This window comes from Streptomyces sp. NPDC002144 (genome assembly GCF_053593695.1).
This window is the reverse complement of sequence record NZ_JBSFDB010000018.1, coordinates 1-55,362: the sequence shown is the minus strand read 5'-3', so window position 1 is coordinate 55,362 and position 55,362 is coordinate 1. Positions and strand designations below refer to the sequence as shown.

Sequence of the window (55,362 nt, the reverse complement as noted above, 5' to 3'; positions counted from 1 at the left end):
GCGCTCCGCCAGCACGGCGAGACGGTCGGCGGTGGCCGTGGCGGGTGAGGCCTCGACGGACAGCGGGATCGCCCGCAGGTCGGCGCCCATGCGCCGCTCGGCGATGTCGCACAGGCGCGCCAGCTCGGCCGCGGTCAGGAAGGTGGGCGTGCCGCCGCCGAAGGCCCCGGTGGCGAAGCGCACCTCGCCCGTGTCGCCGAGTGCCGCGCGCACCGCGTCGGCCTGCCGCTCCAGGGCGTCCAGGTAGGCACCGGTCAACCCGTCGGGCGCGCCGATGCGCGTGAACAGGTTGCAGAAGCCGCAGCGCACCTCGCAGAACGGTATGTGCAGATAGAGGGAGAGAGCGCTCTTGTCCTCGCCCGCCCACAGCGACCGCAGCGCGGGCCGGTCGGGCACGGTGCGGTAGGCGGTCTTGTGCGGATAGGCGTACACGTAGTGCTGGTAGGGACTGGTGAGCTGCGCTGTGGTCATCGGGCGGCCTCGGCGGGGTCGAGGAAGAACTGGGCGTAGGGCACGGTCCACACGGACTCGTGGCCGAGGCGGTGGCCGGTGTAGCCGTCGTCGCCGTAGGCGGTGCCGTGGTCGGAGCAGACGATCGCGAAACAGCGGCGCCGGGAACTCGCGGCGGCGAAGAGCCGGCCGATGTGCCGGTCGACGTACTCCAGCGCGGCGGCGTGCGTGGCGCGGCTGTCCCCGGCCTCGCGGGTCGCGCCGGGCAGATGGAACCAGTTCGGCTGGTGGAGCGCGGAGACGTTCACGAAGAGGAACAGCCGCTGCTCTGGGGGGAGCCGGGAAACGATCCGCTCGGCTCGGGAGATCTGGTTCTCGAAGGACCGGGGCGAGGTGACGCCGAAGCCGGTCTCCCAGTGGGACTCGTCGAAGAGGCCGGGCAGGACCGAGCCGAGCGGGCCCTGCTTGTTGAAGAAGCCGACGCCCCCGATGCACACGGTGTGATAGCCGGCCTTGGCCAGTCCGGACACCAGGTCGGGGGTGTCGTAGACGAAGGTGCCGTCGGCGGTGGTCTCGCTGCCGGCGAAGCTCGCCGCGAACAGCCGCGGATGCGGCCCCGGGGAGGCCGGCGTCGGCAGGAAACCCGCGAAGATCGCCTGATGGGAGGCGTAGGTGAAACTGCCGGGTGCGTGGCGCTTCTCCCAGGCGCCGCCCGGGAGGTGACGGGCCAGGTTGGGGATGCGGCCCTCGGCCGCCTGCTCGACGGCCACGTCGTGGCGGAGTGTGTCGAGGGTGACGAGGAGGAGGTCGTCGCGGCCGACGATCTCGTTCATGTCGGGCTCGGACATGCGCTGTTCCTGTTCTGTACGGGCGGTGCGGGCCGCGGGTGGATGAGCAGGGCGGCCGCCACCTGCGCGGCATAGGTGTCCAGTCCCTCGGCGCCGCTGCCGGGCAGACCGGTCAGCCGGGGCAGCAGATCGCCGAAGGCGTTGACCTCGCCGACGAAAGCTCTGCGCCACCCGACGGCCGGCAGCAGATCGACGCCGACGCACAGCGTGCGCGGAAAACAGGCCGCCGCCCGCTCGCACACCTCCAGCACGGCCGCCCAACGGCCCCCCGACACCTCCACGGCCTCGCGGGCGGCCTCCAGGTCGCCCCGGCTGCCGCCGAGATGGAGGTTGGTCAGCGGTGTGCGACTGGTGCGGACCACCGCGTGGGTGGCCTGGCCGGCGACCACGACCACCCGCAGATCCGCCGAGCGTCCCTGCAGGGAGGCCTTGGGCACCCAGCGCTCGAGATGCAGCCCCTCGGGCGCCAGCGCGTCGACGACGACGGCGATGTCCCGCTCGCGCTCGTACCGCCGCACCTTGAGGGAGTTGTACAGACGGCCGTCCGCGGCGAGCTCCACCGAGGTCGTCGCCCGGATCCGCCCACCCCCGCCCGCCTCCACGGCCAGAACCCCGGAAGCGGACGACCCATGAGCGGGCTTGACGAACAGCCGCGGCATACGGTGCTCCCGCATCAGCGTCCGCACATCCTCCCAGCCCCGCACCGCCGAGCCCTCCGGCCCCGACGTCGGCGAGAACGGCACCGGAACCCCCGCCGCATCCAGTACGGCGTGACAACGGCGCTTGTCGAACAGCACCGCGAGCTCGTCGGGATCGTCCAGCCGGACACCACCGCGCAACGACCGCAACGCGGCGACCAACCCCGCGTACCAACGCGCCGACCCCTCCACCCGAGTGGGATCCGGCACTCCCCGCAACAGACGGTCGACCTCGGGATCCTCGCCGGGAGAGTCGACGCGCACGATCTCGTCCGCGTCGAAGTCCGCACCCTCCTCGCGCAGGACGTCCGCCCACGGCACCAGACGCGGCCCTGGCAGACCGGCCGCACGCACCGCGTCGGCGAAGAGGGAAACCCGCCGGTTGCCCGGGTTCCCGACCACGGCGAAACGCGGAGGAGTCGCTGCTCGGCTCACCAAGCGGACACTCACTCGCCCACGGCGACGTAGCGCCAGACCGTGCCGCCGTCCTCGGTGACCTCGTCCGCGTCACCGCGGTCGAGATCGACCTCCACGCCCGCCGACTCCAGCGTGCGGCGGATCCGCTCCACGAAGGGCTCGCTCAGGTAGTGATGGTGGAGGTCGAGCTTCTTGAGGTGGGTGAGCGGCTGTCCGCCGAGCAGCGCGCCGGCGCCCTCGTCGGTCAGCACGCCCATGGACAGGTCCAGCACCTCCAGGCGGGCGACGACGGGAGCGGCGGCGACGGCCGCGGCCACCGCGTCCTGCATCTCGCTGTTGCGCAGGGCCAGATGACGCAGACGCGGCAACCGTGCGCCGGACAGGATGCCCTCCAGGTCGCCGACCTCGCTGTCACCGCCGTAGTCGGGAGTGCCCAGCCACAGGTCCAGGTGCTCCAGCGCGGGCAGATCACTGGCGCCGACACCGCGCACCACCGCGGCGGGCAACCCGCCCGTCTCCACGACGAGCCGGCGCAGCGCAGCGTGGCTCAGGGCGGTGAACCCGAGCCCCGATCCACCCCGCACACCGAACTCCTCCAGCGCCGGAAAACCCGTCAACAGCCCACTGACGTCGGTCTGGTTGATCCAGGAGATCTCGCACTCCTCCATCACCATGTCCCCGAGGAACAGGGCGCGCAGCGCTGGGAAGCGGTCCCGCGCCCCGAGCAGGGCGGCGATCACGGGGGAGGGGTCGGTTTCGTACGCCTCCTCCCAGGCGCCCACGATCAGGGCCCGCACCCGGGTGGTGTCGACGGCGGCGCAGAAACGGGCGAAGGCGTCGGCCCAGTCCTCGTCGGCGTCGTACACGTCCGCCGTGATCCGCCAGGCCACGGAGTCCGCTTCGGGCAGGCCGTCCGTCGGCGCGGCGGGGCCGGGAAAGGTGTGCGCGGGCAGCCGGTACAACGCGTCGAGATGGTCGTGGATGGTCATTCGGCTGCTCCTGAGGAGAAAGAGTGCGCGGGATGTGATGTCGGCAGTTCTACCAACAGCCACTGACAACGCCCCCCGGCGGGGCGGGATTCGGGGCGTTGTCAGTGGCGGCTCCTACGGTCTTGGTCATGAGGCCGGTGCGTGGTGCACCCGGCGGTGAGGGGAGAGCCGTGTTCAGGCAGGGAGACGTGCTGATCGTGCCGGTGATTGAGGAGGCGGTGCCGGCGCATGTGGCCCACGCGCCCAGGGAGCGACGGGACGGGCGGGGCCGCCTCGTGCTGGCGCTGGGCGAGGTCACCGGACACGCCCACGCGGTCGTGGGTCCGGGCGAACTGGTGCGGGAACCGGGGCCGTTCGGCCCGCTGCTGCTGCACCTTCCCCAGGGCGGCCGGGTGGTGCACGAGGAACACGCCGCGATCGCGCTGCCCAAGGGCTGGTACCGGGTGATCAGACAGCGGGAGTACGTGCCCGGGTCCGTCCGCGTCGTCGCCGACTGAACAGCACAGAGGAGCACAGCACATGACCAGCACGGACACCGAAGAGCCCCTGACCCGGGCGAGCACCGCCCAGGACCTGCCGACGTGGCGCGCGTACGCCTGCGCGACCGCTCCCGCCGACCGCGTGACCGCCGAGAACGGCATCCGGCGGGCCTACCGAGAGGCGGGACTGCCCGAACCGGAGCGGGTGGTGTGGGCCGACTCCCCGCGCGCGGCCGTGACGCTGATACGACAGCTCACCGACCGGGGCCCCAGCGTGCGCGAGGCGCTGCGCACCGCTCCCTGGGCGCTGGAGAGACGGCGGCTGCACGCCGAACTCGGCGCCGAGGGCTGGGCCGCGCACTGGGCGGCGACCGGCGCACGCCTGTGGGCCTCCACCCAGCCTCTCGTCGACCGGATCAGTACCGGCGTCCTGGAGGACCTGGTGGGCCGCGACACCGGCAAGGAAGCGGCCGAGGTGCGCCTGCTCCTGCTGGACGTCGTGCTCGGCCAGCACGACGCCCCCTGGCTCGCCGCGTTCCCGACACACGACGGCCCGCTCGGCGCCCTGGCCGAGGTGTGCCGCAGCGCGGGCTGGTGGTGGCCCTTCGCTCGCATCGCCGTGGCGTCGGAACGGCCCGTGGCCCTGCAGCGCGACGAGGCGGGCCGCCTCGACAACGGCGACGGCCCGGCCCTCGCCTACCCCGACGGCTTCGCCCTGCACGCCTGGCGCGGCATGCCCGTACCGCCCACGTTCATAGCCGGACTGCCCACCCTGACACCGGAACGCATCCGCGCCGAGGACAACGCCGAGCTGCGCCGGGTGATGCTGGAGTACTACGGCTACGACCGCTACCTCGCCGATTCCGGGGCCCGCCCGGTGCACCGGGACGAGACCGGAACCCTCTGGCGCATCGAACTGCCCGACGACGAGCCGGTGGTGATGGTCGAGGTGCTCAACTCCACCCCGGAACCCGACGGCACCCGGCGCACCTACTGGCTGCGCGTTCCGCCGTCGACGCGGACGGCCAGGGCGGGCGTCGCCTGGACGTTCGGCCTGGAGGCCGACGTCTACGCACCGGTGCGGGAGACGTGAGGGAGCCGCTCACCGGTCGGCGCTGCGGGTGACGCGAGCGCCGGCCCGGATCGCCTTGGGGATCTCGGCGACGGCGTCCACGTGCTCGATCAGCCGGTCCAGGTCGGCGCGGGACGCGGCCGAGTCGAGCGTGACCGCATAGCTGATCCCCGTGGACTCCCAGCTACCGGTGTCGAAACCGCCGGTCGCGCTGACGCGCACACCGTCCAGACCGATCGCCATGGCCTCGGCCTCGCGGTACAGGTCGTTCAGGACGCACCCGGCGGCCGCCAGATGCAGCAGATGCGCCCCGGTGAAGTCGGCCTCCACGCTGACCCCTTCCGGCGTCCAGCGATGCGGAAAGCGGATCGAGTCCCCGCTCTCGGAACGCAGGGTGCCGGCACCGACCACGACGCCGAATCCGTCAGCCATGGGAGGTCCTTCGGACAGATGGAGGCGGTCAGGGGGCTTTGACCGCGATGTCGTGGAATTCAACCAGAACCCGGGCCGCCTTTGAACTCAGCTGCGGTTGCGGTGCAGTTCGGAGGGGGCGCCCGCGGACTGGGCCCCTTCGTCGCCGAGGGCGATGGTGTCGGCGTCGGTGAGACGGACGACGTAGACATGCCCCTTCTCGCACAGCAGGGTGCCGGCCGACCGGTCGGTGGGGTGGCTGGTGACCGCCTCGAAAGTGGCCGTCGCGCCCTGGATACCGCGCAGTTCGAGCGCTTCGGTGCAGCCGACCTCGCGTCCGGTGCCGGCCTCGGTGACGTTGCTGACCTGTTTGCCGGCGAGGTCTCCACGGGCCGCCGTGTGAAGGGTCAAGGTGACCTTGAACGAGGTGGTACGGGGCTGGAGTTGCCCGTCTGCGTCCGGGGCGCCGGGCCCGGAACCGGTCCACACGCCCGCCCATGTCGCCGGCAGGCGTTCGGAGGCGGTGGAAACGGTGGGCGACACCGACGAGCCACCGTTCCCGCCCGTGCCACCGGACCCGTCGTCGGTATCGCCGAACGCGTTCAGCAGCACGGCGGTCAACGCCGCGGCGGCTGCGACGGCCACGGCACCGATGATCCACGGGCTGCGCCTGCGGGACGTTGTGCCCCGTCCGTCGGGCGCCGGGGTGTACGGAGGGAACCCGACGGGGGCGGGCGGCGGCCCGAAGGCCCCGGGGGTGGTCGGGGCGGGGGCCAAGGACGGCTGCGACGCGGGGAACACGGGGCCTTGACCGCCGGGAACAGAAACGGCCCCATGGGTGGGAGCGGCCGCTGCGGCGGCGATCAGCTCACCGGCCTGGACCGCACGGGCCGCGATGTCCTCGGCGAGCCCGGAGGGCAGACGGGACTGCCACCCGGCGTCCGCCGCCAACCGGGGGAGCAGGGCGGTGAGTTCGGCACCGACGGGCCGTTGGTCCGGATCCTTGGCCAGGCATCGGCGTACGACGGGAAGCAGTTCACCGGGGACCCCGTCGAGGCGAGGCGCCTCATGGACGATCCGGTACATCAGGGATGCGGCAGACATTTCCGCACCCGGCTGCTCGAAGGGCCCATGGCCGGTGGCCGCGAACACGAGCACGGCACCGAGGGAGAAGACGTCCCCGGGCGCGCCGGCGGCTCCGCGCAACGCCTGTTCGGGTGCGAGGTAGCCGGGGGAGCCGATCACCCCGCCGGTGCGGGTGTGCCGGGAGTCGTCGGTGGCGCGGGCGATCCCGAAGTCGATGAGCATCGGCCGCTCAAGGGCGAGCAGCACGTTGGACGGCTTGACGTCCCGATGGGTCAGATCGCAGGCGTGTACGGCGGCCAGGGCCGCGGCCAGTTCCCCGGCGAGCGCCAGCAGGGCGGGGGCGGGAAGCGGGCCGTGTGCGGTGACCCAGTCGGCGAGGGACGGCGCGGCGACGTACTCGGTCGCCAGCCAGGGCGGGCGGTGCCCCGGAGGGCTGAAGTCCACGACGGACACGGTCCATGGCGAGCGGACCCGGTCACTGTTGCGGATCTCGCGGGCGAAGCGCTGCTCGAAGTCCGCCGCGGCGGCGGCCTCCGGGAGGATGGTCTTGACGGCGAGTGGGCGTCCGGCCGGGGTACGGGCCAGATACACCCGCCCCATTCCTCCCGCACCGAGCCGCGCCAGCAACGGAAAACCGCCGACCATGCCCGGATCCGTGGCCTCGAGTGGCTGCACGCCCGTCCTCCCCCCGTCACGCTCCACCCCGCCTGTACACGTCGACGACGATGGTGCCAGGCGGGCCGCGACCGGGCGCAGAGGGGTACTACAGCTTGGTCATCTTCGTGTACGGGCTCAGGATCCGCATTTGTGCCGAGCCGAAGTCCACGAGCGCCGCGATGCCGTCCTCGATGCCGATGACCCGGCCGAGGCCGTACATGTCGTGGGTGACCTGGTCACCGACGGCGAAGTGCTTCGGAGCTGGTACGACCGGGGCCTTGAAGGGGCTGGTGGGCAGATGACGCTTCGGTGACGCGGATTTGGTCATGGTTCAGTATGCGCCACCGCGGATCCTCCTCGCTGTGGCCATCGGCACAACCATGGACGACACGAATGGCGGCAGCCGACTGACCTGGGGTTTCGAGCCCGAGCGCGACGAAACTGGTCCGCGGATCCGGGATTCGGCGACCCGTGCGCTCTCTCCTGGTCACCTCGATCTTGCGCACGGTCCGTGTCCCCGATAGAACCGTCCGGTGACAAGCGAGTCCGCGCCGAAGGCGCGGTGGACCAAGGACAGGGCCGGAGCCACCCTGGCGGCCACGACCGGCTACTTCCTCGCTCTCGGGGGAGTCTGTCCTCTCGACATCCCGGAACCACCACGTCCCATGCCTCGTAACGCAGAACCGCGGCCCCGACACAGCACGTAAGATCCTTCCCGAAGGACGCCGAATCGTCGCCGTCGGGCGGGTGGAGTCGCCGAGCGCGTGGACGGGCCGACAGGACGGGCAGGAAGGCATCGGAAGGGTCGGGCGACCCGGGCCGGAGTTCCTGTACCCAGGGCCGGGGGCGCGTCACAGTGGCTCTCGTCCGCATCGGTGACCAGGGACCTGCGAGGGATACGCGAACCATGCCGACCGAAACGTTTGAGTTCCAGGTTGAGGCCCGTCAGCTGCTGCAGCTGATGATTCACTCGGTCTACTCGAACAAGGACGTCTTCCTGAGGGAGTTGATCTCCAACGCCTCCGACGCGCTGGACAAGCTGCGTCTGGCCGCCTTGCGGGACGACAGCCTCGGGGCGGACACGAGCGACCCGCACATCGAGATCGAGGTCGACCCGGAAGCGCGCACGCTCACCGTCCGGGACAACGGCATCGGAATGTCGTACGACGAGGTCGGCCGGCTCATCGGCACCATCGCCAAATCGGGTACGGCCGCCTTCCTGAAGGAGCTCAAGGAGGCCCAGGACGCGGCGGGCGCCGAGGGGCTCATCGGGCAGTTCGGCGTCGGCTTCTACTCCGGCTTCATGGTGGCCGACGAGATGACCCTGGTGACCCGGCACGCGGGGGAGAGCACCGGTACGCGCTGGTCGTCGCGCGGTGAGGGGACGTACACCCTGGAGACCGTGGAGGACGCGCCGCAGGGGACCACCGTCACCCTCCACCTCAAGCCGGCCGATCCCGAGAACCAGCTGCACGACTACACCTCGGTGTGGAAGATCAAGGAGATCGTCAAGCGGTACTCGGACTTCATCACCTGGCCGATCCGGCTCGTGCCGAAGCAGGCGGAGGACGACGGTGAGGATGGGGCCGAGCCCGAGACGCTGAACTCGATGAAGGCGCTGTGGGCCCGTTCGAAGGACGAGGTCTCCGAGGACGAGTACCACGAGCTGTACAAGCACGTCAGCCATGACTGGCGCGACCCCCTGGAGACGATTCGCCTCCAGGCCGAGGGCACCTTCGAGTACCAGGCCCTGCTGTTCCTGCCGGAGCACGCTCCGCACGACCTGTTCACCCGGGACTTCCGGCGCGGTCTGCAGCTGTACGTCAAGCGAGTGCTGATCATGGACGACTGCGAGGCGCTGCTGCCGCCGTACCTCCGCTTCGTCAAGGGGGTCGTCGACGCGCAGGACCTCTCGCTCAACGTCTCCCGCGAGATCCTCCAGCAGGACCGGCACATCCGGATGATCCAGCGCCGGCTGACGAAGAAGGTGCTGTCCTCGGTCAAGGAGATGAAGGCCAACGCTCCCGAGAAGTACGCCACGTTCTGGCGGGAGTTCGGCGCCGTCCTCAAGGAGGGACTGTTCGGCGATCCCGACAACCGCGACGCCCTGCTCGCCGTCGCCTCGTTCGCCAGCACGCACGCCGAGGAAGGGGCGGCCACGCTCCAGGAGTACGTGGAGCGGATGAAGGACGGCCAGGACGACATCTACTACATGACCGGCGAGTCGCGGCAGAGCCTGGAGAGCTCGCCGCACATGGAGGCGTTTCGCGCCCGCGGTGTCGAGGTGCTGCTGCTGACCGACCCCGTCGACGAGGTGTGGGTCGACGCCGTCGGTGAGTTCGAGGGCAAGCGGCTGCGGTCCGTGGCCAAGGGGGAGATCGACCTCGACGGACAGGGCGAGGAGCAGGCCGAGAAGGAGCGGGAGAAGCAGGCCGAGGAGTACGCCGGGCTGCTGGGCTGGATGAAGGAGCAACTGGCGGACGACGTGAAGGACGTCCGGCTGTCGGCGCGGCTGACGGTGTCCCCGGCCTGTGTCGTCTCCGACGCCCACGATCTGACTCCGGCGCTGGAGGAGATGTACCGGGCGATGGGCCAGGAGGTGCCGCCGACGAAGCGGATCCTCGAACTCAACCCGACTCATCCGCTCGTGCAGGGGATGAACCAGGCGTTCCAGGGAAGCGAGGACCGGAGCGAACTCGCCGAATCCGCCGACCTGTTGCACGGCCTGGCCGTCCTCGCGGAGGGCGGGCGGCCGAAGGAGCCGGCGCGTTTCGTGAAGCTGGTGGCGGAGCGGCTGGAGCGTTCCCTGCGGTGACACGGCTGTGTGCCGGGGGCCCGGGAGGCGTTCCCGGGCCCCCGTTCAGCACGGGCACGACCTGAGTCAAGATCGATCTCCGGCGGCTCGAACGGCGTCGCCACCATGCATGACCGGGTCGACCTCGACCTGTGCAAGCTGGCGCGGGGCGACGAGTGAGACGTCCGTGACCGCTCGTCGGAGGATGGGGGCTCGCCGGCCCGGACCGGCGAGCCCTCTCGACCTCGGTCAGTTGGTGTAGATGGCGGGGGAGCCGCTGACGCTGCTGTCGACCAGGGGGGCGTAGGAGGCCGAGAAGTAGCCGTTGGCGTTGCACAGCCCGGACCCGGAGACCTTGGTGAAGGGCTGGTTGGTGAAGGTCAGGCTGTTGGAGCCGTTGGAGCTCACCGCGGAGAGGCTGGGGGCCTGGTAGACGCAGGTGACGGAGCCCAGCAGGGTGGAGAGGACCACCGTGGTCTGGATGCTGCCGCCCGCGGCTGGGGTCACGGTGACGCTGCCGTCGGAGGCGGCGGAGGTGGTGTAGGGCAGGCCGTTGACGGTGATGCTGCGCACCCCGGTGACGCCGAAGACGTTGCTGGTGCAGCCGGTGAAGGTCTGGGCCGTCGCGGACTCGGTGGCGGTGCCCGGGGCGGCCGGGTTGTCGGTCACGGTGGCGGTGAGCGTCGAGCCGGTGCAGGTGATGCCGGAGCTGCCGCCGCTGCTGGTGGCGAGGGAGGCCTTGGTGCCGCCGGCCAGTGAGCCGGTGATGACATCGCCGACGGCGACGGCGTTGCCGCCCGCGCTGCCGTAGGTGAGCACGGCGCTGTCCGCGGAGGCGGCGGTGGCCGGGAGGAACGTCAGGCCCGCGAGGGCGGCGGTGGCGGCTATGGCGACGACGGTGTGTCTGCGCATGGCAGGTCCTCTGGTACTGGGGGGTGGCGAAAAGAGCGGGTCGTCGCCTCCGCCATGGGGATGCGGAGGCGACGACCCGCGCATGGCCGTTCCCCGAGGGAGGGAACGGCGGACCGGTGCGGGTGCTGACCCGGCGTAGGAGTGCCGGGCCTCTTGTTGCGGCCTTGCGGGTGCGTGAGACTGACGGCTCCAGCGGTCTGCACCGCAGGTCCGCGTGAGTGGAAAACCTGTGAAGGTTGTAAACCTGACGGGTATTCAACGTCAAGGTGGTGCACGGAAGTTCGTGAGGAAGGACGTGGCATGGCAGAAGCGCCGTCGGTGCCGCCCGCGCTGGTGCTGCCCGGTACCCGCACGGGACGCGACCCCGAGCGGTCGCTGCGGCGGGGGCCGCGTCGTGCCGCGCCCGAGGTGGTGGCCGCCAACCAGCGTGACCGGCTCCTGGACGGCTTCGTCCGCACCGTCGCCCAGGTCGGCTACGCCCGCACCCGGGTCAGTGACATCTGTACGGCGGCGGGCGTGACCCGGCCGGTCTTCTACGAACTGTTCAAGGGCAAGGAGGACGCCTTCCTGGCCGCCCACCACCACGGCACCTCCCTGGTCTTCTCCGCCATGGAGGAGGCGCACGCCCAGTGTGCGGACTGGCCCGACCAGGTACGCGCCGGGCTCGGAGCGCTGCTCGGAATCCTCGCCGGAGCACCCGCTTTCGCCGCCATGGCCATCGTGGAGATCGACGCGGTCGGCCCCGCCGGCCGCGAGGCGCGCGAGGCGCTCCTGGCCCGCTTCCGGCACTTCTTCACCGACCTGCCCGAACTCGAACTCCCGGTTCCCACAGAGGAGTTGATCGACATGGTCGTGGGCGGGGTGTACTCCGCGATATACCGGCGGATCGCGGCCGGCCGGACCGCCGAACTGCCCGCCCTGCTGCCCGGCCTGACGTACTCCGTCCTGGCCCCCTTCGTCGGCCCGGAACGCGCCGCCGCCTGCCTCGCCGATCCACCCCCCGCGGCCGGCCCCCGTCCGGTCTGCCTCGCTCCGGACGCCTGATCCGCCGGGACGTCACGTTCGCCGCCCCGAACTCCTCTCAGGTGAGAGGAAAGGGGAACGAACGTGAATATCGTCATATTCGGTGCGAACGGTCCGACCGGACGGCAGGTGACCGAGCACGCGCTCGCCGAAGGGCATACCGTCACCGCGGTCACCCGGCACCCGGCGGACTTCCCGCTGAGTCATCCGTCCGTGCGGGTCCGCGGAGCGGACGTACTCGACCCAGTCGCCGTCGAGCGGGCGGTGGAGGGGCAGGAGGCGGTGATCTCGGTGCTGGGGACGCCGTACACCCGTGATCCGGTCAGCGTGTACTCGGACGGCATCACCCACATCACCCAGGCCATGACGAAGCACGGCGTCCGGCGCCTGGTCTGCGTGAGCTCGACCGTACTCTTCGACGTACCCGCGCCCGGCGAGACCTTCTTCTTCCGCAAGGTGCTCGAACCCCTCATCGCGCGCACCGTCGGACGCACGGTGTACGACGACATGCGGCGCATGGAGCGGATCGTGTGCGGCAGCGACCGCGCATGGACGGTCCTGCGGCCCGCGGGCCTCTTCGACGCGGAAGGCGTCAGTGACTACCGGGTCGCCACCTCCCGCCTGCCCGGCCGGTTCACCTCGCGCGCGGACCTGGGCGACGCGCTCCTGCGCGAGGCGACCGGTGACCTGCATCCGCACGCATTCGTGGATGTCCGCACCACGGAAGGCATTCCCCGCATTCTCGACGTGATCCGTAAGGAGGCGTTCGGCGGAAGGAAGTGAATCCGGGCAGCAGGAGTATGCGTTCGCAAATTTCGTGATCCTCGCCGCATCGGGCCACTCATGAAAGCTCCCGGCAGCACCAGGTCAACCTCCTTACTCACTGATGCAATCAGGCCGCAATCGAATACAGGCTGATCAATATGAGCAGGAATTTCGTTGGCAAAGTGCTGTGAGCTGTCCAGTAGGCCGCTGTTAACGTCTCTGGCGCCCGATCCGGAAAGCAAGGAGCAGGCCAGTGCCCGCGAAGAACCCGATACAGTCACCGCGTACCGAACGGCGTGAGCACGCCCGGCGCAGAGCCCGGTCGAAGTGGTCGCTCGCCGTCATCGGTGGGCCGGTGATCCTGGCCGTCGTAGCCGGATCGGTGTTCGCGGCGGGCGCAGGCCACCACGAGCAGGCGCAGGCCGGTGGGAAGCCGGCCGCACAACCGGCGCAGGACGCCGCGCCCGATCCGAACTGCACCCTGGTGGTGCCCCGCCACCCGCTCACCGCCCGAGGCCTGGCCTCGCCCTACAAGCTCGTCGCCACCGACCCCGGCAAGGGTCCCTGCCACGAGGCCGATCCCGACCAGGCGGCCTTCGTCGAAGCGGCCATCGTCACCCGAAGCGGCAAACTGACCGTCTACGACCCGCTGGTGATCGACAAGGGGACCAGGCCGGCCGCACCGACCGTCCGGCCCACCGTGCCGAAGGGATCGACGGTCGGCGTGTGGTTCGGCTTCAACGGCGACCAGCTCACCCTCAAGTCGAGCGGCGGCAGCCTCGCCCAGGGCAGGTGCGTCAACGGCGTGCCCGGATCCGTCTTCGGCCAGTTCGCCTACTGCAACGCACCCGCATTCTTCCGCGCCGCCAACGCCCAGACGGCCAAGAAGCACATCCGGATCCCCGCGCTCGGGACCGCCAGGGACGGGCGGCCCTGTCCGACCACCCGGGACTTCGCGGTCGTGGACCAGGACGGAAGCGACAACGTGGTCACCCACTACCTCGCCGACGCACAGGGCCGCATCGCCCAGAACAACGCCGCGAGCAGAGCGGCCCTGCGCAAGTCCGCGCAGTCGGCCAACCGTCACGACGGCAACGCGTTCACGGACCTGACCAACGGCAGCGACAACCTCCTGCTGACCCACTTCATCGACCCGGCCCTGGGCTGCACCCCGTTCACCGCACCCAACCAGTCCAGCGACGGCCAGGCCTCCTCGGCCCTGCCCCTGGACGAGCTGTCCGCCGCGGCCCGTCAGCGGACCCCGATCGCGCTCGTCCCGGAGAACGACCCCATGACGCTGGTCGACGACCACACCAGCGTCCGCAAGACCGACCGCTATCGCGCCGGCGTCGACATGCCCCCGATCGGCGCCGGCCACGGCGGCGACGGAAAGGCCTTCTGCAGCACCCTCTTCGGCGACCCCGCCGGAGTCCAGCGCGTCTTCAAGGACAAGGCGCTCTTCACGAACGCGCCCTCACCCGACCCGGGAACGGCCCCGAACCTCTTCGGGTTCCTGGCCTCGCGGGCGAACCAGTCCTTCACCAACCTCGGCTGCGACCGGCTCCTCGGCGTCGCGAACCCCGTCGGTCTCACGACGGACGCGGAGGGTCTGGTGACCGACGCCGTGCTCGTGCCGCTCGGCCAGACGCCGCCGTCGAGCAGCCCCGCGAACAGCCCGTCCCCGGCCGCCGCGCCGAGTACCGCGTCACCTTCCGCGAGCCAAGCCCCGGCGACGCCGGTCACGAGCACGTCCACTGCCTCGCCGACGCCCACCGCCAACGATGGCTCATCTCCGCCGAGTTCGACGCTCCCGAGCCCCTCGCTCAGCCCCGTGACGCCGTCTTCAACGGTGAACGTTCATTAGTTGTACGGTCGCCGTTCCCATACAGGGTGATGGGGGTTGTCCCCTGGTTGTCCCCCTGGAACCGCAGTGCGCGAAGAGCCGTCGATACCGGTCACCTGCCGGTACGGCGGCTCGACGCATTCCCGCCATGGGGAAGGCTGACACGCCGGGGACCCACGGGGTCTGAGTTTCTGGGGAAGGTAATGTGTTCGAGGCTCGAACGGCCCCGCGTGGGAACCGGATTGGGGATCGCGAGGGGCGTGTCGTCCGTCTGAGCCGCCTGCACGCGACCTCTGAACATGGAGTTGATGAACGTGTCGACCGGCGGCAGACAGCTGCGGAGCCGGGCCGCGTCAGCGGCCCTCGTCTGTGCGATCACCCTGTTACCGAGCCCGAGTTACGCGGCCCCGAGTGAACCCGACCCGCAGAACGACAAGTCGATCGAGGACATCCACACCGAACTGAACAGCCTGTACCGCGCGGCGGAGGTGGCCACCGAGGCCTACAACACCGCCGACGAGAAGGCCACCGAACAGACGAAGCGGCTGACCTCGCTCCGCAAGGACCTGACCCGCACGGAGAGCCGGGTCGACTCTCTGCACGACCTCGCCGGCGCGGCCGCCCGGACCCAGTACCGCGGGGGAGACCTGGATGCCACGGGCATCCAGCTGCTGCTCGGCGATCATCCGGACCAGGCCCTGAACGAGGCGTCCCAGGCCCGCCAGGCCCTGCGGAACCTGGTCAACGTCTCCGAGAGCCAGAAAACCGCCCGAGCCGAGTTGAGCCGGCAGACCGACGCCGCCGCCCGGAAGCTGCGAGAGCTGAGGAGCAGCCGCGCCGACAAGGCCGCCGCGAAACAGAAGATCGAGGAGAAGATCGCCGCTGCCGAGCGGATCGAGGCGGGACTGAAGAAGGAACAGACCCGCGGACTCGCCCAGTTGGAGAAGGAGGAGACGCAGAAGGCCAAGTCCGAGTGGACGGGCCCCGATTCCTCCGGCGGCAGGACCAAGGCGACCGGAGCGGCCGCGAAGGCGGTCGACTTCGCCATGGCGCAGATCGGCAAACCGTACGTGTGGGGCGCCGTCGGCCCGTCCTCGTACGACTGCTCGGGACTCACCTCCACGGCGTGGGCGGCCGCCGGGCACCCCATACCCCGTACCTCGCAGGCGCAGTGGCAGGGACTGACCCGGGTCAGCCTGTCATCCGCCCAGCCCGGAGACCTGATCATCTACTTCAGCGACGCCACCCACGTGGCCATGTACATCGGGGGCGGACAGATCGTCCACGCCCCGCGGCCCGGACGCACGGTCACGACCGCGCCGGCCGCCTCCATGCCCATCCTCGGTGTCGTGCGCCCCGGAGCCTGAGCGGATGTCCCAGTCACTGACACCCCGTGACCAGGGGAACCTGCCCGCGCTCAGCGCACCGCCGCTGATCCGTCTCGACGCCTACGTGGCCGAGGACGGGTCGACGGTGGTCAACGGTCATCTGCTGGAGATGGCCGGTACGCGACAGCCCAACGAGGCGATCCTCGACGCCATCGCCATGTTCGCCCGCACGCTGGGGGCCCCGGTGGCGGCCACGGTCATCGACCGCACCGTGCAGCAGGTGGCACGGCTGCGGGTGTACCCCGACGGCTCGAGCCGGACCATCGGCGACGAGGAGGATCTGCCGCCGGGGCGCGAGCGCACCGCCGCTGAGGAGGAGGCGTTCCCTCCGCTGGCCCGGGTCGAGCGCATCATCCAGCACGCGCAGCGCGAGGAGATGCACGCGGCGTACGTCCTCGCCAGGGCGCTGCGGGAGCACCTCACGCTGCGCAGGGGCGCGGAGGACGAACTCTCGCTGGAGGCACGGGCGATCGAGGCCTACCTCGCCTATCTGCGGGGCGACTACATGCTCTCCACCGTCCTGGCGCTGACCGTGGCCCGCATCCGCTGCCGCACCGACCTGAACCGGGCGGCGCCCGAGGTGGCCCGCGCGACGGCGGCGTGGCAACGGCTGGAGGACGACCGTCAGGTGGCCACCCGAGGACAGGAGCTGCTGCACATGTGGGAGCGCCTGTCCGCCGAGGGGCTGCTGCTGGAACCGTCCCACCAGGCCATGGCGCAGGCGGTGCGGAGCCGGCTCGAACGGGACAGCCAGTCCGTTCCGTCCCCGGCCTCGCCGCAGGCCCTGACCACGGGCCGGGGACCGGTCGCCCCCGAGGACAAGCCCCTCAAGCCCACGCGACGGGGGCTGCGGCGTTTCACCAGGCGGGCCGGCCGGTCCACGGAGCCCTCGCCCTAGATCACGAGACGCGGGACCTATCGGTGGTCGTCCGGGGGCGTGCCGGTCAGGAAGTGCACCACGTTGGAACGCTGTCCGAAGTAGTAGGGCCGCACCCGGTACGACGCCTGTTTCTCGCTGGGCAGGGTGATCAGGCCGAAGGAGGTGACATCGGGGTCCAGCGCGGCGACGGGGCGGAAGCCCTGGCTGCCCCGCGGTCGGTCCTCCAGCAGATAGCCCTGTTCGTCGTCCGCGTGATCGTGCCAGGTGAACCGGATGCCGTTGGCCTGCATGACGGTGGCCCGCAGACCGGTCGGCGCGGCCGCGTCGGTGCCGGACGTACGGCGGATCGAGGCGGTGGTGCCGGGTTTGCCGCGGAGGGTGCGCGGAGTGGCCCAGGAGGGGTCGGGTGTCCGCTCGCGCGGGTTTCGGGCACGGTCGGGCAGGTCGACGTCGATCGGTCGGGACGCCGGGCCGTAGTAGGGGCGGACGCGGTAGTAGAACGGTGTGTGCGGCATGAGGTCGGGGTGGTGGTAGCTGTTCTGGCCCGGCGGCAGGTAGCCGAGGATGGTGTAGGGCCCTTTCGGGTCCGTCGCGAACTCGACGACCTGCCCGGCGGCGCCGGGTTCCTCGCCCGTCCAGGTCAGTACGACGTCCACGGGCGAGGCCAGCGACCCGGTGAGCGCGGTGCGGCCGCGGTCGGAGGCGGCGCGCGGCCGCGTCGCCGTACCGTGCGACGCGGAACTGTCCGCGGTGGGGGAGGAGCAGGCGGTGACACCGGCGGCGACGAGGAGCGCCACCGCCAGCGTACGGACCGGGACGAGGCCGTTCATTTCTTCCAGAACTTCACGTCGCTCCACACGACGGTCGCCGGCCCGCTCCCGCTGCCGGTGCGGTAGGCGCCGATCTTGTCGTAGAAGCTGCCGCCGGGGCTGTCGTCCGTGTGTTTGAGGGAGCCGTTGATGTAGGTCCGGTGCTCCTTGCCGACCTGGTGCACGGTGTTGACACGGACGGTGGTGCCGATCGTGGCGACGTTCGCGATCGTGTCGCCGTCGTGTACGTCGTAGAGCCTGCCGCCGCGTTCCACCGCCAGCATGAAGTAGGGGCCGGCGTGTCCGCTGGTGTCGTTGAACGTCTGCTTGAGGCTGATGCGGGTGCCGCTCATGCTGGTGATGCGGAAGTACCCCTCGAACTGGTGGGTGCCGCCGCTGTACGTGGCGTAGCGGCGCTCGGCGCGCTGGTCGCCGCTGCCGGTGGAGCAGGTCAGCTTGAAGGTGAGGCCGTCGACCTGGCCGCATCCGCGTTCCTGGACGGTGTAGGAGGGCGATTCGGAGGTCCAGCCCCCGGGTTCCACCTCGGCGTGTGCGGCACCCGGTGCGGCCAGCAGTAAGGCGCAGGCGACCGATAACCCTCCGGTCAGTTGGTACTTGTTCGGCATGTCTCCCACTTCCTCTGCGTTTGGTTCCCCTCCCGCCCGGGCGGAGGGCAGCCGGAACCCGTTGGTCCGGACCAGACGTCACGGTACGAGCGGGATCAAGGTCTGTCCATATGTGTGACCACAGTTCTCATGTCGGAACGGTTGCGGCATGTCCCGGCACTACGACGTCAGTCGCCCGGAAGGTGACAACGCGACCGGACGGGGCACAGGAATGCTGCGTGGTCCGCCGAGGGGCGGGTCCGCCCGCGACGGGGTGGGAGGGCACATGGACGTGCTGGCCCGGCTGGACCGATATCAGCGACGCCACCGACGGGCGGGCATGCCGCTCGCGGTCGTGTACAAGTTCTTCGACGACCAGGCCACGTACCTGGCCGCGCTGCTGGCGTACTACGGCTTCGTCTCCCTCTTCCCGCTGCTGCTGTTCCTGGTGGCGATCCTCAGCTCCGCCCTGCACGGCAATCCGCAGCTGCAGCACTCCGTGCTCCACTCGGCGCTCGGTGAGTTCCCGGTGATCGGCGACCAGCTCGGCCACAGCATCCACTCCTTCCACGGCAGCGGTGCCGCCGTGGCGGTGGGCGTCACGGGCAGCGTCTACGGCGCCCTCGGCGTCTCCCAAGCCGTCCAGCACGCCCTGAACAAGATCTTCGCGGTGCCGCGGCATGCCCGGCCCGATCCGCTGCGCTCACGGCTGAGGGGCCTGTACTTCCTGCTGCTCCTCGCGGCCGGACTCGGCGTGACCACGGCGCTGTCGGCCGCGGAGTCCGCGACCGGTGCCTTCGGCACGCACCTGGCGATCGGGCTGCGTATCGCCGTCGGCGTGGCGGGCATCGTGGTCGACGCCGCCCTGCTCCTGCTGAGCTTCCGCCTCATGACCCGGCGCCGACTGCCGATGCGCTCGATGCGCGGCCCGGCTCTGGCAGCGGCGTGCGCCTGGCAGGTACTGCAGTGGGGAGGCTCGTACTACATCGGGCATGTGCTGCGGGGTGCCACGGCGACGTACGGCATGTTCGGGATCGTCCTCGGACTGCTCGCCTGGATCTACCTGGCCGCGGTGGTCTACCTGGCCACGGCGGAGGTCATCGCCGTGCGACACCTGCGGCTGTGGCCGCGCAGCCTGATGACGCCCTTCACCGACCACGTCCGCCTCGCGGCCGGTGACCTGCGTGCCTACCGCTTCTACGCGAACGCCGAGTCGTTCAAAGGATTCGAGAAGATCTCCGTCCGTTTCGGTGAACCTCCGCCGCCGCCCGTGGGTGACAAAGGACCGCTCTGACGCCGGCCGGGATCTTGGCCGTGAACCGGGGTAGTCGAGGGGGGACCGAGGGAGGAACGCCATGACGACGTACGTCATCTCGGTGCCGGGGACGTTCACCGGCGCAGCAGGGCAGGAGACGCAGAGCGAGCTCGCCCGGGCCCTGCGGCCAGTGGACCCGCACCAGACCCACATGGGGAACGAGGAAGATCTCGACGCCCTCACCGTCAACGACGACGGCACCTTCACCGTCCGGCTCAGGATCGACGCGGACAGCGCTCCCGAGGCCGAACGGGCGGCCCGAAGCTACGCGGAGTCCGCCCTGAACGCCGTGGGCCTGGACGAGGGCAGCGCCCCGCTGGGACCGGCAGCCGTCACGGGCATCGACTCCGACGGCTGAGCGCTGACCGGCTGAGCCGTCGGCCGGTCCGGGGCCGTGGGTTCTCGCCGCCGGGAACCACCTCCGAAGGCCCCGGGCCGGTCGAGTCCGGCCGTCATACCCGCCGACGCGCCAGCACGTGCCGCAGGGCGTCGGCCACGGACCGCGGTACGCCCAGCCCCTGGACCATGTTCAGCACATGGTGGGCCACCACCAGCGCGTCGACGCCGAGACGAAGGGCGACGTCGGCCAGGACCTCCCCGGCGTCCTCGATCGGCAGCGGCCCGAGAACGGCCAGCGCGCCTTCCGCCATGTTGAGGGTGGAGCGCGCGGCGAGAGCACGCCGGAGCCCGGCCAGCTCCGACTGCTCCAACCCTCTGCCGGCGGCCTGGTCGTGGGGCCGAAACTCCACGAATCGAGGGTGTGGTCTGGACGATCGCATGGCACCGCCTTGTCGGGACTGAGGACCATCCGCTACCCGGCTTCCACGAGGAAATGGCGGGGGGCGACGCATCTTCACACCGCGGTCATCTTCGTTGCGATCGCAGACGAGGCGCGTGTGACACGCGTGCTCAGGGGCAATAGCGAGGTGTGCGGCGCTCTCACTCCCATCGCCGCATTCGCTGCCGCGAAAAGCACGGCCCGGAAGAAGGTGACAGCGTGGCCGAGGCCCTACCCGACGAAGCGTCCGAAGCGGGTCCGGTGACAAGGCGGAAGGCGGTCGCCGAACTGCCCCGACAGGTCCGCGACGAACTCGCCCGCCGACTGAGGCGGAACAAACGGGCCTTCCGTCCCGACGATGTTCAGGTGGTCGAACCCCCTCTGCTGCGGCGCGCGGTCGGCGCCTCCGCGCTCGGCAACTGCATGGAGTGGTTCGATTTCGGCGTCTACAGCTACCTGGCCGCGACCATCGGCAAGGTCTTCTTCCCCGGCGCGTCCCCGGGAGCCCAGGTCGTCTCCTCGTTCGCCACCTTCGCCGCGGCGTTCGTCGTACGGCCCCTGGGCGGGCTCGTCTTCGGACCGCTCGGTGACCGCCTCGGCCGGCAGAAGGTGCTCGCCACCACCATGATCATGATGGCGGTCGGCACGTTCGCCATCGGCCTCATCCCCAGCTACGTGACCATCGGCATCGCCGCGCCGATCCTGCTGCTCCTGGCCCGTATGGTGCAGGGATTCTCCACCGGGGGCGAGTACGGCGGCGCGACCACGTTCGTCGCCGAGTACTCACCCGACCGGCGACGCGGATTCCTCTCCAGCTGGCTCGACTTCGGCACCTTCGTCGGATACGCCCTGGGCTCCGCCCTGGTCACGCTGCTGAACCTCGCGCTGAGCGACGATCAGATGCTCAGCTGGGGCTGGCGCGTGCCGTTCCTGATCGCGGGCCCGCTGGGTGTGATCGGTCTGTACATGCGGCTGAAGCTGGAGGAGTCGCCCGCCTTCCAGCAGCAACTGGACGAGCACGAGAAGGGGCTCGCCCAGGAGTCGGCGGGCAGCGAGTTGAAGGCCATCGTCACGCGGCACTGGCGTCCGCTGCTGATCTGCATGGGTCTGGTGCTGCTGTACAACGTCACCAACTACATGGTGACCGGGTTCCTGCCGACCTATCAGACGGAGACCCTGCACCGGTCCAGCGGTTCGGCCGATCTGCTGGTGCTGATCGGCATGGTGTGGATCGTCCTGCTGATCACCTTCATCGGCCGCTTCAGCGACCGGATCGGACGCCGGCCCGTCTACGGTGTCTCCGCGGCCGCGATGATCGTGCTCGCGGTTCCGTCCTTCCAGCTCATCAAGATGCACGGGACCTGGCCGCCGATCCTCGGCGTGCTGATCCTCTCCACGCTGCTGGCCTGCTTCGCCGCACCGAGCGCCGCCACCTTGCCGGCCCTCTTCCCGACCGCCGTGCGCTACGCGGCCATGGGGATCGGCTTCAACATCGCGGTCGCGGCCTTCGGCGGTACGACCCCGCTGGTGACCGAGGCGCTGGTCAACCTCACCGGCGACGATCTGATGCCCGCGTACTACCTGATGCTGGCGGGTGCGATCGGCCTGGTGACCGTCAAGTTCCTGCCCGAGACGGCGCAGGTCCCGCTGAACGGATCCCGGCCCATGGTCGGCTCGCGCGAGGAGCAGCAGGAACTGATCTCCACGTCGAAGGAGTTGTACGGCGTCGCGTCGCGCCGCCCGCGGGCCGAGCACTCGACGCCGTCCGCTCAGCCGCGTATGCGCTGAACCCGAGAAGGGCCTTGCCGCACCACGGGGGAACGGTGCGGCAAGGCCATGTCACCCGGTTGCCCGGCACGGCCGAACTCATGCACTCCGGCGGTCGGATCGCCGGCCGCGCATCACCGGAAGGCCGCGATGTTGCCGGCCGCCCACGGGGCGAAGGCGCGGGGCGGGCGGCCCAGGAGCCGCTCGATGTCCGGGCTGACCCGGCGCAGTCCGGCCGAGGGTGCGCCGAGGATGTCGAGGGTGCGTTCCACGACGGGTTCGGGCATGAACCGCACCATCGCCGCCCTGGCCTCCGACCGGCTCTGCTCGACGAAGCTCACCGGCTCGCCCAACGCGTCCCCGATCGCGGCGGCTTGCTCGCGCGGCGAGACCGCCGCCGGTCCGGTCAGTTCGTAGACCCTGCCCGCGTGCGCGGCATCCCGCAGCGCGACGGCGGCGACCTCGGCGATGTCGCCCGGGTCGACGGTCGGCAGTGCGACATCCCCGAACGGCGCCGTCACCGTCCGCCGCCCGCGCACCGCCTCCGCCCACTGCAGGGTGTTGGAGTGGAAGCTCCCCGGCCGCAGGACGGTCCACTCCAGGCCCGACTGGCGGACGGCGTCCTCCATTTCGGAGGGGAGCTCTCCGGTGCCGACGGCCTGCGAGGACAGCAGGACGATCCGCTGGACGCCACCGTGGCGCACGGCCTCGAGGACGCTGCCGAGGTCACCGCCGGCCGCCATGAAGTCGCCGGAGGTGAGCAGGAACAGCGTCTCGGCTCCGTCGAGGGCGGGCTTGAGGTTCCGCGGCTCGGTCAGGTCGGCCCGATGATGCCGTACCCCTGCCGGCAGTGGTGCGGGCGGGACCCGCCGGGACACCGCCGTCACCTGCTCACCCGCCGCGGCGAGCGCCCGCACAAGCGGCCGCCCGACATTGCCCGTTGCGCCGGTCACCACGATCATCTTCTCTCCCGTTTTCCGGAGTCCTTGAGGTGCACGGCGACGCTACTATCGCGAGGTCAGTAGGTACCTAGAGGAAAGTACTGGGTCGAGGGGGCGGATGTGACCGAGAGCACAAAGGGACAGGACCGGGCCGAGGTCTCGCCGAACAATGCGTGTCCGATCGCGCCGGTGGTCGACCTGGTCTTCAGCCGGTGGACCACTCCGATCCTGTGGACCCTCAACGAGTACGGCCGGCAGCGGTTCGTGGAGCTGGAACGCCGCATCGCCACCATCACGCCCAAGGTGCTGACCCAGCGGCTGCGTCAACTGGAGCGCGACGGGCTCGTCCTGAGGACCTATCACGCCGAGGTACCGCCCCGGGTGGAGTACGAGATCTCCGAACTCGGCCGCAGTCTGGCGCCGTTGTTCGCGGCACTCTCCGAGTGGTCGCCCAACCTGGACCACGTCGAGCGGGCCCGCCGGGCCTACGACGCCAGGCAATAGGCCCAGACCGGGGCGCCGCCCGGCCGCTGCGCCGACGTATTTGCCAACTCCTGACCCAGAAACTCGTGTTGGCCTCGTTGACATGCCGCAAGCGCAGGCGTTTCACTCGACACTCGTGAATGGCAACGTTGTCAGGCCGGGAGACCGGAAGCGTTGCCTGTCGCCGGCGCCGCGTTCTCACGGCGCCGGCGACCGATGTGCGAGCACGAACTGCTGCGGAGGCAACCGATGGTGAGACCCCGACGTTCAGCTGCACCACACGACCGAAGAAGACTCCGCCGACGAATGGCGGTCCTCTGCGTCCTGGGCATGGCGGCCCTCCCCCTCACGGCCATGGAGAGCGCCCATGCCGCGGGCACCGCGACGCCGGCCTTCGTGAAGGATCCCGCGTCCCTGGTCAATCCCCTCATCGGCACGTCCGGGGCCGTGGACACCTTCCCCGGCCCCGACATGCCGGCCGGCATGGTGCAGTGGGGTCCCGACACGACGCCCCACCGCCCCGACGGCGGCGGCTACGAGTACAGCGACAGCAAGATCTCCGGCTACAGCCTCACCCACATCTCCGGCCCCGGCTGCCCCGTCGCCGGCGACCTGCCGATCCTGCCGGTGACCGGCGCTCTCTCGGGCAGCCTGGGCGACACCTCCGTCGGCTTCAGCCACAGCGACGAGCAGGCGGGCATCGGCTACTACCGGGTCACCGACGCGAGCGGCGTCAGGACCGAGTTGACCGACACCACCCGGGCCGGCCTGGGCCGCTTCACCTTCCCGGCGGGCCGGCAGGCGAACCTGCTGTTCAAGCTCAGCGGCGGTGCCACCCAGGTGGACGGAACCCGCGTCCAGGTGGTGAGCGACAAGGAGATCAGCGGAGCGATCGACAGCGGTCACTTCTGCGGCGCCAGCAACAGGTACACGCTGCACTTCGACATCAAGTTCGACCAGCCGTTCACCGAGAGCGGCACCTGGGTCGGCAGCACCATCAACCCCGACGCGAAGTCGCTGAAGGCGGGCAAGGTCCGGCAGACCCCGCAGGCGGCCAGGACCGCGCCGCTGAAGGAGAAGCACTTCACCGTCCCGGCGAGGCCCGCCCCCACCCTCCACGGGAGCACCCCCAAGACGTCCGGCACCCCGTCCCCGACAGCCGGCGCCGCCCCCCGCTCCTCGGCCACGGCCGACGCCGCCCAACCCCCCACCACGGGCGCGAACGGCATGTACCTCACCTTCGACACCTCCGCCAACCCCACGGTGAACGCGAAGGTCGGCATCTCGTACACGAGTGACGCCAACGCGGCCTCCAACCTCGCGTCCGAGATCAGGACCTGGAACCTCGACACCGTCGAGCAGGCCAACCACAAGGCCTGGAACACCGTGCTGAACAAGCTTCAGATCGGCGGCGGCACCGCCGACCAGCAGACGCAGTTCTACACCGCGCTCTACCACGCGCTGCTGCACCCGAACGTCTTCTCGGACGCCAACGGCCAGTACATGGGCATGGACAACCAGGTCCACCGGCTGGCCAAGGGCCAGCAGGCCCAGTACGCCAACTACTCCGGCTGGGACACCTACCGCTCCCAGACCCAGCTGCTGGCGATGGTCGAGCCCAAGGTGACGAGCGACGTCGTCACCTCGATGCTCAACGGCTACGACCAGACGGGTCTGCTGCCCAAGTGGGCCTCGAACAACGGCGAGAGCTATGTGATGGTCGGCGACCCGGCCGGCGGCATCATCACCGACGCGTACGCCTTCGGCGCCACGGACTTCGACACCGGCAAGGCCCTCGCCGCCCTCCAGCACGAGGCCACCGTCCCCAACAACGACCGCCCGGGGGAGTCGGTACGGGACGCGAAGGGCTATCTCCCGCTGGACGAGAACGACTACGGCTGCTGCAACTTCTACGGCCCCGTCTCCACGCAGCTGGAGTACGACTCCGCCGACTACGCGCTGGCCGCGTTCGCCAAGTCCCTGGGTAGGACGGACGTCTACACGAAGTTCGCCACCCGCGCCCAGGACTGGATGAACGTCTTCAACCCGCAGACCGGCTACCTGCAGGCCAAGAACAAGGACGGCCAGTTCGCGGGCGGCTTCACCCCCGGCACCTCCAACGGCTTCGTGGAGGGCACCTCCGCCCAGTACACGCCGATGGTCCCCTTCAACCTCAAGCAGCTCATCCAGGCACGCGGCGGTGACCAGGCGTACTCGTCCTACCTGGACAGCCTGCTCGACGACATCACCAACCCCGGCAACACCGACGCCGACCTCAGCAACGAGCCCAGCGTGGAGATCCCCTGGGAGTACGACTACACGGGCCAGCCGTGGAAAACCCAGGCGGCGGTCCGCCAGGCCCAGCAGAAGCTGTACTTCAACGCTCCCGTCGGCTCCTTCGGCAACGACGACCTCGGCGCCATGAGCTCCTGGTACGTCTGGTCCGAGCTCGGCATGTACCCCGAGACCCCGGGCACGGACACCCTGGCACTCGGCAGCCCGGTCTTCCCGGTGGCCCAGGCGACCCTCGCGGGCGGCAAGACCGTCCGGATCACCGCACCGCAGGCCGCGCCCGACGCGCCCTACGTGCAGTCCCTGAACGTCAAGGGCAAGGCATGGAAGAACGCGTGGCTGACGTACGGGCAGTTCAAGGGGGCGGGCAGCCTCGACTTCACGCTCGGCACCCAGCCCAACACCTCCTGGGCGTCCGACCCGTCGGCGGCACCGCCGTCGGACACCACGGGCGGCAACCGGGTGCTCGCCGCGACCGGCCCCTCCAGCGACGGCCTGGTGCTCCAGCCCGGCGCGTCCGGTGACGCCACCCTGGATCTGACCAACCTCGGCAGCCAGGCCGTCACGGTCGACTGGAAGGCCACGGCGCCCACCGGCGTCACTGCGGATCCGGCGTCCGGCTCGCTGACCGTGCCCGCCGCGGGCAGCGCCGAGACGAAGGTCCATGTGACGGCGGGCACGAGCGAGGGCACCTACCCGGTCACCTTCGCGCTGACCGACCACGGCACCGGCGCGACCCTGAGCGGTGCGACCCTCCGCGTGGCCGTCGCCAAGGCCGGCGCGCTGTGGCCGTACAACACCAACGAGGGCGTCTATCCCGACGGAGCCACCTTCTCCGGCGGCTTCGACAACGGCGGCTGGGCGTACTCCCAGAACGCGCTGTCGGCGGCCGGCGTCACGAGCGGTTCGACCCTCACCGTCGACGGCATCTCCTACACCTGGCCGACGGTGACCTCCGGTCAGCTGGACAACCTGGAGATGGCCGGCCAGACCATCCCGATGCCCGCCGGTACGTCGGGTGCTTCGCTCGGTCTGCTGGGCGCGGCGACCAACGCGCCGACCGACGGTGTCTCCGGCACCGTGACCGTCACCTACACCGACGGCACCACCTCGAAGGCGACGGTCGGCTTCTCGGACTGGACGCTCAACGGCGGCTCCAGCAAGCCGATCGCGGGTGACACCACCGCCGTCACGACGGCCTACCGCGACACCGGCAGCGGAGGCCGGGACGGCGTGAAGACCTACGTCTTCGCCACCAAGGTCACGCTGGATCCGTCGAAGCAGGTGGCGTCGATCACGCTGCCGGTGACGGGTTCGACGGGCACCGACCACCTGTTCGCCTACGGTTTCGGGCAGTAAGAGCGCCGCCGAGGCCCGTCGTGCCGAGCCGGTTCCCGGACACCCGGGAACCGGCTCGGCCAGGCGCCGTTCCAGCGCGTCTCACGGCTCGCGGGTGAAGTGCTGCCCAGGGGTGTGTCTCTCCGTGTCGTCCGTGTTCCGGCCCGCATGTCCGTCCGCGGTGTCCGCGGGCGATCGAAAGCAGGCGATGACCGACTTGCCGTGGCGGCAGGGCCGGAACTCCCACTCGTCGGCCAGGGCGTCCACGAGGAACATGCCGCGTCCGCCCAGGCGCTCGGTGCTCGCGGTGCGGGGTGTCGGCGGATCGCTCGAACCGTCATGAACGCTGATGTGAAGACACTGTTCGTCCCAGGTCATGACCAACTGGGCGCTGCTGTGCGCGTGCACGTGCGCGTTGGTGACCAGTTCGGAGACGGTCAGCAGTACGGCGTCCACCGTCTGCGGAGCGGAGGCGGTCCACCCCAGTGTCCTGAGATGGTCACGTGCCCAGTCCCGGGCGGCCTTCACTTCGCTGGACATCGGCAGCGAGCGCGCCCAGCCAACTGCTCGGAGCGAGGAACCTTCCACCGTTGCCCTTCCTCTTTCCTGGGGTGTTTCCTGGGGTGTTTCCTGGGGGTGCGCGCCACGCACGTCCGTCCCGAGGGGATTGCGCCGAACCCGGTCAACGGTGGCCACGAAGCTTGCCCAGCAGGCGCTGCGCCTGGGCCCGGCGCCGGGGATCGGCGGCGGCCCGCCGTGCCTGTTCGGTCACGCGTCGGCCCTGGGGGCTCCTGGCGAACTGTTTGATGCGCTCCATCATGCCGGGCATGACGCTCCTTCCCGCGGGGGTCTTGTCCCTTTCTGTCGGCTCGGTTACCCCCGACGGAGCGGCTCAGCCCTGGCACTCGGGCCCCCCGGCCGGAACCGCCGGCCGAGACACAGGTGCAGGGCGGGTCGGCCGGGGTACTGGGCGCCGCATGGCGATGCACACTGAGTCCTTCACCCCCTGGCCCGTTGCCCGGCAGTTGCGGCGCATGCGGACCCTGTACGCGGCGGGCGTGATGTTGTGGGCGGCTTCGAGTGCCTGGACCGGGTGGGTGTCTCCCGGCAGCCGGCCGATGTGGACGTCCTTGCTGCTGCTGGCGGTCTTCGCCGGCCTTCTCGCGACGGCCAGTTGGTGGCTGCGGCGTGTGGAGTCCGCCGAGCCGGCATCCCGCAGCGTCTCGTTCTCAGGGGCCGGTCCGCTGCGGGGAACTGACGAGCCGTGATGTGGAAGAGATGTTTGTTCGAGCGCGGACGGTGCACACGGAGATCTGACACAACCTTTACATGCGACGAATCGGAGACGCACTGTGGGCATCATCGCGTGGATCCTCATCGGCCTGCTCGCCGGCGCCATAGCCAAGGCCCTGATGCCGGGCAAGGACCCGGGGGGCATCATCGTCACCATGCTCATCGGCATCGTGGGCGGCCTGTTGGGCGGCTGGCTCGGCAAGGTGATCTTCGGGGTGGACTCCATCGACGGATTCTTCGACCTCTCCACCTGGGTCGCCGCCATAGTCGGCTCCCTGATCCTGCTGGTCCTCTACCGCCTCGTCACGGGCAACCGGCATTCGCACCGTCACGCATGACGCGCCGGTGACGTCCGTGTACGGGCGCAACGCGACGGCTCCTCCCTTGACGAAAGGGCAGGAGCTGCCGCGTTTTTGGCGGGAGTTACCGAGTTGGGCACCTTTGCCGCGTTTACGGCCAATGGATCGCCGGGGCGAAGTAGAGTGCCCTCACGGCGTCTTGGCCCCGGGGGTTGACGATCCGGGCAGGTTCTGCTGCCCAACGCCGTGAAGAGTGCGGAGAAAGGGGCGTATATGAGCGCCTACCTGTGTCCTCCCGCTGTGTTGCACGGCGAACACGCCGTGGAGACCGGTCAGATCCTGGCGGAGGTGCGCGGCCGACATCCGCACGCGCCCTGGCTGTCGCGCATCGACGGCGTCGCCGCGAGCACGGGGATCACCTCCCGCGGATGGATGCTGCCGCTCGAGACGGCCACCGCGCCCAGCGCCGGAAGCGGCCTGCGGACACCGGGAGTCGAGCCAGCCCGTGCGGCACTGGCCCGTGACGGGTTCAGCGACCGGGAAGTGAACCGGGTGATCGCCGCGCTGGAGGCGATACCGGCGCAGCAGACCGTCCAGGAGCGCACCGCACCGGCCTGGGCGGCGGTGCAGACCTACGGCGAGCGGTCAGCCCGCGAGGCGCTGGAGACCGCCGGACTGCAACCCGCCGACGTCGACTGCCTGATCACCAGTAACTCCACCACCCCGGCCCTGCCGGGGCTCGACCTGTCGCTGTTCAACCGCCTCCCGCTGCGCAGGGACGTGCTGCTGCTGCCGGCCACCCAGTGGGCCTGCATCGCCGGGACCCGTTCGCTGGCGCTGGCCGCCGATCTCGTCGCCGCGGACCCCGACCGGGCGGTGCTGGTGGTGATAGCGGAGGCGCTGAGCACTACCTACCAGCCGGCCGACGACACGCTGGAATCCCTCATCGTCCGGCTGTTGTTCGCGGACACCGCCGTTGCCGCGGTGGTCACCGGCCGTCCCCGAGCAGAATCGATCCTGCGCCTGGACGCGGCCTGGCATCACACCCTGCCCGGGACCACGGACCTGCACCGCCTGGACACCCGGGCCGACGGCACCCACTTCGTCATGGACCGCCGAGGACCGCGTGCCGTACAGGAGACGGTCGCCGCGATGTGGGCATGGCTGCGCGTACGCCACCACGACGACCGGCACCCGTGGCACCCCGATCTCCTGCTCGCCCATCCCGGCGGGACCCGGGTCCTGGAGTACATGGAACAGACGATGCCCGACGGCTGGCCCGGGGGACTGCTGGCCTACAGCCGGGCCGGCTACACCACGGGCAACCGCGGCGGCGCCGCCGTACTCGACATCCTGCGGCGCGCGTACGACGCCGGCCAGAAGTCCGGCAGTCGCACCGTGCTGTACGCGGCCGCGCCCGGCCTGACCGCCACGGCCGTGGAGGGGGAATGGCTGTGAGGCGGTGACCGGGCCCCCGCTCGCGTCGGCAGCCGCCCTACACGTCGAGTTCCGCCCAGACGGCCTTTCCGGTGTCGGTCCACCGCACGCCCCAGCGCGTGGTGAGCTTGTGGACCACGTGCAGGCCGCGCCCGCTGTCGCCGAGCAGCTCGGCGCGACGCAGCCGCGGCCGGCCGTTGCCCACGTCGCCGACCTCGCACGTGAGGCGGTGGCCTGCTTTGACCAGCCGTATCGTGACGGGCCCGGTGCCGAAGAGGACGGCGTTGGTGACCAGCTCGCTGATCACCAGCAGCGCGCTGTCCCGGCCCTGGTCGCTGGTGTGCCATCGCAGCAGCAGGTCGGCGACCAGAGCGCGGGCGCGGGCGGCGGTGTCGTCGGCGGCGGGCAGCCGCCAGGTCGCCGTGTCCCGGCTGCGCCGGCCGGTCGTACGGGCGAGCAGCAGGGTCACGTCGTCGCGCAGGCGCCCCTGCGGGGCCAGCTCGGCGACCACGCGACGCGCGGCCTGCTGCAGATCGTCCCAGGGGTGCACCTCGCGCACCGCTTCCTTCAGCCGCCCGATGCCCTCGTCGATGGAGGCCACCGGGTCCTCCACCAGGCCGTCGGTGTACAGGGCGAGGAGCGATCCGGGCGGTGCGGCGAACGACTGCAGGTCGAACGGCTCCCGCACCGCGAACTCGGCACCCAGTCCGGGATGCGGCAGGGCGGTGACGGTGGTGGCTGAGCCGTCCGGGCGAACGAGGATCGGGGGCAGGTGCCCCGCGTTGGACATGACGACGCGGTGGTCGACGGGATCGTAGACCGCGATGCAGCACGTCGAGCCCAGCGCGCTGTAGCCGGCCGCCAGGCCCGCGTCCGTGTCGTCGAGGAGGGTGACCGTCTCGTCGAGACGCTCCAGGACCTCGTCCGGGCCCAGCCCCGCCGACAGCAGCGCGCGGGCCTCCATGCTCAGCTGGCCCATGGCGGCCGCGGCCCCCAGACCGTGCCCGACCACGTCACCGACCACCAGCGCGGTACGGTCGCCCGGCAGCGGGAAGCTGTTCACCCAGTCCCCGCCGACGCCCGCGCTGTCGGGGGTGGTGGGCTGGTAGACGCTGGCGACCTCGATGGTGTCGCTGCCGGTCCGCGGCAGCAGTCGGCGCTGCAGTGCCAGGACCTGGGCGTGCTCCCGCTGATGCTGGCGGGCCAGATCCACGTGCCGGGCGGTCTTGGCCACGAGTTCCTGCAGGTCGAGCAGCTCGCTGTCACGGAAGGGATGATCCGGTCGGCGCCAGACCTCCGTCAGCCCCAGCACGATGGGTCCCGGAGTGCCTTCCGGCCCTCTGACCACCAGCGGTATGCACGCCACGCTCGCGGGCAGGTTGCCGGGCACCAGGGCGCGCACCAGCCGGGGATCGCCGAGCACCCGCTCGATCGCCGCACGGTCGGGAATGACGATGGCCCGCGGCACGTCGTCGCGCGTCACCGCGCCCACCAGCAGACGGCTCGCCTCGCGGGGAAGGTTGTCCCCACGCGTCAGATACCCCTCGGGCCAGGCCCGGTCCGGTGCCAGGGCCGCCCGGCGCAGCCGGATGCGCTCGTGCGCCTGCTCGCTGACCGCCTCTCCTGTCCACACGGCGAAATCGAAGTCCACGGCGGCCACGTCACCCCAGGCCAGCAGGGACTGGGCCAGGGACTGCGCTGTCTCGCCGATGTCCAGGGACGTCCCGATCGCGGCGGCGGAGGCGTACAGATGCAGCCGTCTGGCCATGGCGATCAGGGAGACCGTCAGCCCGCCCTGTGACGCCGCGGCAGGCAGGATGCTCATCGAGACCACCAGGTCGGTGCCGTCGTCCCGCCGCAGGCGCTGCACCCGGGCGACGTGCGCCTCATGGGTCTCGATGACGTTGCGCAGCCTCTCGGTGACCGTCGGTACGTCCTCGGGCGGCAGCAGCGCGGAGAAGGCCGTGCCCGGCGCGGCGGTGACACCGGCGAAAGGGGGCGCGTCCAGATTGCAGCTGGTGATCGTCAGATTCCGGTCGAGGTTGACCACCGCGAGGATCTGTTCCTGACCCCCGCCCTCACGCCTCTCACCTGCGGGTCCCTGGCCGCGGCGGGCGCTCTGCGAGCGGGCCGCCGTGGCTCCCGCCCGGGGGACGTAGTCCGCCAGGGCGCCGCTGACCATGTCGAACGGCGAGTCGGGCGATGAGGAGGATGTGGGGTCCATGCGGCTCACTCAGCTCGCTGACTCCGGCACACACCGGAGAGGCATTCCCGAGTACGTGCGATCGAGCCCCGAGATCCCTCACCGCACACCTCTTGGATAGCACAAAACGCCGTCGTGGCCGTAGGGGAGCCCTCGGTGAAGGAGCCCGAGCCGGGAAAACGCGGACGCCGTGATGTCTCTCAAGGAAATGATCTCCTGGCGGCCCTAGTCTCGGTCCCGGCACCGAGGAGGACTTCTGATGCGCAGCGTGACCTATTCGATGAGCATGTCGCTCGACGGATACATCGTCGGACCGGACGGCCGTTTCGACTGGACGGCGCCGGACCCGGACGTCTTCCGCTTCTGGATCGACGAGATCCGAGACGTCGGCGTCCACCTGATGGGACGACGGCTGTACGAGACGATGTTGTACTGGGAGACGGCCGACCAGGATCCGTCGCTCGGCGAGGCGGAGCAGGAGTGGACCGCGCTGTGGAAGCCGCTGCCCAAGGTGGTGTTCTCCTCCACCCTGCAGGCGGTGCAGGGAAACGCCCGCCTGGCTTCCGGCAGCGTGGCGGAGGAGATCGAACGGTTGCGCAACGAGCCCGGTGAGGGCGAGATCGCGATCGGAGGGGCCACCCTCGCCGCCGAAGTGGCCGCCGCGGGTCTGATCGACGAGTACCGGGCCATCGTCTACCCGGTACTGGTCGGCGGAGGCATTCCGTTCTTCCCCCGCGACGAGCGCCGGGTGGACCTCGAACTCCTCGAGACCCGCACCTTCAGCTCCCGCTTCGTCTACCTCCGCCACCGGGTGGTGCGCTAGCCGACCGTCCCCGTCCCGGCCGGACACCGACCTGAACGGGGTCTTATCAGCACCGCTGTCAACGACGTACCCTCGCGCCACTCGCACACCCGACGCGAGCACGTAGGTGTCATCCGGCTTGCAGGGAAACGGAGTTGACATGGCAGCCGCATCGAAGAGACGACGGCTCGGATCCATACGGCGGCAGGCGGGCGCGGTCGCCGCTCTCGCCATCGCCGCCGCGACGCTGACAGGGGCCCCGCCGGCGTCGGCCAGGAGTTCGCAGGGGCATCGCATTCCGACGGTCAGGTCGGGGGACGCTCGGTTCGAGATCCTCTCGCCGACGCTGATCCGCACCGAGTACGCGGGCGACGGCGAGTTCACCGATGCCCCGACCTTCAACGCGATCGGGCGCGGCGGTTTCGACCCGGCCGCCTACACGGCCACCACGTCCGGAGGTTGGCTGACCATCAGGACGAGGGCGCTGACCCTGCGCTATCAGGTGGGCTCCGGGCCCTTCAACGCCCGCAATCTGTCAGTGCATTTGACTGCAGGCGGTACCCCGGTGACCGCCACCCCGTGGCAGCGGCTGACCTGCGAGGTCGGTGCGCTGTGCGAGGCGGAGAGCCTTCAGCTGAACGGGCTGTCCGTGGCGGCCGACCACGCCGGCCACACCGGCACCGGCTTCGCGGCGGGCTTCGAGGGCACCGGCAGTTCGGCATCCGCCGACATCGATGTCAAGCAGGCCGGTGCGTACCAGTTCGGCCTGCGATACGCCAACTCCCGTGGCGCGGACGGCCAGACCCGCGCCCGAACGCTGACCCTCTCGGTGGACGGCGGCGAGCCACGGACGGTGACCCTGCCGACCACGGCCGACTGGGACACCTGGACCCTGGCCACCGCGCACCTCGACCTGACCGCCGGCCACCACACGATCGCTCTGACCCGGACCGCCTCGGACAGCGGCGACGTCAACGTCGACAGCGTCGCCCTGGTCCACCCCGGTGACGCCTATCCGCCGGTCGACAGCACGGCGATCACCGACTGCCTGCTCGGCACGAGCTGCGAGGCGGAGGCCGGAAGGACCGGCGGCAGCGCCGTAAGCGCCACCGACCACACGGGATACGCGGGCAACGGCTTCGTCGCGGAGCTCACCAAGGGCGCGAGCCTGACCACCCATGTGGTCGGCGTTCCGGCCGACGGCACGTACACCCTGCGGGTGCGCTACGCCAACGGCACCGGCGGCGACGGCCTCCACCAGACCCGTACCGCCTCCGTCTCCGCCGGCAGCGCCACCGCCCCCCTGACACTGTCGGCGACACAGGACTGGGACACCTGGGCGACCGCCTCGGTACCCATCGCCCTCAAGGCGGGTGACAACGACGTCACCCTCGACTGCCCCGAGGCGACGAGCTGCCACGTCAACCTCGACACCGTCTCCGTGGCCGCCCCGCAGCAGGCCGCACCCGCGCCGCACCTCGCCCTCGGCGGCTACCGCCGGGGCCTGGACGGCGTGAACGGCGACGGCAGCGCCCCGGTCACCACCCCCGGTCTGCTGCACCGGGACGGCTGGTACCTGCTGGACGACACCCCCTCGGCGCTCTACGACACCGCCTCCAAGAAGGCCACCCCCCGCCCCTCGCACGGCGCTTCGCCCTACCAGGACGGCTACCTGTTCGGTTACGGCCACGCCTACAAGCAGGCACTCACCGACCTGTCCACCCTGACCGGACCACCGCAGCTGCTGCCGCAGTGGGCGTACGGCGTGTGGTACTCGGAGTACATCGACCGCACCGCGGCGGACTACGAGCACGCGATCCTTCCTGCCTTCCGGTCCGAACACGTGCCGCTGGACGTACTGGTGACCGACACGGACTTCAAGGCCGTCAACACCTGGAGCGGTTGGGAGATGGACCCGGCCAAGTTCCCCGACCCGAAGGGCTTCTTCGACTGGTCGGCCGCGCAGGGGCTGCACAACACCCTCAACGTGCACCCGAGCATCCTCGCCTCCGACCCGCAGTTCGCCCGGGCGCAGTCCACGGCCAAGGGCAAGCTGACGAAGGGCGGTTGCGCCGCGGCCGCCGCGGTCGACGACACCTGCTACACCTTCGACTTCGGTGACCCCGACCAGCTCAAGGCGTACCTGGACCTGCACCGGACCCTGGACGAACAGGGCAACGACTTCTGGTGGCTCGACTGGTGCTGCGACTCCTCCCAGTCGTCACTGCGGGGCGTCACACCGGACGCCTGGATCAACCAGCAGTACGCCACCCTCACCGGCGGGACCGACAGCCGCGGATTCGTCCTCTCCCGCGCCTACGGCTCCCTCCAGGCGGGCGGTTACAGCGGCCAGCAGGCGCTGCCGACCGGACCTTGGGCGGACAAGCGCACCACCGTGCACTTCACCGGCGACACCGCCTCCACCTGGGGCACGCTGAAACTGGAGGTCGGCTACACGCCGGGGGAGTCCGCCGCGACCGGGACCGCGGCCATCACCCACGACATCGGCGGGCACAACGACACGACAGGGCTGACCGGTTCGGAGACCTACACCGATGGCGGCCAGACCCGTACCACGCACAAGCTCCCCGACGACCTGTACGCGCGCTGGGTGCAGTTCGGCGCCTTCCAGCCGATCGACCGGCTGCACAGCAACCACAGCGACCGGCTGCCGTGGCAGTACGGCACACAGGCGCGGAAGTCGGCCGACAGGTTCCTCAACCTCCGCGAGAACCTGGTGCCGTACACCTACGCACTGGCCGCGGAGGCGAACCGGACCGGTGTACCGATCGTCCGTCCGACCTACCTGGAGTATCCGGACGAGGCACGGGCCTACGAGACGGCCACCAGCGAGTACTTCTACGGCTCCGACGTCCTGATCGCCCCGGTGACGACACCGGGCACGACGGCGACCACCAGCGTGTGGTTCCCGCCCGGCCGGTGGACCGACTACTTCACCGGCCGGACCTACCAGGGCGGCACCACCCAGGACATCACCACCGGCCTGGACACCATGCCGGTGTTCGTCCGGGCCGGCGGCATCCTGCCGACCCGCACCCATGACGTCACCGACAACGACCGCAACCCGCTCACCGACGTCACCCTGACCGTCGCCGCCGGCGCGTCGGGCTCGTACCGCCTGTACGAGGACGACGGAACCACCGGGGGGGAGGGACACAGCGCCACCACGACCGTGCGGTACGAGGACAAGGGCACGCGCCACACCGTGTCGATCGACCCGGCGCGGGGCACCTTCCACGACCAGGTGCAAAGCCGCCGGTGGACCCTGTCCGTCCTTGGCACGACCGGTGGGCCGGCCAAGGTGAGCGCGACCGGAGTGCGGCTGACCCCGCGCGACTACCGCTGGGACGGCTCCACCGGAACACTCACGATCACCCTTCCCCGGCACACCGTCCACGGCCCGATCAGCGTCACCTACCAGGACTCGGCTGCGAAATCCCTTTCCACGAAGGGAGAGAGGGGTTGACACTTTTTCAAACCGTGTCATTTACAAGGGAATTGCAGACAGGCGCCCCACAGGAAAAGGCTCGCCACTTCCCTTCCGCGGTGTAACTTCTACCCGTCAGTAGGGGCTTGAACAAGGGTGGATCTGTGGCTGCCTCTCCGCGAACCGAGAAATTCGCCGCATACCTGCGGATGCTGAAAGAGCGCAGTGGCCGGGGATACGACCGCCTCGGCAAGGAGGCGGGCGTCAGCGGTTCCAGCCTCCATCGGTACTGCTCCGGCCTCAGCGTCCCGGCGGACTACCGGGTGGTGCACGCCTTCGCCAAGGTGTGCGGTGCGAGTGCGGAGGAGCTGCGCGAGCTGCACCGGTTGTGGGCTCTGGCGGACAGCGAACGGGACACGCCGGAGCCCACGGCCGAGGAGGAGGTGCGGACCAGTCCCGCACCGGACGATGTCACGCCGCCGACGGCCACCCTCGACGAGGAGCCGCCACGGTCCTGGCTGCCCCGGCAGCTGTCACCCCGGCTCGCGATCCTGGCCGCCGTGGTCGCGGTGATGCTGGTGGCCGGCTTCGTGTGGCTGCCCTCCCAGGACTCCGTCGGCGACTCTCCCACCGGGGACAAGGTGCTGGACTCCCCGGGATGCGCGACGGTGAGCATGGGGGAGCACGACGAGTGCGTGCGCGAGGTGCAGAGCCTGCTGGTGCGGGCCAAGGGAAAGCTCGCCGTCGACAGTGACTTCGGGCCGGAGACCCTGCGCAGGGTGACCGCCTTCCAGGTGCTGGCGGGCGTGACGGCCAGGGGCGTGGTCGACGAGGACACCAAGAAGGCGCTGTACGCGCAGAAGGTGAGCATGGTGACCTGGTCGCCGGACCGGGTGGCGAAGCGGATCCGGGAGGTGTTCGCCGAGGACCCCGGCACCGCCGTGGCCATCGCCCGCTGCGCCTCGTTCCTCGACCCCCTGTACGTGCTGCCCAACACCAACGGCAGCCGCAACTGGGGCGTCTTCCAGATATCCGACGCCCGCCTGCGCGACCTCGGCGGCACACCGCTGCGCGCGTTCGACCCGGACTGGAACATCAGGGCCGCCCACCGGCTGTGGGCCGTACGGCACGACTTCCACGACTGGCCCTCCTGCCAGGCGGCCCTCAAGAACACGCCGAAGAGCTGAAGCGTGGAGCTCCGGGCGCCGCCGCGGCGACACCCGGAGCTCCACTCCCCCGACAGCGGCGTCAGACCGTGCCGTCCTCCCACCACCAGTCACGGCCGAGGTCGGCCCGGCTGTCGACGTGCTGGTGGTCGGTGTTGTACGTCTCCAGCCCGGAGAACCCGCAGGTCTCCGCCTTCTGGTAGACGGTCTTGTTGGCCACGCCGGACACGTCGAGGTCGGCCGCGGTGCCGTACAGGTGCATGCTGTCGCTGGCGCCTCCGATCTCGGCGTTGTGCGCGATGCTGCGGAAGCCGGAGTTGACGGTGATCGGCTTGTCGCCCAGCTTCTTGCGCAGCGCCTCCAGCTTGTACATGCAGCGGCGGACGTTCTCCTTCACCTGCGAGGCGCTGAGCTTGCCGCCGTTGAAGGTGCCGTCCGACTGGTTGACGAACTCGCTCCAGTTGAAGTGCAGCGTGGAACCGTCCGACTGCTCCAGGGAGTTGAGCTTGGCCTGGGTGTTGGGCCCGACGCTGCCGTCGGCGGAGAGGCCGTACGCCGCCTGGAACCGGCGCACGGCCGCCGCCGTACCGGGGCCGAAGTCGCCGTCGATGCTGACGCGGCTGTGGCTGGCGCTGTCCGCCGCCCAGCCGGCGACCCGGATCTGCAGCTCGGTCACGTCGGCGCCGCTGTCGCCCTGGTTGAGGGTGCGCGACCACGAATAGGCCTGGGCGGTGCCGGAGAACAGCAGCTGGCCGAACGCGACGCCGGCGCCGGCGGCCAGGGTGCCCCGCAGCATGGTGCGGCGGTTCATGGGGCGGAAGGAGGAAGCCATGGTCGTCCTTTCGGGAACGGTGAGCGGTGGGGCGAGCGGTCAGTAGGCGATCTGGAAGGTGACGTTCTGCGCGTCGATGTCGTAGGCGTGCACCCGCAGGACGAAGTGGGTGCCGTCCTTGACGTCGGTGGCGACGGTGGCCCACTCGGTTCCGTGCGTGGTGTACGCGTCGTCGTTGTTGCACTTGCTGGTGTGGTCGACGAAGACCACACAGGCGTCCAGGTAGATGCCCTGCGGCCCGTCCGTGAGGAGGCGCATGTTGATGTCGTTGCACCGCGAGGTCGTGGTGTAGGTGCCGTACTCCTTGGCGGCCGCCTGGTAGTGGTACGTCAGGGTCTTGGCCCCGCCGTAGCAGCTGGTGGCGGCGGCCGAGGGCTGCGCCGAGGCGGGCGCGACGCCCGCCGTCAGCAGCGCGGCGGTGGTGAACAGGGCCGAGGCGAACGCCCTTGTGCTGATCATGGTGGTCTCCGTGGATGAGGGGGGTCAGTAGGCGATCTGCATGACGGCGTCGTCGCCCTCCAGGGGCACGCCGGCGGGCACCGTGAACTTGCTGTCGTCCAGGACGTCGGTGGCGATGGTCGTCCAGCTCCGGCCGACCCTGGTCCAGTGGTTGCAGGTGCCGTACTTCGCGAACTTCACGCAGGCGTTGACGTAGTCGGCGGTTCCGCCGATGACGCGCATGTTGATGTCGTTGCAGCGGCTCGTGGTCCAGTAGGGGCCGAACTCGAGCGCGTCCCCGTAGTGCACGGTGACCGCCCCGCCGTAGCAGGAGGTCGCCGCGGCGGCCGGAGCGGCCGAGGCGGAGGCGGTCGCCGGTGCGGTGAGGCCGAGGGCCACGAGCAGCGCGACCGGAAGCGCGCGTGCGAACCGGGTGGTCATGCGGGTTCTCCTGTCGCGGGCGGGGTCAGCGATTGGCCAGACGGTCCAGATCGGCCTGGGTGCCGTTGAACACGTCCGCGGTCGCCGGTGCCTGGATGCCCGGGAACAGCGCGGCGTCGGTGTACTGCCACATCGTCCAGGTCGTGGAGCCGTTCGGCAGCGGCGGCTGGGTGATCGACTGGCGGTAGTCCGCGAGTTGCATCGGATAGCGGGCGAAGGCGGTCGTCGAGCCCAGGCAGTCGTCCAGGAAGGACTTCTGGGTGTAGATGATCGGAGTGCGGCCGAAGGCGGCCTCGACCCGGTCGAGCCAGGCCTTGATGTCGGCGACCGTGCCGTAGACGGGGCAGCGTCCGGTGCCGTCGTCCATGCGCTCCAGGTCGAAGATCGGGGGAAGGTCGCCCGCCCGCTGCCCGGAGTAGCCGGTCGCGCGTACGGCGGCGATGAACCGGTCGGCCTGCGCGGCACCCGTGTCCGGCGAACTGCCCGTGTAGAAGTGGTACGGCGCGACGGCCAGCCCCGCCGCCCTGGCCGCCGGGAGGTCGGTGGCGAGGTACTCGTCGGTGACGTTCATGCCCCGGGTCGCCTTCACCGTCGCGAACTCGACACCCGAGGCCCGCACGGCCTTCCAGTCGATCGGCGCACCGCCCGGGTGCTGGTACTTGGCCGTGTCCAGGCCGTCGATGGAGTAGCCGGCCGGGCGCGGGGGAGTGCAGTACGTGTTACGACTGGACCAATCCACCAGCTTCGCCCAGGTGTTGGGGCCCACGACGCCGTCGGCACTGAGGCCGGCGCAGTGCTGGAGCTCGATGACCCGGCCCTCGGTCCCACCCCCGAAGTCGCCGTCGACGGTCAGCGGCGGATAGTGGTACGGCTCCATGGCCAGGTTCAGCCGGCACTGCACCTCCTTGACCTCGACGCCGTTCGCGCCCTTGCGCAGCGTCGGCCGCGTGTCGGTGTGGCCGCACACGGTCGACTGCGCCGTACTCGCCGTGCCCTGGGTGGCGCAGGTGTGCGGCCCGGCGGCCCAGGTGTTCAGCGCCGCCCAGGTCTGCGGGCCGAGGACACCGTCCACGCCCAGCCCGGCACACCGCTGGAACTCCTTGACCCGCGTCTCCGTCGCCGGCCCGAACGAGCCGTCCGCCGCGATCGGCGTGTACCGGCTCGGTTTCGTCGCCAGGTTGAGCTCGCACTGCGCCTCGGCCGCCGCGTCCCCCGTCGATCCCCGCTGCAGTGTGGGCTGTTCGCTCGTGTGCCCGCAGACCGCGACCGCGGTGGCGGCGGACCCTGCCGCCTGCACGACCGCGGACCCGCACAGGGGCAGGACCGCTGCCACGGCGAGGGTCAGACCCCGCAGTAGCGTCCTTCGTCCCATCTGGTGTTCCCCCTCTGATGAGTGGCCGGGAGCCCCCGGCGCGGATCATGCTGGCAGCGCCCGTCCCCGACCGGACCCCGTCACCCCCCAATTGGGACGCAGGGATGGTCTCAGGGGTGTGACCTGCGAAGACGGGTTCGTGGTGGGACGAATGTGGGACGCCGGCGGACACAAACGACGCCGGAGATGTGTCTTCTCCGTGCAAGCGGGAGCTGGATGGGTACCTGCGACTGGCGGCCGGTCGGCGGCCGCGTCCGGTGGTGCTGTTCTGTGAGGCAGGGGGAGATCGAGGTGGGGTTGCGTGAGGCGCAGGGCGCCCGGCCGTCCGGGCGCTTCGCCCGGATTCTGGCGGGCCGTTACCGTCTGGACGCGCTGATCGGCTCGGGAGGCGCGGCGGACGTCCACCGGGGCTTCGACCTGCGGTTGCGACGACCGGTGGCCGTAAAGATCTTCCGTGCCGGCACCGGCTTCGACACGGAGGAGGACTTCCGCAGCGAAGCGGTCATCCTGGCCCGGCTGCAGCATCCGGGGCTGGTGACGGCGTACGACGCCGGACGCCACGACGGCGAGGCGTTCCTGGTCATGCAGCTCGTCGACGGTCCCACCCTCAAAGCCCGCCTCGCACAGAGCCCTCTGTCGAGTGAGGCGACCGCAGCGCTGGGTTCCGAACTCGCCGACGCCCTCGCGCACGCCCATGAAGAGGGGATCATCCACCGGGACGTCAAACCGTCCAACATCCTTCTGGACGCCTCCGGCAGACCTCATCTGACCGACTTCGGGATCTCCCGGCGCCTGGACGCCACCACCCGGACCGCCACCGGCACCCTGGTCGGCACGGCGGCCTATCTGTCGCCCGAGCAGGTACTCGGCCGGCCCGTGGGGCGCCCCGCCGACGTCTACGCGCTCGGCCTGGTCCTCCTCGAATGCCTCACCGGCAGACTCGAATACGACGGCACGCCCCTGGAGGCGGCCATAGCCCGGGTGCATCGCCCGCCGGCCCTCCCGGACTTCCTGCCCGCCGAACTGGCCACCCTGCTGCGTCAGATGACCGCCCTGGACGAAGAGACCCGCCCCACGGCACACGACTGCGCCCGAACCCTGGCTCAGCTGGCTGCGGTGACGCACACCGCGGAGCGGACCGCGTGCCCGGCCGTGAGCAGCGTCGTGCCTGCGGCCGCGGAGTACGGAGACGCCGGGGGAACCCACCACGGCCTCCTGCCGGACGCGAAGCCGCATGGTCTCTCCTGGGCGGCACTTCGGCCCGCCTTCGCCCGCAGCCGCCTTGGGATGTGCGGATCCGCGGCCGCACTGGCCGCCGTCGTCACCGCGGGTCTCGTCGTCACCGACGGCTTCTCGCAGCACAGTGCCACCGGCGAAGCGGCTCCGTCGGCCAGCAGCCCGGCCGTGCCGTCATCCCCCGGCACTCCCACCGGCGATGACCACAGCCCCGCCACACCGACGCGCTCGTCGACCCCGTCCTCCTCGGCCCAGCCGATTCGGGACGTGGCCCCAGGCGGCGGCGCTCACTCCTCGTCGGATAGCGGCCCGGACCGGCATCCGAGCGACCGCGCAGCGTCGGCATCCGGCAAGGGCACGCCGGCCGATGCCACTGCACGGGGCAAGAAGAAGTCCCCGACTGATCTGCTCGGGCGGGCCAAAGGAGGGAAGGGCAAGAAGGACAACAGCGCACACGAAGACCGCTAGGGGGCCGTCCCCGTCCTCGGGCGGTCGCGAGCCTACGCGTCGGAGTCGCGCAGGCCGACTGCGTCATGCCGCCAGAACGGCTCCGCGTAGACCAGCGTCCCCGTCATCCATGCCTCATGCTCCGGGAACCTGATGACCTGAAAGGCGTCGTCCGGGATGCGCAGGGACGGCTTTCGGAAGCCCAGGCCACCGCCGGGCAAGAAGCCGAAACGCGAGTAATAGCCCGGATCGCCCTCCAGGAAGACGAGGGGCACGGCCCGTTCGGCGAGGACCTCCAGTCCGCGCCGGACCAGGGCCGAGCCGATACCGCGCTTGTGGAACTCCGGCATGACGGCCAGCGGACTGAGGACCTGCACGTCCACCAGCCGACGAGGGGCATCGAGAAGACTGCGGGTGAACATCACGTGCCCGACGACCTGTCCGCCCTCCACGGCGACCAGTGAGAGACCGTCCCCGGGCGTGATGGTGCTCCGCAGGGTGTCGACCAGGTCGGCCACGACGAGGCCATGGCCACCGAACGCCCGCAGGTGAACGTTCCGTACGGCCCGTCCGTCGTCCGGAAGTTCTTCGCGAAGATCCATGCCCGGAGGGTAAAGGCCCCTCAGGGCGGCTCGCACACGGTTTTGGAGCAGGAACGACACGCGGCCCGCCCGCGACCGCTCAGCCGCGGGCGGGCCGCCCGTCGGTCAGGCGTAGTAGTGGATCGTGCCGTGCAGAGCGGGTCCGCCGCCCTCACAGTGCTGCACGAAAGTGGCGGCGAACGCCTTGACGGCGCCGTCGTCGCCACGGGCGAGCTTGGTGATCGTGAACTCTCCCGTGACCGTGTTGCAGCCGCGTCCGTTGCCGTACACGTCGAGTCCTGCCACGGAGGGGGCGTGGCTGCGCTGCGCCTGGTAGGTCCGTCCGGCCACGAACTGTTCGCCGTCCGGCGGGGTCAGTTCCGCGGTCCAGTACTCCCGCTTGCCGGAGACGCCGTAGCGGACGCCGTCGCCGTAGCCGCTGAGCGAGAAGGTGCTGGTGGCACCCTGATGTGTCTGGCTCGCGCCCTGGCCTATGTAGTCGCCGGCATCGCTCGTGTAGGCGTAGGAGAGCGGGTAGGCACGGTACTTGAGGACGCCCTTGAGGGCGGGGGCGTCAGCGTTCTCGCAGTGCTGGGTGTAGGTGGCGTCCAGGACCGTGATCGCTCCGGAGGTGTCCGTCTCGATCTGGTTGACCGAGAACTGCCCGTAGACCTCGTTGCAGCCGCGGCCGTCTCCGGAGACGTCGAGACCGGGGGACCGTCCGGTACGGAACGGGGCGCGCTCCGCGTTGCGGTAGACGCCCGGGTGCAGCTGCTCTCCGGCGGGCGCCGCGAGGTCGACGTCCCACCATTCGTCGGCGGTGCTCACCCTGAACCGCACGTAGCCGGCATCGCCGTCCGCGCTGACGGTGGCCGTGGACGGCGTGTAGGTCGCGCTGCCGCCCTGGCCGATGTAGTCGCCGGACTGGCTGGTGAAGCTGTACTTGGTCACGGCCGCCGGTGTTCCGGCGGCGGCCGACGCCGACCCGGCCACGCCGACACTGAGACCGACCGCCACGGCCAGGCTCAATAACGCGCCCAGCAGCGACCGCGGAGAAACCGCGCGTCTGCGCACAGTCATGTTCCCCTCCTCGACACGGGCACCCCCCTTGAGTGCCCACGCCCCGGTTATAACAGGGCCCACTGACATCGATGTCTCAACAACCTTCACTCGGCGTTCTTCGGGAGTGTTTCGCACATGAAGGCATGGTGATCTCGTCGGACAAGTACATCGCCCCTATCGAAGGACGCGGCCTCATCCGATGGGGCCATAGCGGAGCGGAGACGTACCACCTGCGAACGCGGGCGCGTTGCCTCCAGCATGGACCCCACTGTGAGCACCGGACTCCTCGTCCCGGAGGACGAGGAACAGCAGTCGTCGTACGGCACCCGCCTCGCGGCGCCGCAGGAGGATCCGCCCATCTACGCCGCGCTGATCAGGGAGTGGCGGGCTCGCGGCCGCACGGTACCGGGGGCTCGTGATCCCCAGTGGACGCTGCTCACGGCCATCAGTCCCGCGATCACGGCGCACCATCCGGGCCCGGTGCGCGCGTCGCACCGGGAACTCGTCGCCGAGCTGTGCGTGGAGCACCCCGCTGATCAGTTGCCCGCACGCTGACGCAGCCTCACTGCGGCGCGTTCACGGCCTCGCGGTGTCCGGCGTGGTGCTCCGCGGGTGACCGACGGCCGCGTCGACGGCCGGAAAACGGCCGTCGGGGGTCGACGCCCCGCACGTGGGGCACCGTCGTCTCCACCGGGCCTGCGAGGAGAGCCGGCCCAGGGCCAGCTGCAGGGCCAGTTCCACGGCGGCCGGCACGAACAGCGCGCCGCTCCCGTTCGGCGGAATCACCCAGCGCAGACGTCCGACTGCACGGTACGGCGCCGGGACCGCGACCCATGCGCCCTTGCCCGAGTAGCGGATGCCCGAACCGATCCAGCGGCCCGTGGGATCGGGCGGCAGGAAGAGCGCCACGCGGCGGGCACACACGTCCGCGAGTGCGGGACCGGGGGGCTGCGGGATGCCCAGCAGGGCGTCCAGGGCGGGCATGGCCAGTTCCTCGGGCACGCTGAGCACGTCCCAGAACCGGCCGCACGCGAGCACCGCGATACCCGACTCGCTGTGCCACTGCCGCTTGCACTCGCGTGGATCGTTCGCAGCGGCCGCGAGCCACTCGGTGGCCTGCCGCATAACGGTCTGCATGGTGTCCTCCGGCTTCATGTTGCCCGCGCAAGCGGACAGACTCCTCCCACACAGCCGGGACGGCCAGGCCCGGCATATTCATGCTGGTAGATATTTCCACCTGGCGGAAGGGGTGGCGGACCCTGGCGAATCACCCGCCGGTGTTCGCTGCCGTACCACGGCGGAACGCTGCCCTCGAAAAGGCCGGTGTCTCCGTGCGCGTCAGGGGCTGGCCGGATCGGGTCCGGTCAGCGAGCGTGTGTCCGTGTCCAGCAGTTGGTGGCCCATGGCCGTAGCGGAATGCCGTACGAACTGGCCCTCCCGTTGGCTCGCCACCAGTCCTCCGTCCCGCAGGACGGCGAGCTGATAGCTGGCGCTGGGGAGGGCGATGCCCACCGCTTCCGCCACTTCGGAGGTCGTGCGGGTGCGGCCGCGTGCCACCTGGGCGAGCACGGTGGCCCGGGTGCGGCCCAACAGGCGTTCCAGGCCGCCACCGTTGAGGGCGACCGTGTCGAAGGGCCGGGCGGTGAGCGGAAGGACGAGCAGCGGGCCGAGGGTGGGGTCGGCGAGCGCGGTGGGCCTGCGCCAGCAGAAGTAGGAAGGGAGCAGCAGCAGACCCCGGCCGTCCAGATGCAGGTCCCGGTCGGCGGGATAGTCCACCTCCAGAACCGGTGGGTTCCACCGGGCGAACGGCCGCAGACTCTCCAGCAGAGCACGGACTCCGCCGTCGAGGAGTGTGCGGGCCCGCAGATCGACCTCGGCGTGCACGGCTCGGCGAACCAGGCCCCACCGCGGTTCGAGCAGTGCCTTGGAAGAGACCTCCAACGCCCTGACCAGGGAATCCATGCTTCGGTCTCCCGGCCTGCCGAGCGTCGTCGTCCACGCCGGGAGCGGGCGGGACCCGGCGAGAACGGCCAACTCCTGTTGCAGCCGGGCGCGGGGTGTGGCCCGCACCTGTTCCAGGGCTGCGGGCAGACCGTCGTCCGAGACGGACGGGGTGAGGAAGTCGGGGATGTAGCCGAAGGGAGGGACGAGCGTCCCCAGCAGATGCAGGGCGCGGCGCGCCTCCAGATCGCGGGCCGTCCGCTGCTGGACACCGCGGCGCCATGCGCCGAACTCGAGCGGCCCCTGATGGGTGACCAGTCGGCAGGCGGCGCAGACGAGTTCCCACAACGGATCGGGGCGACGCGCCACGCGGATGCTCTGTAAGTCGAGGGACGTGAAGTGGATGCGGAGCATGCAGGCCTCATTTCATGGTGGTGGGGGGCTGGTCGAGGCGATGCGTGATACGGGTCCATCAAGGGGGACGAGTGGCCGGTGCCCTTGGTTGACTTCGGTGTCGCCCAGTTCGGAACCTCTGGTTCCGGTTCGGCTGCCGGGCAGCAGTCGAGCATTCCTTCCCTGGGGCGATCGCGGCTGCATACTGCCCGTCAGGCCCATTCTCCGAGGAGCGCCTCATGCCCGCAGCCTTCCGACTGCTGACCACCGGATACGCCCACACGCGCGTGGCCGGCACAGTCAGTCTGCTCATCGACGGCGCGACCGTCGTGGTCGTCGATCCCGGCATGGTCGCCGACCGCCGGCTCATCCTGGATCCGCTGACGGACCAGGAACTGAGCCCCGAGGACGTCACCGACGTCGTCTTCAGCCACCACCACCCGGACCACACGCTGAACGCCGCCCTGTTTCCGGCAGCCCGCTTCCACGACCACATGGCCATCTACCGCGACGACATCTGGGAGGACCGGGACGCGAACGGTTACCACCTCTCCCCGTCGATCACGCTCATGACGACGCCCGGACACACCCCGCAGGACATCAGCACCGTCGTCATGACCGACGAGGGCCTCGTGGTCCTGACCCATCTGTGGTGGACCGCCGAGGGGCCGGCGGACGATCCCTTCGCCCCGGACCGCGAGCAGTTGCGGGCTGCCAGGGAGAAGGTCCTCGCCCTCGGCCCGGCACTGATCGTGCCGGGACACGGGGCACCGTTCACGCCGTCGGCGTCGACACCGGTCTGAGCAGCCGGCGCGGCCACCCGTCGCCGGTCACGCGGTACGTCGTTCACCGGCCCCATCTCGCCAGTTCCGTGCCGTCGGCGCCGAGGACACGGAAGGTGGGGCCGCCGGTGAGCAGACCGGCCTCGGCGCTGCCGGGCTGCGGTGCGCTGACGGCGTACGCCGTGACGTAGGCGGGACGTCCGGTCAGCCGCACGACGGGGAGGCCGGTGGTCCGGCCGTCCTCCGTCATCGTGATCCGGGCCGCGGGCTTCTTCCCGGTGTAGGCGAGGATGTGCACCACCCCCTGCTCGAGGGGGTACCAGTCCTGGGTGATCGGTACCGCGCCCGGCTGCTGCACGTCGAGCGGCCCGACGCAGACGGGTTTCTCGTCCCCCGCGCGGGCGTCGCACATCTCCCGCGGTTTCAGCATGTACCACACGCCCAGTCCCGCCTCGATCCGCTCCCCGGGGCGTACGACGCGCACGCCCGGCCCGCTGCTCGCGGACTCGTGCGGCTGCGAAGCCTCGACTGTCCGCGGCTCCTCACCCGGGACGGCGCCCGACCCCGACGACGCCGGCAGCGAGGCGAGTCCGATGCCCAGCGGAACCAGCAGCAGCGCGCTGAGGGTGACCACCGTCAGCCGTCGACGTCGCCTGAGAGCCTCTCCGCGCTGGACGATCCGCTCCCGCGGGAACGCCGTGCCGGCGCAGTCTCGTGTGGCTTCGTCCAGTGCCTGCCACAGCTCCGGCACCGGCGGCTGCGGTGACAAGTCGGTCTTCATGTCTGTGCCGTTCCCTCTCACCGTTGTGCCGCGGAGGCGTAGTCCGACAGTGCCGCGCAGTCACGGAGCTTCTTCAGCGCGCGGCTGGCCTGGCTCTTGACGTTGCCGACGGAGCAGCCGAGGACCTGCGCGGTCTCCTGTTCGTTGAGGCATTCCCAGTAGCGCAGCACGACGACGGCCCGTTGACGGGGCGGGAGCGTGGCGAGCGCGGTGAGGAGCTCGCTGCGGGTGTCGTAGCTGTCCTGGCCGCCGGCGCCGTCGCCCGGGATCCGCTGCTCGGGCAGGTGGGGAGTCAGCAGCTGTACGACGCGCCGTTTGCGGTGCCGGGTGTTGTTGTTGTTGATCAGCGCGCGCCGGACGTACTGGTCGGGTGCGTCCAGGGTGCGTATGTGATGCCAGCGCAGATAGACCTTGGCGAGGGTGACCTGGACCAGGTCCTCCGCCTCGTGGTGGTCACCGTTGGTCAGGAGATAGGCGGTACGCAGCAACCGGGGCCAGCGGGCGGCCGCGTAGGTCTCGAAGTCGTCCAGGCCGTCCTCGGGCAGGTCCTTCCCGTGCTCCGCGTCCGTGCTGTCGTCCGCGTCCCGGTGCGAACCCCGGGCCGTTCCTCTTCCGGACGCGGCAGGCGTCCAGGCGCCAGTCATCGCGCACACCCCGTTACCCCGTTTCCTTCCACTGTTCGCGCGCAGGTCGATGGAGCACACGAACCCCATCCAGTAACACCGCTGGGGGAGCACGGGGGTTGCATGCGTACGGGACGCTCACAGCGGCGTTCGGCGGGGCCGGTCGGGGAGACCGTGGCCGGCAAGGTCAGGGGAGCGGTCCAGGACGGGATCACACGTTTCCTCGGCGTTCCCTTCGCCGCCGCGCCCGAAGACCCCGGCGGTTCCGGTCCCCGGCGCCGGCACCTCACTGGGACGGGGTGAGGGACGCAGTCGCGTTCGGCGCCGCGCCGCGCCTCCACAAGTGGCGCCGACCCCTCGCGCTCCGTCGATGTGGCGGCCCGGTGACGGCCTGGACTGCCTCACGGTGAACGTGTGGACGCCCGACCCCGGTTCCGCCGGGCTGCCGGTCATGGTGTGGATCTACGGCGGTCTGTGGAAGCACGGCGCGGCGAGCATGCCCCACTACGACGGCGCCACCCTGGCCGCCTCCGGTGTCGTGGTCGTGACCTTCAACTACCGTGTCGGCTTCGAGGTTTTCGGGCACCTGCCCGGCACCGAGGACAACCGGGGGCTGCGTGACCAGATCGCGGCCCTGGAGTGGGTGGCGCAGAACATCGCCGCGTTCGGCGGTGATGCCGCCAAGGTCACGCTCTTCGGCCAGTCCGCCGGTGCGGCCTCCATCGCCCTGCTCATGGGCGCCCCGGCCGCGCGCGGCCCGTTCCGGCGGGTGATCGCCCAGAGCATCCCCGCCGTGTCCGTACCGTCGCCGAGGCCGAAGCGGTCACCACGACCATCGCTCGGGCCGCAGGCATCCCGGCCACCCGAGAGGCTTTCGCCGCCGCGCCGCCCGAGACCGTCCTGGCCGTCCAGGACGAGCCGCTGCTCGAGCGGGACGGGCTGACCGCGTTCGCGCCGGTCGTCGACGGTGACCTCGTGACCGGGCCCGTATGGGCGGCGCTGCGGGAGGGCGCGGGCCACGACGTGGAGCTCGTCTGCGGTTTCACCCACGAGGAATTCCGGGGTCAGGGTGCGCCGCCCCCGCCGGACGTCGACCTGGCGGTCGTGGCGGAGGCGGTCGGGCTGGAGAAGCAGGCGGCCGACGACTACCGCCGGGCCCATCCCCACCTGAGTGATCCGGACCTGTTCACGGTGATGCTCTCCGACGCCCTCGTCAGGATGCCCGCCACATGGGTGGCCGAGGCCCACGCACGCACCGGCGGGCGGACCTGGCTCTACGACTTCGCCTGGCGGGGGCCCACCTTGGGGGCCGCCCACGGGGTCGACGTCCCGTTCGTCTTCGGCACGACCGCGACCCGCCCGGCGGCCCGCCTGCTGGGCTCCCCGCCGCCCACCGAATGCGCGGCACTGTCCGAACACATCCGCACGGCGTGGACGTCCTTCGCCGCCACCGGCGACCCGGGCTGGCCCCGCTTCACCCCCGACAGCCCCACCACCCGGGTCTGGGACGCGCCGCCCGGCGACGTGCCGTACCCGCTGGAGGATTCGAGGCGCATCTGGCAGGACCATCCCCGGCGGACTTGCCCTGAAGTGCGCTCCAAGTCGTAGCGTCGAAGACGCAGCGGCGCACGAGGCCGGTGTCGGCGGGTGGTCTCACCGGGCGCCGTCTCGTGTCCTTGAACCACGCACGAACGAGTGCAGGAAAGGCTGGACCACGGCATGCAGAAGCGCAGTCTGCGGGAATTGCAGGTATCGGCCATCGGCCTGGGATGCATGGGCATGTCCGCCTTCTACGGGTCCGCCGACCAGGAGGAAGGGATCGCGACCATCCGACGGGCCCTCGATCTGGGGGTGACCTTCCTCGACACGGCGCAGATGTACGGACCGCTCACCAACGAGTCCCTGGTCGGCGAGGCCATCCGGGGGCACCGTGACGAGTACGTGCTCGCGACGAAGTTCAACTACCGCATGGACGACGCCGTACCGGGCGACATCAGCACGGTCGGTCCGCAGGACGGCTCGGCCGAGCACGTCCGCAGTTCGGTCCACGGCTCCCTGAAGCGGCTCGGGACCGACCACATCGACCTGTACTACCAGCACCGGGTCGACCCGAACGTGCCCATCGAGGAGACGGTCGGCGCGCTCGGCGAACTGGTGGCCGAGGGCAAGGTGCGCCACATCGGGCTGAGCGAGGCGAGCGCGCAGACCATCCGGCGGGCCCACGCCGTGCACCCGGTCACCGCCGTGCAGAGCGAGTACTCGCTGTGGTCGAGGGACGTGGAGGCCGAGGTGCTGCCCGCCTGCCGCGAGCTGGGCATCGGCTTCGTACCGTACTCGCCGCTCGGACGCGGGTTCCTCGCCGGACGGTTCACCTCGCCGGACGATCTGGACGTGAACGACTGGCGTCGCCAGAACCCCCGCTTCCAGGACGCCAACCTGGAGGCGAACCTGCGGCTGGCGGCCAAGGTGAAGGAGATCGCCGCCGAGAAGGACGTCACACCGGCCCAGCTCGCCATCGCCTGGGTGCTGGCCCAGGGTGAGGACCTGGTGCCGATCCCGGGCACCAAGCGGCGCACCTACCTGGAGCAGAACGCCGCCGCGGTCGACATCGCCCTGACCAAGGACGACCTGGCTCGTATCGAAGCGGAGCTGCCCGAGGCGGCGGGAGAGCGGTACGACGAGGCGGGGATGCGGTCCGTCAATCGCTGACCCGTGGACCGGCTGCCCCGTGGACCGCGGGCGCCAGTTGGATGCCGGACGCGGTGGGAGGTCCTTGCGGCTGGAGTCGAGGTGGGGGAGCCTCTCGTGCCGTGTGCCGCAAGGACCTCCGGCGCGCGGTTTCCGCGGCGGGGGGGAGTGCCGCGAAACCGCGCGTGCGGTGACCGGCTCCGTCACCAGGGGGAAGGTGCGGTCGCCGGGCCACTCGTCACGCGCATGCCCGGCTTTCGGATTCCTAACCCGACCGAACGCGGGAACAGTTGAATTGTGACCGGGGCCACTTCCGCCCTCGTCCGGCCGGGGCGCCCTGGCGTCCTCAGTCCTCGGCGATCCGGATGAGGGTGCGGCCCGGGACGCGTTGGTGCGGGGTGAACGCGGCGGCGGCCTCGGCCGGCGGCCGAACCGCGCCGACCCGCACGCGGAGCCGGCCGCCGCGCAGCCGCTCGACGAGCCCGACGAGGAGGCCGCGGTCCGGTTCCACGACGAAGAACAGGGCCCGCCCGTCCTCCGGCCGCACGGTGGGCGGATGGGCGGATGGTGACCAGCGTGCCGCCAGGACGCGGTTCCAGCGGAGCCGAGCGCTCCAGAGCGGCGCCGCCGATCACGTCGAACACGATGTCGACCTGCCCGGCGTCCCGAGTAGCGGCCTGCCTGTGACCCGCGTTGAGCCGGTCGTCGCACCCGTCGACGTCGGTCTCGGCCGCCGCAGCCCGCCCGGTCGGCCGAGGATCGCAAAACGGCTGTGAGCAGGCGAAGTTGCGGGAAGAATGGCCGTCATGACCCACGAAGGCTCCTCCATCGACCCGACCAAGCCCAGCATCGCACGCGTGTACGACTACCTGTTGGGCGGCAAGGACAACTACGCCGTGGACCGGGAGATCGGCGACGTGTTCAAGCGTGACCTGCCCGGCTCGGTGGCCATCGCCTTCGCCAACCGCGCGGCCCTGACCCGGGCGGTCAGGGAGATCGCGAGGACCACGGACGTACGGCAGTTCATCGACCTGGGCAGTGGTCTGCCGACCGCCGACAACGTCCACCAGGTCGCGCAGCGCAACGCCCCCGAGTCCCGGGTCGTGTACGTCGACATCGACCCCCAGGTGCTCGTCCACGGGCGCGCACTGCTGGAGAACAACGAACGGACCCGCGTCGTCGCGGTCGACGTGCGCAACCCCGAAGGCATCCGCACCCACCCCGACACCCTGGAACTCATCGACTTCACCCGGCCCGTCGCCGTCATCCTCAGCGCCATCCTCCACCACGTCAACGACGACGAGGACCCGGCCGGCCTCGTCCGCTACTGGCGCGAACAGGTGCCCTCGGGAAGCTACTTCTTCGTCAGCCACTTCCGCTCCGGCAACAACGCGGAGACGGTGGAGGCCGAGAAGGTCCTCCAGCAGACCTTCGGCCGGGGCCGCTGGCGCACCGACGAGGAGATCGCAGCTCTGCTGGACGGCCTGGAGATCCTCGACCCCGGGATCGTCCCCGCGTCCCTGTGGCGTCCCGACGAGAACGACAGCCCGTGGAACAGCGGCGGCAGGCGCGAACTCACGGTCTGGGAACACCTCATCGCGGCGGGACTGGCCCGCAAGGCCTAGCAGTGATCGCCGGACGTGATGCCGTCACCCGATCCAACGGGCGGCGGCCTCGTAAGTGGTGGCCGGGGTGCTGTTGAAGGCGATGGCCGCGTCGGGTGCGTGCCGCCGGACCAGGTTGACCACCTGCTCGAGGAGTTCGGCCTGATCGTCCGAGTGCCGGAGGCCACCGCCGATGACGACGCACTCCCACCGACGGGCGCGCAGCGCGTTCGCGACGACCGCGGTCACGTCGTCACTTCCGTCGAGGCCGACCAGGCAGGTCTCCACGCCCACGCCGTGTTCGGCGAACTTGGCCAGTCCCACCTCGATCGCCTTGGCCACTGGTTCGGGGTCCCACGGCCCCGGCACACGGTAGGGATCAAGGCCGACGACGAGGACGCGGGGTTCAGCCGTGGTGTCCATGTGCGGACGATACTCGGCGTTTGGCAGGGGGCTGCCAGCCACCGGTGACTTCCTTGACCGGCTTGTGCGGGAAGCGGCGCCGGGCCTACTCCTGCGCGGGGGAGCCCGGCGGGACGTACAGCCGGCGGGGCGGACGGCAAGGCAGTGGCGGCGTCCTCGCTGTCGGCCAGGGTCTGCGGCACGTCGGGCTTGCGCGCGGAAACCGATCGGTTTACCTTGTAGGAACCGATCGGTTTCTTGTTCTCCGGAGAGCGTCACGACTGCTCTGAAGGGCGGAAACGCCTTCGTCACCGGCGGACCCCCTTCCCACGCAAGGAGTCGGCGATATGCCCGCCCGCGAGTCACGTCCCACGATCCACATTCCGGGGACCACCAGCCACACCATCGTCCCGCGCGCGGGACACAGCGGCGAGGGGACCCTCCGCTACCTCAAGGCGGGCAGCGGCGCCCCCCTGGTCCTGCTGCACACCGTGCGCACCCAGGCCGAGCACTTCCGCCACCTCATCCCGCTGATCGCGGACCGGTACACCGTCCACGCCCTCGACCTCCCGGGGATGGGCTACTCCGAGATCGTGCCGGGCGCGTCCTACGACGAGCCGGCCATGCGCGCGGGCGTCGAGCGGCTCCTGACCGAACTCGACCTGCATGACGTGACATTGGTCGGCGAGTCCATGGGGGCGGTGCTCGCCCTGACCACCGCGGCCGATCTGCCGGAGCGGGTGCGGCGCGTCGTCGCGGTGAACACGTACGACTTCCGCGGCGGGATCGCCCGCTCCAGCCTGCTGGCCCGCGTCGTGGTCAGCGGCGTCCTCGCGCCCGGAGTGGGCCCGGTGATCGCCGGGGTGGAGCCCAGGCCCGCCCTGCGCGCCGTCCTGCAGGGCGGCCTCGGCGACAAGAGCGCGCTGCGGGCGGACTACGTGGACGAACTGCTCCAGGTGGGCCGCCGCCCCGGCTACCCGGTCGTCGCCCGGGGCGTGTACCAGGCCTTGCCCAGCCTCATCGTGGCCCGCTCGCGCTACCCCGGGGTCAAGGCACCCGTGCACCTCGTCTACGGCGAGAAGGACTGGTCCCGTCCCTCCGACCGGGAGGCCAACCGACAGCTACTGCCGACCGCGGACTTCACCCAGGTACCGAAGGCAGGCCACTTCATCGCCCTGGAACGCCCCGACGTACTCGCCGACCTGCTGAACACGGCGGCTTGACCCCACTCTGGAGGACGTCGTCGAGATGAACCGCGCTGCTCACCGCTGACCAGGCCTGGAGTTCGACCGGGTTGGGCCTGCCCCGCGTTCTCCGGGGCAGGCCCATGGTTCACCGCCGCTCTGTTCCTGTCAGGCCGGCTGCCAGGAGAGGATCGCCCGGTACTGCGACTCGATGCCGCCCGCCGCGATGATGCTCGACGGAACCTGGGACGATCCGGTGATGGCGTGATTGTCCTTGATCAGGACCTTCTTGTTGTCGTAGTCGGACGGACCGTCGGGCCAGTAGTTGCCCTCGATGTCCGTGGGGTCGTACGTGCCGTCGCCCGCCGTGTAGTTCACGTGCTTGCTGCCCCACGGCGAGACGTTGATGTTCCACACCGCGTTACCGAGGATCGAGACGTAGGTGGCGCCGTTGTCGGTGTACAGCACGTGGCCGCCCGAGGTGTTGAGCTGGTCGTGGACGACGTTGCCGACGACCTTCTCGCCGTTGTTCATCGAGGTGCCGGTGATGCCGTTCGTGTAGACGGCGCCGCCGTCACCGAGCAGCGACATGTGGTCGTGGATCAGGTTGTACGAGATCGTGTTGTTGTTCGAGTAGTTGGGCTGTGCGGGCAGGCTCACTTTGTCGGGCCAGCCGCCCCAGCCGATGGAGATGGCCGTGTAGGGCACGTGATCGATCTGGTTGTGGGTGATGGTCGATGTCTCGATCCCGGGTTCGACGTAATTCGAGCGCCTTGGAGGCTCTTGCGGGCTGAAGGTGCAGGTCATCGGGCTGCGGGCGGTGCGAACGGCTGGAATTGCCTAGAGACACGACTTTCCTGATTTACC

General features: G+C 70.5%; 55 protein-coding genes (1 of these 55 only partly in view). 27 read left to right on the top strand and 28 right to left on the bottom strand.

The genetic code is table 11. The features are described from left to right. The 4 genes in view from ACWCQ1_RS26070 to ACWCQ1_RS26055 are tightly spaced (at most 11 nt apart) and all read right to left on the bottom strand, a layout consistent with a single transcriptional unit that may run on beyond the window. Positions 1-471, bottom strand: the 5' end (the start) of a protein-coding gene (locus ACWCQ1_RS26070) for an STM4012 family radical SAM protein (RefSeq protein ID WP_451027500.1). It extends 867 nt beyond the left edge of the window; the window shows 471 of its 1,338 coding nt (coding positions 1-471); the start codon lies at positions 469-471; its stop codon lies off the left edge, out of view. Continuing rightward, complete coding sequence (locus ACWCQ1_RS26065; RefSeq protein ID WP_451027550.1) at positions 468-1,283, bottom strand: STM4013/SEN3800 family hydrolase; 816 nt, start codon at positions 1,281-1,283, stop codon at positions 468-470. Before ACWCQ1_RS26065 ends, ACWCQ1_RS26070 begins: the two co-directional genes overlap by 4 nt. Then, a complete protein-coding gene (locus tag ACWCQ1_RS26060; protein ID WP_451027499.1) occupies positions 1,280-2,431 on the bottom strand; it encodes an STM4014 family protein in 1,152 nt (383 codons plus the stop codon). The genes ACWCQ1_RS26065 and ACWCQ1_RS26060 overlap by 4 nt, the downstream gene beginning before the upstream one ends. Positions 2,432-2,442: 11 nt before the next feature. Beyond that, positions 2,443-3,402, bottom strand: a complete 960-nt coding sequence (locus ACWCQ1_RS26055) for an STM4015 family protein (protein WP_133043826.1) — start codon at positions 3,400-3,402, stop codon at positions 2,443-2,445. Positions 3,403-3,572: 170 nt separating this feature from the next. Here ACWCQ1_RS26055 and ACWCQ1_RS26050 point away from each other — a divergent pair, with 170 nt between their 5' ends. Next, positions 3,573-3,899 carry a hypothetical protein gene (locus ACWCQ1_RS26050; protein WP_133043827.1) on the top strand — a complete coding sequence of 109 codons (327 nt, stop codon included), beginning with the start codon at positions 3,573-3,575 and terminating at the stop codon, positions 3,897-3,899. 22 nt (positions 3,900-3,921) lie between these two features. Continuing rightward, on the top strand, positions 3,922-4,974 hold the full coding sequence (locus ACWCQ1_RS26045; RefSeq protein WP_358601226.1) for a DUF6745 domain-containing protein: 1,053 nt from the start codon (positions 3,922-3,924) through the stop codon (positions 4,972-4,974). Positions 4,975-4,983: 9 nt separating this feature from the next. Here the strand turns inward: ACWCQ1_RS26045 and ACWCQ1_RS26040 are convergent, their stop codons facing one another. The 3 genes from ACWCQ1_RS26040 to ACWCQ1_RS26030 form a co-directional block, all read right to left on the bottom strand. After that, on the bottom strand, positions 4,984-5,385 hold the full coding sequence (locus ACWCQ1_RS26040; protein ID WP_358601229.1) for an OsmC family protein: 402 nt from the start codon (positions 5,383-5,385) through the stop codon (positions 4,984-4,986). Positions 5,386-5,472: 87 nt separating this feature from the next. Beyond that, positions 5,473-7,125, bottom strand: coding sequence for a serine/threonine-protein kinase (locus ACWCQ1_RS26035; RefSeq protein ID WP_451027498.1), 1,653 nt, complete (start codon positions 7,123-7,125; stop codon positions 5,473-5,475). A gap of 88 nt (positions 7,126-7,213) precedes the next feature. Then, positions 7,214-7,435 (bottom strand): hypothetical protein, encoded by a 222-nt coding sequence (locus ACWCQ1_RS26030; protein WP_133043831.1) that lies wholly within the window; start codon positions 7,433-7,435, stop codon positions 7,214-7,216. A gap of 579 nt (positions 7,436-8,014) precedes the next feature. On the opposite strand from ACWCQ1_RS26030, the gene htpG reads away from it, so the two are divergent. Further along, positions 8,015-9,922 carry a molecular chaperone HtpG gene (gene htpG / locus ACWCQ1_RS26025; RefSeq protein WP_451027497.1) on the top strand — a complete coding sequence of 636 codons (1,908 nt, stop codon included), beginning with the start codon at positions 8,015-8,017 and terminating at the stop codon, positions 9,920-9,922. 228 nt (positions 9,923-10,150) lie between these two features. Here htpG and ACWCQ1_RS26020 read toward each other — a convergent pair whose 3' ends face one another. After that, positions 10,151-10,813: a Tat pathway signal sequence domain protein gene (locus tag ACWCQ1_RS26020; protein WP_358601238.1), complete on the bottom strand. Its 663-nt coding sequence runs from the start codon at positions 10,811-10,813 to the stop codon at positions 10,151-10,153. 300 nt (positions 10,814-11,113) lie between these two features. Here ACWCQ1_RS26020 and ACWCQ1_RS26015 point away from each other — a divergent pair, with 300 nt between their 5' ends. The 5 genes from ACWCQ1_RS26015 to ACWCQ1_RS25995 all read left to right on the top strand — a co-directional run bounded on the left by ACWCQ1_RS26015 (position 11,114) and on the right by ACWCQ1_RS25995 (position 16,730). Further along, a complete protein-coding gene (locus ACWCQ1_RS26015) occupies positions 11,114-11,857 on the top strand; it encodes a TetR/AcrR family transcriptional regulator (RefSeq protein WP_358601241.1) in 744 nt (247 codons plus the stop codon). Positions 11,858-11,920: 63 nt separating this feature from the next. Next, complete coding sequence (locus ACWCQ1_RS26010; protein ID WP_358601244.1) at positions 11,921-12,619, top strand: NAD(P)-dependent oxidoreductase; 699 nt, start codon at positions 11,921-11,923, stop codon at positions 12,617-12,619. Between the two features lie 235 nt (positions 12,620-12,854). Then, entirely contained in the window at positions 12,855-14,465 is a 1,611-nt protein-coding gene (locus ACWCQ1_RS26005) for a hypothetical protein (RefSeq protein WP_358601247.1), read from the top strand. A 287-nt stretch (positions 14,466-14,752) separates the two neighbouring features. After that, positions 14,753-15,811 (top strand): C40 family peptidase, encoded by a 1,059-nt coding sequence (locus tag ACWCQ1_RS26000; RefSeq protein ID WP_358601250.1) that lies wholly within the window; start codon positions 14,753-14,755, stop codon positions 15,809-15,811. Positions 15,812-15,815: 4 nt separating this feature from the next. After that, positions 15,816-16,730, top strand: coding sequence for a hypothetical protein (locus tag ACWCQ1_RS25995; protein ID WP_451027496.1), 915 nt, complete (start codon positions 15,816-15,818; stop codon positions 16,728-16,730). 17 nt (positions 16,731-16,747) lie between these two features. Here the strand turns inward: ACWCQ1_RS25995 and ACWCQ1_RS25990 are convergent, their stop codons facing one another. Both ACWCQ1_RS25990 and ACWCQ1_RS25985 read right to left on the bottom strand, forming a co-directional pair. Next, entirely contained in the window at positions 16,748-17,542 is a 795-nt protein-coding gene (locus ACWCQ1_RS25990) for a fibronectin type III domain-containing protein (RefSeq protein WP_451027495.1), read from the bottom strand. After that, positions 17,539-18,147: a hypothetical protein gene (locus ACWCQ1_RS25985; RefSeq protein ID WP_133043841.1), complete on the bottom strand. Its 609-nt coding sequence runs from the start codon at positions 18,145-18,147 to the stop codon at positions 17,539-17,541. Before ACWCQ1_RS25985 ends, ACWCQ1_RS25990 begins: the two co-directional genes overlap by 4 nt. A 265-nt stretch (positions 18,148-18,412) precedes the next feature. Here ACWCQ1_RS25985 and ACWCQ1_RS25980 point away from each other — a divergent pair, with 265 nt between their 5' ends. Next, complete coding sequence (locus ACWCQ1_RS25980) at positions 18,413-19,420, top strand: YihY/virulence factor BrkB family protein (RefSeq protein WP_358601259.1); 1,008 nt, start codon at positions 18,413-18,415, stop codon at positions 19,418-19,420. Positions 19,421-19,481: 61 nt separating this feature from the next. Further along, positions 19,482-19,799, top strand: coding sequence for a hypothetical protein (locus ACWCQ1_RS25975; RefSeq protein ID WP_133043843.1), 318 nt, complete (start codon positions 19,482-19,484; stop codon positions 19,797-19,799). Positions 19,800-19,893: 94 nt separating this feature from the next. On the opposite strand, the gene ACWCQ1_RS25970 is transcribed toward ACWCQ1_RS25975, so the two are convergent. Beyond that, positions 19,894-20,190, bottom strand: a complete 297-nt coding sequence (locus ACWCQ1_RS25970) for a hypothetical protein (RefSeq protein WP_358601262.1) — start codon at positions 20,188-20,190, stop codon at positions 19,894-19,896. Positions 20,191-20,438: 248 nt separating this feature from the next. On the opposite strand from ACWCQ1_RS25970, the gene ACWCQ1_RS25965 reads away from it, so the two are divergent. Next, positions 20,439-22,007: an MFS transporter gene (locus ACWCQ1_RS25965; protein WP_358601265.1), complete on the top strand. Its 1,569-nt coding sequence runs from the start codon at positions 20,439-20,441 to the stop codon at positions 22,005-22,007. Between the two features lie 113 nt (positions 22,008-22,120). Here ACWCQ1_RS25965 and ACWCQ1_RS25960 read toward each other — a convergent pair whose 3' ends face one another. After that, complete coding sequence (locus ACWCQ1_RS25960) at positions 22,121-22,948, bottom strand: NAD(P)H-binding protein (protein WP_451027494.1); 828 nt, start codon at positions 22,946-22,948, stop codon at positions 22,121-22,123. A gap of 99 nt (positions 22,949-23,047) precedes the next feature. On the opposite strand from ACWCQ1_RS25960, the gene ACWCQ1_RS25955 reads away from it, so the two are divergent. Next, positions 23,048-23,431 (top strand): winged helix-turn-helix transcriptional regulator, encoded by a 384-nt coding sequence (locus ACWCQ1_RS25955; RefSeq protein WP_133043846.1) that lies wholly within the window; start codon positions 23,048-23,050, stop codon positions 23,429-23,431. Positions 23,432-23,716: 285 nt separating this feature from the next. Further along, positions 23,717-27,061 carry a lectin gene (locus tag ACWCQ1_RS25950; RefSeq protein WP_451027493.1) on the top strand — a complete coding sequence of 1,115 codons (3,345 nt, stop codon included), beginning with the start codon at positions 23,717-23,719 and terminating at the stop codon, positions 27,059-27,061. A gap of 81 nt (positions 27,062-27,142) precedes the next feature. Here ACWCQ1_RS25950 and ACWCQ1_RS25945 read toward each other — a convergent pair whose 3' ends face one another. Together ACWCQ1_RS25945 and ACWCQ1_RS25940 are read right to left on the bottom strand one after the other, a co-directional pair. Beyond that, complete coding sequence (locus tag ACWCQ1_RS25945; protein WP_451027492.1) at positions 27,143-27,628, bottom strand: ATP-binding protein; 486 nt, start codon at positions 27,626-27,628, stop codon at positions 27,143-27,145. Between the two features lie 94 nt (positions 27,629-27,722). Then, positions 27,723-27,869, bottom strand: a complete 147-nt coding sequence (locus ACWCQ1_RS25940) for a hypothetical protein (protein ID WP_451027491.1) — start codon at positions 27,867-27,869, stop codon at positions 27,723-27,725. Positions 27,870-28,017: 148 nt separating this feature from the next. Between ACWCQ1_RS25940 and ACWCQ1_RS25935 the strand changes: the two genes are divergently transcribed. From ACWCQ1_RS25935 to ACWCQ1_RS25925, 3 genes are all read left to right on the top strand, one after another. Then, positions 28,018-28,308, top strand: coding sequence for a hypothetical protein (locus ACWCQ1_RS25935; protein WP_358601280.1), 291 nt, complete (start codon positions 28,018-28,020; stop codon positions 28,306-28,308). Positions 28,309-28,392: 84 nt separating this feature from the next. Further along, complete coding sequence (locus tag ACWCQ1_RS25930) at positions 28,393-28,671, top strand: GlsB/YeaQ/YmgE family stress response membrane protein (RefSeq protein WP_133043849.1); 279 nt, start codon at positions 28,393-28,395, stop codon at positions 28,669-28,671. 234 nt (positions 28,672-28,905) lie between these two features. After that, complete coding sequence (locus tag ACWCQ1_RS25925; protein WP_451027490.1) at positions 28,906-30,090, top strand: type III polyketide synthase; 1,185 nt, start codon at positions 28,906-28,908, stop codon at positions 30,088-30,090. A gap of 37 nt (positions 30,091-30,127) precedes the next feature. Here ACWCQ1_RS25925 and ACWCQ1_RS25920 read toward each other — a convergent pair whose 3' ends face one another. Beyond that, positions 30,128-32,293: a SpoIIE family protein phosphatase gene (locus ACWCQ1_RS25920; RefSeq protein WP_358601286.1), complete on the bottom strand. Its 2,166-nt coding sequence runs from the start codon at positions 32,291-32,293 to the stop codon at positions 30,128-30,130. A 238-nt stretch (positions 32,294-32,531) separates the two neighbouring features. Here ACWCQ1_RS25920 and ACWCQ1_RS25915 point away from each other — a divergent pair, with 238 nt between their 5' ends. The 3 genes from ACWCQ1_RS25915 to ACWCQ1_RS25905 all read left to right on the top strand — a co-directional run bounded on the left by ACWCQ1_RS25915 (position 32,532) and on the right by ACWCQ1_RS25905 (position 37,709). Further along, positions 32,532-33,095 carry a dihydrofolate reductase family protein gene (locus ACWCQ1_RS25915; RefSeq protein ID WP_358601289.1) on the top strand — a complete coding sequence of 188 codons (564 nt, stop codon included), beginning with the start codon at positions 32,532-32,534 and terminating at the stop codon, positions 33,093-33,095. A gap of 139 nt (positions 33,096-33,234) precedes the next feature. Continuing rightward, entirely contained in the window at positions 33,235-36,561 is a 3,327-nt protein-coding gene (locus tag ACWCQ1_RS25910) for a TIM-barrel domain-containing protein (protein WP_358601292.1), read from the top strand. A gap of 125 nt (positions 36,562-36,686) precedes the next feature. After that, the gene (locus ACWCQ1_RS25905; RefSeq protein ID WP_451027489.1) at positions 36,687-37,709 is read left to right on the top strand and encodes a helix-turn-helix domain-containing protein; all 1,023 of its coding nucleotides are present in this window, start codon (positions 36,687-36,689) and stop codon (positions 37,707-37,709) included. A gap of 61 nt (positions 37,710-37,770) precedes the next feature. Here ACWCQ1_RS25905 and ACWCQ1_RS25900 read toward each other — a convergent pair whose 3' ends face one another. The 4 genes from ACWCQ1_RS25900 to ACWCQ1_RS25885 are packed head-to-tail and all read right to left on the bottom strand — an operon-like array spanning position 37,771 to position 40,771. Further along, positions 37,771-38,520: a D-Ala-D-Ala carboxypeptidase family metallohydrolase gene (locus ACWCQ1_RS25900; protein WP_207929772.1), complete on the bottom strand. Its 750-nt coding sequence runs from the start codon at positions 38,518-38,520 to the stop codon at positions 37,771-37,773. Positions 38,521-38,559: 39 nt separating this feature from the next. Continuing rightward, complete coding sequence (locus tag ACWCQ1_RS25895; RefSeq protein ID WP_133043854.1) at positions 38,560-38,979, bottom strand: hypothetical protein; 420 nt, start codon at positions 38,977-38,979, stop codon at positions 38,560-38,562. A gap of 24 nt (positions 38,980-39,003) precedes the next feature. After that, the gene (locus ACWCQ1_RS25890) at positions 39,004-39,399 is read right to left on the bottom strand and encodes a hypothetical protein (RefSeq protein WP_133043855.1); all 396 of its coding nucleotides are present in this window, start codon (positions 39,397-39,399) and stop codon (positions 39,004-39,006) included. Positions 39,400-39,424: 25 nt separating this feature from the next. Next, entirely contained in the window at positions 39,425-40,771 is a 1,347-nt protein-coding gene (locus tag ACWCQ1_RS25885) for a GH25 family lysozyme (RefSeq protein ID WP_358601558.1), read from the bottom strand. Positions 40,772-41,041: 270 nt separating this feature from the next. Here ACWCQ1_RS25885 and ACWCQ1_RS25880 point away from each other — a divergent pair, with 270 nt between their 5' ends. After that, complete coding sequence (locus ACWCQ1_RS25880; protein ID WP_451027488.1) at positions 41,042-42,475, top strand: serine/threonine-protein kinase; 1,434 nt, start codon at positions 41,042-41,044, stop codon at positions 42,473-42,475. A 32-nt stretch (positions 42,476-42,507) separates the two neighbouring features. On the opposite strand, the gene ACWCQ1_RS25875 is transcribed toward ACWCQ1_RS25880, so the two are convergent. Both ACWCQ1_RS25875 and ACWCQ1_RS25870 read right to left on the bottom strand, forming a co-directional pair. Next, the gene (locus tag ACWCQ1_RS25875; RefSeq protein WP_451027487.1) at positions 42,508-43,056 is read right to left on the bottom strand and encodes a GNAT family N-acetyltransferase; all 549 of its coding nucleotides are present in this window, start codon (positions 43,054-43,056) and stop codon (positions 42,508-42,510) included. 105 nt (positions 43,057-43,161) lie between these two features. After that, a complete protein-coding gene (locus ACWCQ1_RS25870) occupies positions 43,162-44,115 on the bottom strand; it encodes a hypothetical protein (protein WP_358601567.1) in 954 nt (317 codons plus the stop codon). Between the two features lie 252 nt (positions 44,116-44,367). Here ACWCQ1_RS25870 and ACWCQ1_RS25865 point away from each other — a divergent pair, with 252 nt between their 5' ends. Beyond that, complete coding sequence (locus ACWCQ1_RS25865; protein WP_358601570.1) at positions 44,368-44,652, top strand: hypothetical protein; 285 nt, start codon at positions 44,368-44,370, stop codon at positions 44,650-44,652. A 21-nt stretch (positions 44,653-44,673) separates the two neighbouring features. Here ACWCQ1_RS25865 and ACWCQ1_RS25860 read toward each other — a convergent pair whose 3' ends face one another. Continuing rightward, positions 44,674-45,234 carry a hypothetical protein gene (locus ACWCQ1_RS25860; RefSeq protein WP_358601573.1) on the bottom strand — a complete coding sequence of 187 codons (561 nt, stop codon included), beginning with the start codon at positions 45,232-45,234 and terminating at the stop codon, positions 44,674-44,676. Positions 45,235-45,435: 201 nt separating this feature from the next. After that, complete coding sequence (locus ACWCQ1_RS25855) at positions 45,436-46,452, bottom strand: ArsR/SmtB family transcription factor (RefSeq protein WP_358601576.1); 1,017 nt, start codon at positions 46,450-46,452, stop codon at positions 45,436-45,438. A gap of 218 nt (positions 46,453-46,670) precedes the next feature. On the opposite strand from ACWCQ1_RS25855, the gene ACWCQ1_RS25850 reads away from it, so the two are divergent. Next, a complete protein-coding gene (locus tag ACWCQ1_RS25850) occupies positions 46,671-47,234 on the top strand; it encodes an MBL fold metallo-hydrolase (protein ID WP_358601578.1) in 564 nt (187 codons plus the stop codon). Positions 47,235-47,277: 43 nt separating this feature from the next. Here the strand turns inward: ACWCQ1_RS25850 and ACWCQ1_RS25845 are convergent, their stop codons facing one another. Then, positions 47,278-47,994 carry a hypothetical protein gene (locus ACWCQ1_RS25845; RefSeq protein WP_358601581.1) on the bottom strand — a complete coding sequence of 239 codons (717 nt, stop codon included), beginning with the start codon at positions 47,992-47,994 and terminating at the stop codon, positions 47,278-47,280. Between the two features lie 17 nt (positions 47,995-48,011). Then, a complete protein-coding gene (locus ACWCQ1_RS25840) occupies positions 48,012-48,638 on the bottom strand; it encodes a SigE family RNA polymerase sigma factor (protein ID WP_358601583.1) in 627 nt (208 codons plus the stop codon). Between the two features lie 322 nt (positions 48,639-48,960). On the opposite strand from ACWCQ1_RS25840, the gene ACWCQ1_RS25835 reads away from it, so the two are divergent. From ACWCQ1_RS25835 to ACWCQ1_RS25825, 3 genes are all read left to right on the top strand, one after another. After that, complete coding sequence (locus ACWCQ1_RS25835) at positions 48,961-49,560, top strand: carboxylesterase family protein (RefSeq protein WP_451027486.1); 600 nt, start codon at positions 48,961-48,963, stop codon at positions 49,558-49,560. A gap of 32 nt (positions 49,561-49,592) precedes the next feature. Beyond that, the gene (locus tag ACWCQ1_RS25830) at positions 49,593-50,225 is read left to right on the top strand and encodes a carboxylesterase family protein (protein ID WP_358601588.1); all 633 of its coding nucleotides are present in this window, start codon (positions 49,593-49,595) and stop codon (positions 50,223-50,225) included. Between the two features lie 111 nt (positions 50,226-50,336). Continuing rightward, a complete protein-coding gene (locus ACWCQ1_RS25825) occupies positions 50,337-51,326 on the top strand; it encodes an aldo/keto reductase (RefSeq protein WP_451027485.1) in 990 nt (329 codons plus the stop codon). A 325-nt stretch (positions 51,327-51,651) separates the two neighbouring features. On the opposite strand, the gene ACWCQ1_RS25820 is transcribed toward ACWCQ1_RS25825, so the two are convergent. Further along, positions 51,652-51,852 (bottom strand): hypothetical protein, encoded by a 201-nt coding sequence (locus ACWCQ1_RS25820; protein WP_451027484.1) that lies wholly within the window; start codon positions 51,850-51,852, stop codon positions 51,652-51,654. A 259-nt stretch (positions 51,853-52,111) separates the two neighbouring features. On the opposite strand from ACWCQ1_RS25820, the gene ACWCQ1_RS25815 reads away from it, so the two are divergent. Continuing rightward, on the top strand, positions 52,112-52,930 hold the full coding sequence (locus ACWCQ1_RS25815) for an SAM-dependent methyltransferase (protein ID WP_133043866.1): 819 nt from the start codon (positions 52,112-52,114) through the stop codon (positions 52,928-52,930). Positions 52,931-52,954: 24 nt separating this feature from the next. Here ACWCQ1_RS25815 and ACWCQ1_RS25810 read toward each other — a convergent pair whose 3' ends face one another. Further along, positions 52,955-53,332 carry a hypothetical protein gene (locus ACWCQ1_RS25810; RefSeq protein ID WP_358601594.1) on the bottom strand — a complete coding sequence of 126 codons (378 nt, stop codon included), beginning with the start codon at positions 53,330-53,332 and terminating at the stop codon, positions 52,955-52,957. Positions 53,333-53,658: 326 nt separating this feature from the next. Here ACWCQ1_RS25810 and ACWCQ1_RS25805 point away from each other — a divergent pair, with 326 nt between their 5' ends. Further along, positions 53,659-54,534, top strand: coding sequence for an alpha/beta fold hydrolase (locus ACWCQ1_RS25805; protein WP_451027483.1), 876 nt, complete (start codon positions 53,659-53,661; stop codon positions 54,532-54,534). Between the two features lie 129 nt (positions 54,535-54,663). Here ACWCQ1_RS25805 and ACWCQ1_RS25800 read toward each other — a convergent pair whose 3' ends face one another. Beyond that, positions 54,664-55,203, bottom strand: a complete 540-nt coding sequence (locus tag ACWCQ1_RS25800) for a hypothetical protein (RefSeq protein WP_451027482.1) — start codon at positions 55,201-55,203, stop codon at positions 54,664-54,666. Positions 55,204-55,362 lie beyond the last annotated feature (159 nt).

Bases quoted from the DNA above. Each gene is read 5' to 3' on its own strand.
- ACWCQ1_RS25950 (WP_451027493.1), top strand. From the start codon at position 23,717: ATGGCGGTCCTCTGCGTCCTGGGCATGGCGGCCCTCCCCCTCACGGCC.
- ACWCQ1_RS25915 (WP_358601289.1), top strand. From the start codon at position 32,532: ATGCGCAGCGTGACCTATTCGATGAGCATGTCGCTCGACGGATACATC.
- ACWCQ1_RS25920 (WP_358601286.1), bottom strand. From the start codon at position 32,293: ATGGACCCCACATCCTCCTCATCGCCCGACTCGCCGTTCGACATGGTC.
- ACWCQ1_RS26040 (WP_358601229.1), bottom strand. From the start codon at position 5,385: ATGGCTGACGGATTCGGCGTCGTGGTCGGTGCCGGCACCCTGCGTTCC.
- ACWCQ1_RS25975 (WP_133043843.1), top strand. From the start codon at position 19,482: ATGACGACGTACGTCATCTCGGTGCCGGGGACGTTCACCGGCGCAGCA.
- ACWCQ1_RS25890 (WP_133043855.1), bottom strand. From the start codon at position 39,399: ATGACCACCCGGTTCGCACGCGCGCTTCCGGTCGCGCTGCTCGTGGCC.
- ACWCQ1_RS26065 (WP_451027550.1), bottom strand. From the start codon at position 1,283: ATGAACGAGATCGTCGGCCGCGACGACCTCCTCCTCGTCACCCTCGAC.
- ACWCQ1_RS25825 (WP_451027485.1), top strand. From the start codon at position 50,337: ATGCAGAAGCGCAGTCTGCGGGAATTGCAGGTATCGGCCATCGGCCTG.
- ACWCQ1_RS25940 (WP_451027491.1), bottom strand. From the start codon at position 27,869: ATGCCCGGCATGATGGAGCGCATCAAACAGTTCGCCAGGAGCCCCCAG.
- ACWCQ1_RS25910 (WP_358601292.1), top strand. From the start codon at position 33,235: ATGGCAGCCGCATCGAAGAGACGACGGCTCGGATCCATACGGCGGCAG.
- ACWCQ1_RS25935 (WP_358601280.1), top strand. From the start codon at position 28,018: ATGGCGATGCACACTGAGTCCTTCACCCCCTGGCCCGTTGCCCGGCAG.
- ACWCQ1_RS25810 (WP_358601594.1), bottom strand. From the start codon at position 53,332: ATGGACACCACGGCTGAACCCCGCGTCCTCGTCGTCGGCCTTGATCCC.
- ACWCQ1_RS25875 (WP_451027487.1), bottom strand. From the start codon at position 43,056: ATGGATCTTCGCGAAGAACTTCCGGACGACGGACGGGCCGTACGGAAC.
- ACWCQ1_RS26030 (WP_133043831.1), bottom strand. From the start codon at position 7,435: ATGACCAAATCCGCGTCACCGAAGCGTCATCTGCCCACCAGCCCCTTC.
- ACWCQ1_RS25850 (WP_358601578.1), top strand. From the start codon at position 46,671: ATGCCCGCAGCCTTCCGACTGCTGACCACCGGATACGCCCACACGCGC.
- ACWCQ1_RS25860 (WP_358601573.1), bottom strand. From the start codon at position 45,234: ATGCAGACCGTTATGCGGCAGGCCACCGAGTGGCTCGCGGCCGCTGCG.
- ACWCQ1_RS26020 (WP_358601238.1), bottom strand. From the start codon at position 10,813: ATGCGCAGACACACCGTCGTCGCCATAGCCGCCACCGCCGCCCTCGCG.
- ACWCQ1_RS25990 (WP_451027495.1), bottom strand. From the start codon at position 17,542: ATGAACGGCCTCGTCCCGGTCCGTACGCTGGCGGTGGCGCTCCTCGTC.
- ACWCQ1_RS25985 (WP_133043841.1), bottom strand. From the start codon at position 18,147: ATGCCGAACAAGTACCAACTGACCGGAGGGTTATCGGTCGCCTGCGCC.
- ACWCQ1_RS25925 (WP_451027490.1), top strand. From the start codon at position 28,906: ATGAGCGCCTACCTGTGTCCTCCCGCTGTGTTGCACGGCGAACACGCC.
- ACWCQ1_RS25960 (WP_451027494.1), bottom strand. From the start codon at position 22,948: ATGATCGTGGTGACCGGCGCAACGGGCAATGTCGGGCGGCCGCTTGTG.
- ACWCQ1_RS25900 (WP_207929772.1), bottom strand. From the start codon at position 38,520: ATGGCTTCCTCCTTCCGCCCCATGAACCGCCGCACCATGCTGCGGGGC.
- ACWCQ1_RS25815 (WP_133043866.1), top strand. From the start codon at position 52,112: ATGACCCACGAAGGCTCCTCCATCGACCCGACCAAGCCCAGCATCGCA.
- ACWCQ1_RS25870 (WP_358601567.1), bottom strand. From the start codon at position 44,115: ATGACTGTGCGCAGACGCGCGGTTTCTCCGCGGTCGCTGCTGGGCGCG.
- ACWCQ1_RS25845 (WP_358601581.1), bottom strand. From the start codon at position 47,994: ATGAAGACCGACTTGTCACCGCAGCCGCCGGTGCCGGAGCTGTGGCAG.
- ACWCQ1_RS25855 (WP_358601576.1), bottom strand. From the start codon at position 46,452: ATGCTCCGCATCCACTTCACGTCCCTCGACTTACAGAGCATCCGCGTG.
- ACWCQ1_RS26045 (WP_358601226.1), top strand. From the start codon at position 3,922: ATGACCAGCACGGACACCGAAGAGCCCCTGACCCGGGCGAGCACCGCC.
- htpG (WP_451027497.1), top strand. From the start codon at position 8,015: ATGCCGACCGAAACGTTTGAGTTCCAGGTTGAGGCCCGTCAGCTGCTG.
- ACWCQ1_RS25995 (WP_451027496.1), top strand. From the start codon at position 15,816: ATGTCCCAGTCACTGACACCCCGTGACCAGGGGAACCTGCCCGCGCTC.
- ACWCQ1_RS25895 (WP_133043854.1), bottom strand. From the start codon at position 38,979: ATGATCAGCACAAGGGCGTTCGCCTCGGCCCTGTTCACCACCGCCGCG.
- ACWCQ1_RS25805 (WP_451027483.1), top strand. From the start codon at position 53,659: ATGCCCGCCCGCGAGTCACGTCCCACGATCCACATTCCGGGGACCACC.
- ACWCQ1_RS25980 (WP_358601259.1), top strand. From the start codon at position 18,413: ATGGACGTGCTGGCCCGGCTGGACCGATATCAGCGACGCCACCGACGG.
- ACWCQ1_RS26000 (WP_358601250.1), top strand. From the start codon at position 14,753: ATGAACGTGTCGACCGGCGGCAGACAGCTGCGGAGCCGGGCCGCGTCA.
- ACWCQ1_RS25840 (WP_358601583.1), bottom strand. From the start codon at position 48,638: ATGACTGGCGCCTGGACGCCTGCCGCGTCCGGAAGAGGAACGGCCCGG.
- ACWCQ1_RS26055 (WP_133043826.1), bottom strand. From the start codon at position 3,402: ATGACCATCCACGACCATCTCGACGCGTTGTACCGGCTGCCCGCGCAC.
- ACWCQ1_RS26015 (WP_358601241.1), top strand. From the start codon at position 11,114: ATGGCAGAAGCGCCGTCGGTGCCGCCCGCGCTGGTGCTGCCCGGTACC.
- ACWCQ1_RS25885 (WP_358601558.1), bottom strand. From the start codon at position 40,771: ATGGGACGAAGGACGCTACTGCGGGGTCTGACCCTCGCCGTGGCAGCG.